Genomic DNA, 57,671 nt, shown 5'->3' with positions numbered 1-57,671 from the left:
GAACGACGGCTTCAACGCCCTCGTGCTCAGCGCCGGGCTGACCTGGCGCCAGGCGATGGTGCTGCGCGCGTACGCCAAGTACCTGCGGCAGGCGGGCTCCACCTTCTCGCAGGACTACATGGAGGACACCCTCCGCAACAACGTCCACACCACCCGGCTGCTGATCTCCCTGTTCGAGGCGCGGATGTCGCCGGACCGCCAGCGCGCGGGACGCGAGATCGTCGACGCCCTCCTCGAGGAGGTCGACGCGGCCCTCGACCAGGTGGCGAGCCTTGACGAGGACCGCATCCTCCGGTCGTTCCTGACCGTCATCAAGGCGACCCTGCGCACGAACTTCTTCCAGGAGGCCGCGGGCGGCAGGCCGCACGACTACGTCTCCATGAAGTTCGACCCGCAGGCGATCCCCGATCTGCCCGCGCCGCGCCCGGCGTTCGAGATCTGGGTGTACTCCCCGCGCGTGGAGGGCGTGCACCTGCGCTTCGGCAAGGTCGCCCGCGGTGGTCTGCGCTGGTCCGACCGGCGTGAGGACTTCCGTACCGAGATCCTCGGCCTGGTCAAGGCGCAGATGGTGAAGAACACCGTCATCGTGCCGGTCGGCGCCAAGGGCGGCTTCGTCGCCAAGCAGCTCCCCGACCCGGCGGCGGACCGGGACGCGTGGCTGGCCGAGGGCATCGCCAGCTACAAGACGTTCATCTCGGCGCTGCTCGACATCACCGACAACATGGTCGCGGGCGAGGTCGTGCCCCCGCAGGACGTCGTCCGGCACGACGAGGACGACACCTACCTGGTCGTCGCCGCCGACAAGGGCACCGCGACCTTCTCGGACATCGCCAACGAGGTCGCCGAGTCGTACAACTTCTGGCTCGGTGACGCCTTCGCCTCCGGCGGCAGCGCCGGCTACGACCACAAGGGCATGGGCATCACCGCGCGCGGCGCCTGGGAGTCCGTCAAGCGGCACTTCCGCGAGCTGGGCGTGGACACCCAGAGCGAGGACTTCACGGTCGTCGGCATCGGCGACATGTCCGGTGACGTGTTCGGCAACGGCATGCTGCTGAGCGAGCACATCCGCCTCGTCGCAGCCTTCGATCACCGGCACATCTTCATCGACCCCACCCCTGACGCGGCCACCTCCTACGCCGAGCGCCGCCGCATCTTCGAGCTGCCCCGCTCCAGCTGGGCCGACTACAACACCGAGCTCATCTCGGCGGGCGGCGGCGTGTTCCCCCGTACCGCCAAGGCGATCCCGCTCAACGCGCACATCCGCGACGCCCTCGGCATCGAGGAAAAGATCGCCAAGATGACGCCGGCCGACCTGATGAAGGCGATCCTGCAGGCGCCGGTGGACCTGCTGTGGAACGGCGGCATCGGCACCTATGTGAAGGCCAGCACCGAGTCGCACGCCGACGTCGGCGACAAGGCCAACGACCCGATCCGCGTCGACGGCGCCGACCTGCGCGTCAAGGTCGTCGGCGAGGGCGGCAACCTGGGCCTGACCCAGCTCGGCCGGATCGAGTTCGCGCTGCACGGCGGCAAGATCAACACCGATGCCATCGACAACAGCGCGGGCGTGGACACCTCCGACCACGAGGTGAACATCAAGATCCTGCTCAACGGCCTGGTCGCGGACGGCGACATGACCGTCAAGCAGCGCAACAAGCTCCTCGCGGAGATGACCGACGAGGTCGGCATGCTGGTCCTGCGCAACAACTACGCGCAGAACACGGCGATCGCCAACGCGCTCGCCCAGTCCAAGGACATGCTCCACGCCCAGCAGCGGTTCATGCGGCACCTGGTGCGCGAGGGCCACCTCGACCGGGCGCTGGAGTTCCTGCCCACCGACCGCCAGATCCGCGAGCGGCTGGGCCAGGGCCAGGGCCTGACCGGTCCGGAGACGGCCGTCCTGCTGGCGTACACGAAGATCACGGTCGCCGACGAGCTGCTGCACACCACGCTCCCCGACGACACCTACCTGCGCGGTCTGCTGCACGCCTACTTCCCGACGGCGCTGCGCGCGCAGTTCCCGCAGTACATGGACAACCACCCGCTGCGCCGCGAGATCGTCACGACCGTCCTGGTCAACGACACGGTCAACACGGGCGGTACGACGTATCTGCACCGTCTGCGCGAGGAGACCGGGGCGTCGCTGGAGGAGATCGTCCGGGCGCAGACCGTGGCCCGCGCGATCTTCCGCTCGGCGCCCATGTGGGACGCCGTGGAGGCCCTCGACAACCAGGTCGAGGCCGCCGTACAGACCCGGATCCGGCTGCACTCGCGGCGCCTGGTGGAGCGCGGCACGCGCTGGCTGCTCAACAACCGGCCGCAGCCGGTGCAGATCGCCGAGACCGTCGACTTCTTCTCCGAGCGCGTCGAGCAGGTCTGGCAGCAGCTGCCGAAGCTGCTGCGCGGCGCGGATCTCGAGTGGTGGCAGCAGATCTACGACGAGCTGACCGGCGCCGGCGTCCCGGACGAACTGGCCACGCGCGTGGCCGGGTTCTCCTCCGCCTTCCCGGCGCTCGACATCGTCTCGGTCGCCGACCGCATGGGCAAGAAGCCGCTGGACGTCGCCGAGGTCTACTACGACCTCGCCGACCGGCTGCACATCACCCAGCTCATGGACCGCATCATCGAACTGCCCCGCGCCGACCGCTGGCAGTCCATGGCCCGCGCCTCCATCCGCGAGGACCTCTACGCGGCCCATGCGGCACTGACCGCGGACGTGTTGGCGGTGGGCAACGGCAGCTCGACGCCCGAGCAGCGCTTCAAGACCTGGCAGGAGAAGAACACGGCGATCCTGGGCCGGGCGCGCACGACCCTGGAGGAGATCCAGAGCTCGGAGACGTTCGACCTCGCCAACCTGTCGGTGGCGATGCGCACGATGCGCACCCTGCTGCGCACGCACACGTAGCAGGCGGTACGAGAGCGGGGTGCCCCGGAGCCGACCGGCTCGGGGCACCCCGCCTCTCGTGGTGGTGTTTCAGGCGGCCTTCGGCTTGTCCGCGCCGCCGGTGAACTCCTCGTAGGCCTGCATGACCTCTTCCGTCGGCCCGTCCATGCGCAGCTCGCCGCGCTCCAGCCACAGCACGCGCTCGCAGGTGTCGCGGATCGACTTGTTGTTGTGGCTGACCAGGAACACCGTGCCCGCCTGCTGGCGCAGTTCGCGGATGCGTTCCTCGGAGCGCTTCTGGAAGGAGCGGTCGCCTGTGGCCAGCGCCTCGTCGATGAGGAGGACGTCGTGGTCCTTGGCGGCCGCGATGGAGAAGCGCAGGCGGGCGCCCATGCCGGAGGAGTAGGTGCGCATCGGCAGGGTGATGAAGTCGCCCTTCTCGTTGATGCCGGAGAAGTCGACGATGTCCTGGTAGCGCTCCTTGACCTCCTCGCGGGACATGCCCATCGCGAGGCCGCCGAGGTAGACGTTCTTCTCGCCGGTCAGGTCGCCCATCAGGGCGGCGTTGACGCCGAGCAGGGAGGGCTGGCCGTTGGTGTAGATGTGGCCGTTCTCGACGGGCAGCAGGCCCGCGACCGCCTTCAGCAGGGTCGACTTTCCGGAGCCGTTGGTGCCGATCAGGCCGACGGCCTCGCCCTTGTACGCGACGAAGGACACGTTCTTCACGGCGTGCACCGTGCGCACGCCGGCCGCCTTCTCGGTCTGCTGGCGGCGCAGCATGCGGTTGAGGGCGGCGGTCGCGGAGCCCTTGCCGGCCCCGGTGCCGTTGACCCGGTAGATGATGTCGACGCCGTCGCAGACGACGGTGGGGACGCGCTCGTCGGTGTACTCAGCCACGGCCGTACATCTCCTCAGCCTTCCAGAAGTAAACGAAGCCGCCCACGCCCGCGATCAGGGCCCAGCCGGTGGCCGCGGCCCACACGTGCGGGGGCAGCTGGCCGGCGTGGAAACTGTCGATCAGCGCGAAGCGCATGAGGTCGATGTAGACGGCCGCCGGGTTGGTCTCCAGGGCCAGCGTCACCCAGCGGGGCAGGTGGTCGCCCTTGGTCAGCCGGTCGATGCTCCACATCACGCCGGAGACGTACATCCAGGTGCGCAGGACGAACGGCATCAGCTGGGCGATGTCGGGGGTCTTGGCGCCCATCCGCGCCATGATCAGCGCGACGCCGGTGTTGAAGGTGAACTGCAGCACCAGGGCCGGGACCGCGAGCAGCCAGGAGAAGGCGATCGGGACGCCGAAGCAGAGCAGGATGACGACCAGGGCGGCCATCGAGAACAGCAGCTGCTGCAGCTGCTGCAGCGCGAAGGAGATGGGCAGCGCGGCCCGCGGGAAGTGCAGCGCCCGCACCAGGCCGAGGTTGCCGGAGATGGCACGGGTGCCGGCCATGATCGAGCTCTGTGTGAACGTCCAGATGAAGACGCCGGTGACGAGGAACGGGATGTAGTCCGGCACATGGCGCTTGGTGCCGAGGAGCACGCCGAAGATGAAGTAGTACACCGCCGCGTTCAGCAGCGGGGTCATCACCTGCCAGATCTGGCCGAGCTTCGCCTGGCTGTACTGGGCGGTGAGCTTGGCGGTGGCGAAGGCGGTGATGAAGTGGCGTCGGGCCCACAGCTGCCGGACGTACTCCGGCAGGGAGGGACGGGCGCCGCTGACCGAGAGGCCGTGGCGGGCGGCGAGGGCCGCGAGGTCGTCGTCGGCCGGGACCGGCGTCGGGGGCGGTGTGTCGAGGACCTGGCTCACATCCGCTGCTTTCACTCGGGGGGAGGGGGGTGCGGCGTCCGGCCCGTCGGCCGGCCGGTCACGTTGCCCGGCGTTTCCTTACGCGTCTCTTCACGTTTTCTTACGTCGGAACGGGACCGTATCGTCGCAACGTGAGCGTAGGCCGTTTCGGCGTCGGAACGCAACCGTTTCGTCGTCACGGACTCCGTCGGGACGCAACCGTATCGTCGTGACGACCCCCGTGGGGCCGTTACCGTTTCGTTGTGACGCATCTCGCGCGGGCGGGCCCCGGGCGGGCCGCAGGCATGGACCGGTGGGACGCGGGCATGGACCGGTGGGACGCGGGCATGGTCCGGTGGGACGGGACCGTTCCGTCGTGACGTCGTGCGTGAGGCCGGGACCGTGTCGTAGTGACGTTCTGCGTGGGGACGGGACCGTATCGTCGCAACGCCCTATGCTGGTCCGCATGACGACGAACGCCGAGGAGCCCCAGACGCGTCCGCGCCGCCGGACCCCGGCGGGGGCGGCCGTACTCCGTGAGGACGTCACGGACGCCATCCGGGCGGCCGTCTTCGAGGAGCTCGCGTCCGTCGGCTACGCGCGGATGTCCATCGAGGGGATCGCGCGCCGGGCGGGCGTCGGCAAGACCGCGGTCTACCGCCGCTGGCGCTCCAAGCTGCACCTGGTGCTCGACATCGTCTCCGCGCTCGCGGTGCAGGGCCTGCCGGCCCCGGACACGGGCTCCCTGGAGGGCGATCTGCGGATGCTGTACGAGGTGACCTCGCGCGCCCTGCGGCACCCCGTGGCCTCGCAGATCCTGCCCGACCTGCAGGCGGAGGCGGCGCGCAACCCCGACATGGCCGAGGCCGTGCAGAAGGCGCTGCGGGACGGGCAGGAGAGCGTGGCCAGCAAGATCCTCGTGGCGGCGGAGCAACGCGGCGAGATCCGCGCCGGCTTCGACGACGAGCTGGCGCTCGACCTGATCTCCGGACCGCTGTACTGGCGTTCGGTGGTGATCCGCAGCCCGAAGCTGCCCAGGGGCTACCTCGGGGCGCTCGCCCGGGCCACCGCCGAGGCGATCAAGGCGCTGTGAGTAAGCTGCGATGGCCCGGTCGCCGGTGGCCGGAAGCCGTCGCCGCGCGCGGTGACCGGAGTTGAGGCGGAACTGCCGTGAGAGTCGTGATCGCCGAGGACAACGCCCTGCTGCGGGAGGGGCTCGTCCTGTTGCTGACCTCCGCGGGGCACGAGGTCGTGGCGGTCGCCACCACCGGCCCGGAGATCCTGCCCGCGCTGCTGGAGCACCGGCCCGACGCGGCCGTACTGGACGTCCGTATGCCGCCCGCCTTCCGGGACGAGGGGCTGCGCGCCGCGCTGGAGGCACGGGCCGAGCTTCCCGGACTTCCCGTCCTGGTGCTCTCCCAGTACGTCGAGGAGTCGTACGCCGCGGAACTGCTCACCAGCGGGGCGAGCGGGCTCGGTTATCTGCTCAAGGACCGGGTCGGCCGGGTGGACGAGTTCCTCGACGCGCTGGAGCGGGTCGCGGCCGGGGGTACGGCCCTCGACCCCGAGGTCGTCACCGAACTCCTCACCCGTCGCAAGGACTCCCCCCTCGACTCCCTCACCCCGCGCGAACGCGAGGTCCTGGCCCTGATGGCCGAGGGCCACGACAACGCCACCATCGCCAAGACCCTGGTCGTCACGGAACGCGCCGTCCACAAACACATCGGCAACGTCTTCCTGAAACTGGGCATGCCCCCGAGCGACAGCGGCCACCGCCGGGTACTGGCGGTGCTGGCGTACCTGAACCACCGGTAACCCGAGCCGATGCCACCCCTCCTCAGCCCGGCCGGGGTCAGTGGCGCGTCGCCTCCGGATGCAGTCGTATCCAGCCCTGCCACGCCGACGTGATCATGGCCTGGACGTCGTGTTTGGCCTTCCAGGCGAGTTCTGTGGTGGCTCGGTCGGCGGAGGCGACGACGCGGGGCGGGTCGCCGGGGCGGCGCTGGGTGACCGTCGGGGGGCGGTCGTGGCCGGTGACGGCGTTGATGCGGTCGATCATCTCGCGGACGGAGACGCCCTCGCCGCGGCCGATGTTGAGGGTGAGGTCGCGTCCGGGGGAGGCCTGCAGGGCGCGGGCCGCCGCCACATGAGCCTCGGCCAGGTCCACCACGTGGATGTAGTCGCGTACGCAGGTGCCGTCGGGGGTCGGGTAGTCGTCGCCGAAGATGCGCGGCGGCGCGTTCTCGGTCAGCTTCTCGAAGACCATGGGGATGAGGTTGAAGACGCCGGTGTCGGCGAGTTCCGGGGTGGCCGCGCCCGCCACGTTGAAGTAGCGCAGGGACGCGGTGGACAGGCCCGTCGCGCGGCCCGTGGCCCGGACCAGCCACTCGCCCGCCAGCTTCGTCTCGCCGTACGGCGACATCGGCACGCACGGCGTCTCCTCCGTCACCAGCTCCACGTCCGGCATTCCGTACACCGCGGCTGAAGAGGAGAACACGAAAGAGGGGACACCGGCGGCCGTGACGGCCTCCAGGAGGACGCGCAGGCCCTCGACGTTCTCCCGGTAGTAGTGCAGGGGCAGTTCCACCGACTCGCCCACCTGCTTCTTCGCCGCCAGATGGACCACCCCGGTGATTCGGTGGTCCGCGAGGGCGCGCGCGACCCGCTCGCCGTCCAGCGTCGACCCCACCACCAGCGGCACCCCGTCCGGCACCCGTTCCCCGAGGCCCGTCGACAGGTCGTCGTACACGACCGTCCGCTCGCCCGCCCCGGTCATCGCGCGCACGACGTGCGCCCCGATGTAACCGGCGCCGCCGGTGATCAGCCAGGTCATGTGCGGGCCGTCCCCTCTTTCGGTCGAGGCGTGCGTGCTGGTGCGCGTCCGGTATCAGTGAAGCAGGCCACGGGTCACGCCGGGACGGCCTGGGTGGCTCCGCGGGCGTCGGGGGAGCGGCGGGGCGCGCCAGGGAGGGGCGGCGCGGGCGCGGTGGAGCGCCACAGCCGGACGAAGGACAGCACGGCGGCCGCCGCGAGCAGGCCGTTGCGTACGAGCATCAGGGCGCAGCCCGTCCAGGTGCAGGCCATGACCTGGTTGTACAGGACCGGGAACTCGACGGCGCTGACCGCGGTCGCCGCCAGGATCAGCGCGGCGACCGGCCGCTGCACGGTGTGCCGTGAGGTCAGGCAGACGGCGGCCAGACCCACCAGCCAGATCATGTACTGCGGGCTGATCACCCGGCTGGTGACGGTGAACAGCAGCACCGCGCTCAGCGCCGCGTCGTAGGGCGTGGCCGGGGTCCAGCGCCGGGCCCGCAGCCGCCACAGCAGCAGCAGCGCGAAGGCCACCGCGGTGAGCGCCAGGGAGATGTGGGCGACCGTGCGGACGTAGGGGCCGGTGAACTCCATCGCGCCGTACTGGTAGCGCACCTTCCCCGGCCAGCCGGCGTGCACGGCGAAGGAGAGCACCGTGCCGCCCAGCGACTCGATCTGCACACCCCGGCCGCCCTGCTCGCGCAGGAAGCCGAAGGGGTTGGCGAACAGGGCCGCCAGCACGCCCAGGGCGACGGTCCCGGTGGCGAGGGCCCACGCCCACGCCGAGCGCGTCATACGGCCCCTCGGCGTGCCCAGCAGCACCAGCGCCGGCCACACCTTCACCAGGGCGCCCAGCGCCGCGAACGCCCCGCACGCGCGCGTGGAGCGCGGCAACGCCAGCAGGGAGACCACCGCGAGGGCGGTCACCTGGACGTCGTAGCGCGCGAGCGGCGTCTGCAGCAGGAGGGGCAGGCCGGCCACCCACACCGCCGCGCCGAGGAGGCTGCGGTGGCCGCGCGCGCCCGCGACGGCCAGCGCCACGGTGATCGCCGCGTCGCAGACGAGGGTGAGCGCGACGAACGCCTCGAAGTACGTCAGGCCCGGCAGCAGCGCGGGCGAGAGCAGGACCGCGCCGGCACCCGGCGGGTACTGCCAGAGCGGGTCGTGCACGGGGAAGCTGCCGTGCGCCAGGACGCCGTACCAGTGGTGGTACAGCCGCCACACCTCCCGGGCGACCGAGCCGTGCCCGAGCAGCGGCAGGCCGCCCAGCGCGAGCAGCCACAGCATCGCGGCGCGGGTGGCGAGCCAGCCGCCCGCGAGGGCGAGAAGAGGACGTCGTGTCTTTGAGGTCGGCTCCGCGTTCATCACGGCGGATCGTAAGCCGGGCGAATGGAGTGGACGTGCTAATACACCGTCAATCGTCGGTAAGAGCTCGCCAACAGCCCAACATCAGGCGAGTGGACGGTAAGAACACGGCGCGCCGACTGGCACGTCCCGAGGTCCTGGCCGTGGCGGTGCCCGTGGCCGTGATGCTCGGGATCGGGCTGTGGCGGCTCGACCGGGGCGGCATGTGGGGCGACGAGGCGGCCACCTTCCTGGTCGGCCGGCGTACGGTGCCGCAGATCTGGCGGATGCTCCATTCGGTGGACGCGGTGCACGGGCTCTACTACCTCGTCCTGCACGTCGTCCTCGCCGTCCGGCCCGACGAGGTCGCGCTGCGGCTGCCGTCGGTGTGCGGGGCGGCGGTGAGCGCGGGGCTGGTGGGTGCGCTGGGCATGCGGCTGGCCGGTCCGCGCGTGGGCCTGTGGTCCGGCCTGCTCTACGCCGTCACCCCGCTGATCGGCCACTACGCGCAGGAAGGGCGGTCGTACGCGATCGTCTCGGCCGGTGTCATCGGGGCGACGCTGCTGCTGGTGACGGGACTCGGCCGGTCGGGGCGGGCGGGGCGGGTCTGGGCCGGCTACGGCGGAGTCCTCGCCGTCACCTGTGTGCTGCACGAACTGGCGGTGCTGGTCGTCTGCGCGCACGCCGTGACGTTGCTGCTGGCGCGGGCGCCGGGGCGGGTGTGGACGGGGTGGGGGCGCGCGGTGGGGGTGGTGACGGTCGTTCTGGCGCCGCTGGTGTGGCTGTCCCACGGGCAGGCCGGGCAGGTGGGGTGGCTCGTGGCGCCGGACTGGGAGAAGGCCGAGGCCCTCGTGAGAGCGGTCGCGGCCGGTCCCACGGGGATGGTGTTCCGGATGTGCGTGCTGCTCGCGGTGGCCGGGGCGGTACGGGTGCGCCGGGTCGCGCGGGTGGCGGTTCCGCTGCTGGTACTCCCGCCGACCCTGCTGATGACGGCCTCTCAGGTGCAGCCGCTGTATCACGAACGGTATGTGCTGTACGCGTTCGCGGGGGCGCCGTTGCTGGTGGCGGCGGGGGGTGAGTGGCTGGCCGGCGCCCTTGCCGGAATGGGGCCGGGGCGAGGCGTGCCCAACCTTCCCCATGCACGGGGGCACTTGGGCGAGGAGACCGCTTCCGCCGAGCGGAACGACCGTGACGGCTTGCGTCGACTGCTCGGTCGTCACGTCTCGTTCGCTGGGGGCGTGCGCGGGCCCCGAGCAGTGCCCGCTGATGACGGACAGTCCAGGATCAGCTCACCGGCGGGGGTTCTGCTCGCCGACCACCGTGACCCGCAGCCGGACCATCCCCACCCCCACCCCCGACCCGTCCTTCGCCGCCCCCTGTCCCGCCGCCCCCTCCTCACCCTCGCCGGCGTCCTCGCCGTCGGGCTCGTCGCCGTCCACGACCTCCCCCTCTACCGCCACGACCGTTCCCCCGCGCACCGGCCCGAGAACCTCGCCGCCGTCACCGGGCTCGCCGCCCGTGACATCCGGCCCGGCGACCCCGTGCTGTTCGTGCCGGCGTTCTGGCGGATCGCGGAGTCGGCCTATCCGGGCGGGTTCGGCAAGGCCCGGGACATCGCGTTGAAGGAGTCGGGAGCGCGGTCGGGGACGTTGAGCGGCGAGGAGGTCGGGGTGCGCGAGCTGTCGGCGCGGCTGGCCGGGGTCGACCGGGTGTGGGTCGTCGGGGACGGGCGGGTGCTGGGGGCGCGGCGGCCCCCTCCGCGCAGTCCGGTCGAGCGGGCCAAACTCGCCGCTCTGGAGGGGCAGTTCATGCCCCGGTGGCAGTACCGCAGCGGCCGAGTGACCCTCCGGCTGTACCTCCGCCGGACGCGGGCGACCCGGCTCGCGCCGATGAACGGGCTCGCGGCTCCTACCGGCCTCCTCCCATCTCCTCCGCCACGGCCGCGTCCAGCGCGGTCGTGAGGTCGTCCAGACGGGCCCGCAGCGCGCGGATCTCGTCGACGTCGAAGCCCGTCGCGGTGGCGATCCGGCGCGGCACCTGAAGGGCACGCTCGCGCATCGCCGTGCCCTCCTCGGTGAGCCGTACCTCCACCGAGCGTTCGTCGCGGGCGCTGCGTTCACGGCGGACGAGACCCGCCGCCTCCAGCCGCTTCAGCAGCGGGGAGAGCGTGCCGGAGTCGAGGCGCAAGTGTTCGCCGAGCTTCTTGACCGGCAGGTCACCGTGCTCCCACAGCACGAGCATCACCAGGTACTGCGGATAGGTGAGCCCGAGGTCCTTGAGGACCACGCGGTAGACGCCGCCGAAGGCGCGCGACGCGGCGTTCAGGGAGAAGCAGATCTGCTGGTCCAGGCGGAGCCAGTCGGTGGTGGGCGTCGTACTCATGCCTCCAGGATAGCTCTTGCCCGTCATTCAGTTGTGCACAATTGAATTGTGTGCTCTACTTGTCGTCGTGCGGCGGCCGCGGAAGAGCCGCCGGACCACGAACGACTTGAGAGGGATGGTTTCCCATGGACGCGCTCTACACCGCAGTCGCCACCGCCACCCACGGCCGCGACGGCCGGGCCTTCACGAACGACGGCAAGATCGACGTGAAGCTGGCGCCGCCGGTGGAGCTGGGCGGCAACGGTGAGGGCACCAACCCCGAGCAGCTGTTCGCCGCCGGTTACGCCGCCTGCTTCGGCAGCGCCCTCGGTCTCGTCGGCCGCCAGGCCAAGGTGGACGTCAGCGACGCCGCCGTCACCGCCGAGGTCGGCATAGGCAAGCAGGGCGAGGGCTTCGGCCTGAAGGTGACGCTGCGCGTGGAGCTGCCGGACACCGTGGACCAGGAGACCGGCCGCAAGCTCGTCGAGACCGCCCACCAGGTCTGCCCCTACTCCAACGCCACCCGGGGCAACATCGAGGTCGACCTCGTCATCGAGTAAGCGCCGTAGGCGCAGCAGACGCCACCCCCCGGCAGACAGCGCGGACGCCCCTGCACCGGCGTCCGCGCTGTCGCATGCCCGGGCGGCTCCGGGGCCGTCACCTCAGCGAGGGAGCCCGGCCGGCGGCGGGTGCGGGGATGGCGGGGGACGCGCCCGGCGCGGACATCCGCTCGCCGAGGATCAGCGTCCGTACGACCCGCTCGGCGGCCCGCCCGTCGTCGTACTCGCAAAACCGCTCCCGGAACCCGGCCCGCAGTGCCGCCGACTCCTCGTCCTTCCAGGCGCCGGACGCGAACAGCCACGCCAACTCCCGGTAGGAACGGGAGACATGGCCCGGCGACTCGGGGGTGATGTCGAAGTAGGCGCCCCGGCTCGCCGCGTACGCGCCCCAGTCGTCGGCGTGGACCACGATCGGCCGGTCCAGGTTGGCGTAGTCGAACATCAGGGCCGAGTAGTCGGTGACCAGCGCGTCCGAGGCCAGCATCAGATCCTCGACGTGCGGTTCGTCCGTCGCGTCGACGAGCACGCCCCGCCCGTGCAGATCGGCCAGACCGAGCCCGCGTGCCGTGCCGGTCGCCAGGGTCGGGTGCAGACGGACGACGAGGGTGTGGCCCGCGCCGAGGTCCGCGGCGAAACGGGCCAGGTCGACGCGGTCGACGTGGCCGCCCCGGCAGTAGTCGCGGCGGGTGGGGGCGTAGAGCACGACGGTGTGGTCGGCGGGGATGCCGAGCCGTGCGCGGACGGCCGCGGCCCGCGCCGCGTCACCGGTGACCAGCACGTCGTTGCGCGGGCTGCCCGTCCGGGCCGAGGTGAAGTGGCAGGGGTACGCCCGCTCCCACACCAACTCGGAGTGCCGGTTGGCGACCAGGCTGAGGTCCCAGCGGTCGGCGCGGTGCAGCATCCTCGGCACGCTGAAGCCGTGCCGGGCGCCGGGCTTGTCCAGCAGGTCGGCGCCCATGAACTTGAGCGGGGTGCCCTGGTGGGTCTGGATGTGGACCTGGCCGGGCCGTTTGACCAGCGCGCCGGGCCAGTTGACGTTGTTCACCCAGTACGTCGCCCGCGCCATCACCGAGTGATAGCGCCGCGAGCCCGGCACCACGTACTCCACTCCGTCGGGCACCGTGTCCAGCGCGTCCTCGCGCACCACCCACACCCCGCGCAGCTCCGGTGCGATCTCCCGGGCCTTGGCGTGGATCGCGGCCGGATCACCGTTCACGCCCGCGTGATGGGAGGAGGAGTACACGACGAGACGCGGATCGAGCGGAAGCCTCGACCCGGCGGTGTACCAGGCGCGTTGGGCGGCGGCCGACAGCCGCTGCGCGGCACGCCGTTTGCCCGCCCCGGCGATCCTGCGCACACCCCGCACACCGCTCAGGGCCGCGTACGAGGCGTACGGCGTCCTCGCCAGCAGGCGCATCTCCGTGCCGCGCGGACCGGCCGGCGGGACGAAGCCCTCGGGGCGGTGGCGGCGGTGGAAGGCGCGCATCTCGCGGTGGAAGGCGGCGCGGTCGGCGGGGGTGACCCGATCCTCGCGGGCGATCACGAACAGCATGTGGTCCAGGGCCCGTTCGAAGAGCAGGGGCCGGGCCCAGGCGAGGTCCTCGCGCTCCTGAAGGAACGCGAACAGGCCCTCGTACTGCGGGAAGATGTCGAAGTGCCGGCGCCCCGGCGTCCTGGTGATCGCCCCCTGCCGCCGCTGCCGGTACTCGACACCGATCCGGTTCAGGCACGCGATGCGCTCGGCCAGCACCATCGAGCGGTAGGTGACCGGCGCGTCCTCGTACAGACCCGGCGCGTACTGGAGGCCGTGCCCCTGGAAGAAGTCCCGCCGGTACGCCTTGTTCCAGGCGACCAGGAACAGATGGACGTACTCCGGGCTGGTGCGCAGGTCGAAGACGTCCTGGCCGGCGCGGGCCAGCAGACCGGAGGAGTCGCTGGGGCCGCCCCGCCCCCACCAGTGCGTGCGGACGTGGTCGAAGACCAGGATGTCCGGGTCCTCGGCGCTCCTGAGCCGGTCGGCGACGGCGGCCAGCAGGCCCGGGGTGTAGAAGTCGTCACTGTCGAGGAAGAGGACGTAGTCCCCGCGGGCCTGCGCGAGGCCGGCGTTGCGGGCCCGGCCCAGGCCGACGTTCTCGGGCAGGTGCAGGACCCGTACCCGCTCGTCGCGGGCCGCGTACTCGTCGAGGATCGCGCCGCAGCCGTCGGGCGAGCGGTCGTCGACGGCGATCACCTCGAGGTCGGGGCACGACTGTCCGAGCACCGAGTCGATGCACTCACGCAGGTAGCCCTGCACCTTGAAGACGGGGACGATGATGCTGAAGCGGGGCACGGGTGTCAGCTCCTCACGAGGGCGGGGGCCGGGGCCGGGGTCCGTTCGGCGAGCGGGATCACGGGCGGGATCGCCTCCGGCGGCTCGCCCAGCAGCACCCGGCGCACCACCCGCTCGGCGGCCCGCCCGTCGTCGAACTGGCAGAACCGCTCCCGGAAGGCGGCCCGCGCGGCGGCGGACTCCGCCCCCGCCCAGGAGCCGTCGCGGAAGACGGCCGCCAGCTCCTCCGGGGTACGGGCCACCGGGCCCGGCGGGTGCTCCATCAGGTCGAAGTAGACGCCCCGGGTCTCCCGGTAGACGTCCCAGTCGTCCGCGTACACGACGATCGGGCGGTCCAGGTTGGCGTAGTCGAACATGATCGAGGAGTAGTCGGTGATCAGCGCGTCCGCGGCCAGGCACACGTCCTCGGAGGAGCGGTGCGCGGTCACGTCGATGATCCGGCCGGTGCTGTGGGCCTGGCCCCGGTCGTAGAAGTAGTGGGCGCGCAGCAGGACGACGACGTCCTCACCGGCCTGCTCGCAGAAGGCCTCCAGATCCAGGCCGGTCTCGAAACCGGTGTGGTGGTCCCGGTGCGTGGGCGCGTACAGGACCGCCGTGCTGCCGTCGGGGACCCCCAGCTCCCGCCGGACGCGGGCCACGTCGTCCGCGGTGGCCGTGTAGTAGACGTCGTTGCGCGGATAGCCGTACTCCAGCGTCTCGTGCGCGGCCGGGAAGGCCCGCTCCCACATCTGGGTGGAGTGGCGGTTGGAGGTGAGGTTGTAGTCCCAGCGGTCCACCCGTTCCAGCAGCTTGGTGAAGCTGCCGGTGGCGGCGGCCACCACGGGGTACGTCGCCTGGTCGACGCCCATCTTCTTCAGCGGGGTGCCGTGCTGGGTCGACAGGTGCACACTGCCGGGGCGTTTGACGACGGCGTCCGCGAAGTTGGCGTTGTTGACCAGGTACTTGGCGCGGGCGAGGACGTCCCAGTACCGCGCGCTGCCGATGACCGCGTACTCGACGTCCTGCGGCACGGTGTGCGCCTGGTCCGGCTCGACGAGGAACACCGCCCGGATGTGCGGGGCGAGTTCGCGGGCCTTGGCGTGGATCGCGGCCGGGTTGCAGGCGTAGCCGCGGCCCCAGTAGGCGCAGTACACCGCGAGGCCGGGATCGAGGGGGCGGCGCAGGGCGCGGGCGTAGCGGAGCCGGGTGCGCAGGCCGCGGGGGCGGGGCAGGGCCTCCGCGGCACGCGTGGCCGACCGGTTGACGCCGCGCAGGGCGCAGAAGGCGGTGTACGCCCCGCTCGCCAGCAGCCGGTGCTGGACGCCGAGACTCCCGCCCGGGGGACGGAAGCCGGCCGGGCGGTGGCGGCGGTAGAGCCTGCCCGCGCGGCGGAAGAAGGCGCGGCGGCCGGAGGTGAGCCGGCGCGGATGGGCGGCCGTCTTCAGGACGGTGGCGAAGAGGTGGTCGAACAACGGCACCAACCGCTCCTCGTGCAGCCCCAGTTCGGTCGCGCGCGTGAGTACCAGCTCGACCTGGTCGAGGAGTTGCGCGTGGTGCGGGCCCGGCAGGCTCAGCCGGCTGCCCTGCCGGCGCACCAGATGCCGTACGACGACCTCGCGCAGCACCGCCGCCTTCTCGGCCCGCAGCGCCACCAGGGCGCCGAAGCCGACGTCGGTGTAGTGGCTGTCGGGGAAGACGAGTCGGTGCTCGGTGAGGAAGGACCTGCGGTAGGCCGCGGTCCACGCCGGGAGCTGGACGCCGGTCAGCTGGGGGACCTGGTCGGGGGAGAAGGCGCCCGCCGGGGTCTTCGGCGGCAGCAGCAGCGCGGCCGGGTTGGTCGGCTCGCCCTCCCACCACGGCACCCGCTCGTGCTCGGCGTACAGGACGTCCACGTCGCCGGTCTCCGTCAGCCGTGCGTCCAGCGCCGCCAGCGCGCCCGGGACGAGGGTGTCGTCGCCGTCGAGGAACAGCAGATACGCGCCGGTCGCCGCCCGCATCCCGGTGTTGCGCGCCCCGGCCAGACCATCCGCCGGCGGCGAGTGCACCGGGGTCACCCGGGAGTCCCGCTCGGCGTACCCGGCGACGAGCTGCTCCGCGGGCGCGTCGGGACCGTCGCAGACCGGGATCAGCTCGAAGTCGCCATGGGACTGCGCGAGGACCGAGTCCAGCGCCTGGGACAGGCGGCCTGCCACGCCATGGGAGGGGACGATGATGCTGAAGCGGGGCATTCTGCTCTTTCTCTCGATGGTCGTGGGGTGCGTCAGCGTCCGGGGCGTCCCGCCGGGCGCCAGGTGGACGGCCGGCTCGGGGTGGGCCGTGACGGGCTGGAGGGCATGGAACTCCCCGGTGCGAGAACGGTGTTCAGAGGCTGTCGGTGGCGGTCAGGGAACCGGCGGGCTGCGGCACGGTGGCCTGCGGGGAGCGCGCCGGGCCCGCTGCCGCCGAGGGCACCGGGTGGCGCTGGTGGAGGGGGATCACCGGCGGCAGTCCCCGCTCGCCCAGGACGACCTGGCGTACGACCCGCTCGGCGGCGCGTCCGTCGTCGTACGGGCAGAAACGTTCGCGGAAGGCGGAGCGCAGCTGGGCGGAGCGGGAGCCGCGCCAGTGGCCGGTGACGAAGATGTCGATCAGCTCGTCCTCGCTGCGGGCGACCGCGCCCGGCGGGAAGGCGCGCAGGTCGACATAGGTGCCGCGGGCCGCCTCGTACGCCTCCCAGTCGTCGAGGTGGAGCACGATCGGGCGGTCGAGGTTGGCGTAGTCGAACATCAGGGGCGCGTAGTCGGTGACCAGGGCGTCCGAGGCGAGGCAGAGGGACTCGACGCTCGGATGGCCGGTGACGTCGATGATCCGGTCGTTCGGCGGGACGGGTCCGGGGGTGCGGGCCAGGACGACGTGGCGGGGGCCCAGGCGGCGCAGGACGCGGTCCAGGTCGAGGGGGGAGCGCTGGGTGCGGCGGTAGTCGCGGGGGGCGGGGGCGTACAGCAGCGCGACCGAGTCCGCGGGGATGCCCAGGGACTCGCGCAGCCGGGTCACGTCCGCCGAAGTCGCCTTCTGGAACACATCGTTGCGCGGCGAGCCGAGTTCCAGGGTGGTGTAGGCGCCCGGGAAGACGCGTTCCCAGGTGAGGGTGGAGTGGCGGTTGGCGGACAGCACGTGGTCCCAGGTGTCGACGTCGTCGAGGAGCCGCCCGAAGTCCATGTCCCGCGCTGCGGCCGGGCGTTCCTGGAGGTCGAGGCCCATGTGGCCGAGCGGGGTGCCCTGGTGGGCCCGGACCAGGATCTGGCCGGGGCGCTTGACCAGGCGGGGGTCGAGGGCGGTGTCGGCGACGAGGTACTTGGAGCGGGCCAGGGCCGTCCAGTGGGCGGCCGTGTCCGGGGCGTCGAGCCAGGTGGTGCGGATGTGCGGGACGACGGCACGGAACGCCTCCTCCAGGGCGCCCGGGGTGCCGCCACGGCCGTCGGACGCGGTGAACACGGCGCGGTCGGCGCGCACCGGCAGACACCGCTGGACGCGGTAGTGGACGCGCAGGGCCGTCGTCCGCAGGGACCTGAGCAGGCGCGTGGTGCGCTTGAGCGCGGTGCGGTGCAGCGCGGAGGCCGCCCGCAGGGTGCGGTACGTGCGGTGCAGACCCCAGCGGATCAGGGTGTGGCGCGGGGTGAGACGGGCGCCGGGGACGCGGTGACGGCGGTAGTGGGCGCGGGCCCTGCGCAGGAACTCGGCGCGGGCCCCGCGCGGCAGCCGGCCCGGGCGGGTGAAGACGACGGCCAGGTGGTCGACCATGCGGCGGAACAACACCGGTCGCCAGCGGTCGAGTTCGGGGCGCCCGTCGACGTACGCGAAGACCCGGTCGTACTGCTCGAAGACGTCGAAGTGGCTGCGGCTCGTGGTGCCGAGAATGCTGCCCTGCCGGCGCTGGCGGTAGTGCACGCACACCCGGTCCAGGGTCGCCAGCGAGCCCGCCGCCATCAGGGCCGGGAACGTCCACGGGGTGTCCTCGTAGTAGCCCGGCGGGAAGGCGAGGGCCTCGCGCTCGACGAACTCCCGCCGGTACGCCTTGTTCCAGGCCACCATCAGCACGTTCAGCAGGCCGGGGCGGTCCTCCAGCCGGAAGGGCGCCGGGCCCTCCTCGGTGAGCTGCGCCGCGGCCTGGTTGCGGACCGTCTCGCCGGTGCAGAACGTGCGCGCGTAGTCGTACACCAGGACGTCCGGCTCGCCCGTCTCCTTCAGCCGGTCGGCGATCATCCGCAGGGCGTGCGGGGTGAGGGTGTCGTCGCCGTCGAGGAAGACCAGGTAGTCGCCGCAGGCCTGCGCCAGACCGGCGTTGCGGGCGCGGCCGAGTCCCTGGTTCTCCGCCAGGTGCACGGGCCGCACCCGCGGGTCGCGCGCCGCGAACTCGTCGATGATCGCGCCCGATCCGTCCGGCGAGCAGTCGTCGACGGCGATCAGCTCCAGATCCGCACACGACTGCGACAGCACCGACTCCAGGCATGCGTGCAGATACGCCTGAACCTTGTACGCGGGGACGATGACACTGAACCTGGGCAAGGGGACATCCATGGGTCGCAGCGGGCGGTAGGACCTTGCCCGGAAACGGCCGATGGAGTGATTTGGTTACGGTTTCCTACGGCATACGGGGGACACCAGGTGAACGGTGTCCCCCGTTTCGGTTGCCTCGGGGGCTACTTGACGGCGCCCGCCATGACCCCGGAGACGAACTGCCGCTGGAACGCGAAGAACACCACCAGCGGGATCACCATCGAGATGAACGCGCCGGGTGCCAGCACGTCGATGTTGTTGCCGAACTGCCGTACCTGCTGCTGGAGCGCGACGGTCAGCGGCTGCGACTCCGAGCTGGAGAAGACCAGCGCGACCAGCATGTCGTTCCACACCCACAGGAACTGGAAGATGCCCAGCGAGGCGATCGCCGGGGCGCCCAGCGGGAGGACGACGGTGAGGAACAGCCGGGTCTCGCCGGCGCCGTCCAGCCGTGCCGCTTCCAGGAGTTCACGGGGGATCTCCGCGAAGAAGTTGCGCAACAGGAAGATGGCGAACGGCAGTCCGAAGCCGACGTGGAAGAGGACCACGCCGATGATGTCGCCGAAGATCCCGATCTTGCCGAAGAGGTCGGCGAGCGGGATCAGCGCCACCTGGACGGGCACCACGAGCAGCGCGACCACGACCAGGAACCACCAGTCGCGGCCCTTGAAGTCCATCCAGGCGAACGCGTATCCGGCCATCGCGCCCAGCAGCACGACCAGCAGCGTCGCCGGGACGGTGATCCACACGGTGTTGAACAGCGCGTGCGTGATCGCGTCCTTCTCCAGCAGCGACTGGTAGCTCTTGGCGGTCAGCTGGCTGGGCGCGGTGAACACCTTCCACCAGCCCGAGGTGGCGATGTCGGTCGGGTCGCGGAACGAGGACACCAGCAGCCCGAAGGTGGGCACCAGCCAGAACACGGCGACCACGATCAAAAAGACCCGCAGCACCCCGCCCGCGGCGCCGCTCGCCACCCGCGCGGCGAAGGAGCGCTTGGCGCGCACGGTCGAATCGAGGGCGGTCACCGTTGCTTCTCCCTTCGCAGACGCCGGATGTTGACCCACATCACGGGCAGCACGAGCAGCAGCAGGATGACGCCGATCGCGCTGCCGACGCCCTCGTTGCCGCCACCGCCGAACGACGACAGGAACAGCTGCAGGGCAAGGACGTTGGCGTCGTCCTGACTGGGCTGCGGGGCGATGATGTAGACCAGGTCGAAGATCTTCATCACGTTGATCATCAGCGTGACGAGGACGACGACCAGGACCGGCGCGAGCAGCGGCACCGTCACCCGCCGGAACACCTGCCACTCGTTGGCCCCGTCGACCCGGGCCGCCTCCAGCAGGTTGCGGTCGACGCCGGCGAGGCCCGCCGCGATCAGCACCATCGCGAAGCCCGCCCACATCCACACGTACGCGCCGATGATCGCCGGCGTCACCAGCGTCGGGCCGAGCCAGTCGATGCCGCTGTAGGGCGCGGAGAAGTTCGAGGCGGGCAGCCGCACTTGGGCCCCCTCGGCCTTCGCCGGCAGGGTGAAGGTGCCGTCCGCGCCGCTCTTGGCGGAGGCGACCACCTTGCCGCCCTTCACGGCCTCCACCTTGACGCCCTTCAGCGCCTTCTCACCCGGGTCGACCTTGCCCTTCGTGCCGCCGCCGCCCAGCTTGAAGTCCAGCCAGACGGTGCCGGTGATCCCGCTGCCGCTCGCCGCCTTGGCGTTCTCCGGGTTGCCGGGGAGCCGGTTGGGTGCGATGCCGACCAGCGGCAGCATCACCGGGGTGCCCGCGTGCACCGTCCCGGTCGAGGTGAACGAGCCGCCGCCGGACGGCTTCAGATCGCTCGCCGTCGCGTTCGGCCGGGCGTCGGGATAGACCGACGACGACACGAACGTGTCGTGGATCGACTTCGCGACCGCGTTCGCCGCGCCCAGGTTGGGGTCCTGCTCGTAGACGAGACGGAAGATGATCCCGGCCGCGAGCATCGAGATCGCCATCGGCATGAAGATGATCAGCTTGAACGCCGTTCCCCAGCGCACCCGTTCGGTCATCACCGCGAAGATCAGCCCGAGCGCGGTGACGACGGCCGGAGCGACCGCCACCCAGATCGCCGTGTTGCGTACGGCGGTCAGGGTGCGGCTGTCGCTGAAGATGTCGCCGTAGTTCTTCAGCCCGACGAAGCCCGAGCCGCCGGCGTCGTAGAGACTGCGCCAGACCGAATACCCGATGGGGTAGACCACGAGCGCACCGAGCAGCACGAACGCGGGCAGCAGGAACAGCACCGCCACCCACAGCCGTGTCCCCGTGACGCTCTTGCGCGGTTGGGCGGCGGGCGTCGGCAGTGCGCCGGCGCCCCCCGTCGCTTTCGCCACAGACGTCATGGCCCGACCGTCAGCCGGCGCCGTACGCCTTGGCGGCGTCGGCCTCAAGCTTCTGCTGGGCGCCCGCGACGTCCTTCGGGTTGCGCAGGAAGTCCTGCAGGTCCTTCCACTCGCCGATGCCGGCCGTGCCGCCGAACGCCGCCGGGGCCTGGTCGGACATGTCGAAGCGGAAGCTGTCACCGGCGGCGAGCAGCTGCTGGGCGATCTGCTTGGTGATGGCGTCCTTGTAACTGGACATGTCCATCTCCTTGTTGGGGGAGAGGATGCCGCCCTGTGCCGCCCAGATCTGCGCCGCGTCCGTCGACGACAGGAACGTCAGCAGGGCCTGCGCGCCCTCACCGCCCTTCAGCGCCACCGCCACGTCGCCGCCGCTGACCACGGGGGCCTGCGAGCCGACCGCCGGGAACGGGAACACCTTCGCGTCCGTGCCCAGCTTCGCCTTGGTGTCGCCGTTGATGTTCGCCGCGACGAAGTCGCCCTCGAAGACCATCGCGGCCGGGGTGTCGCCGGAGAAGGTCTGCGTGACCGACTTCGGGAACTCCGTGTTCAGCGCGCCCTTGGTGCCGCCCGCGATCAGGTCGTTCTTGCCCCACAGCTGGGCGAGCGTGGTCAGGGCGTCCTTGACCGAGGGATCCGTCCACTTGATCTTGTGGGCGGCCAGCTGGTCGTACTTCTCCGGACCCGCCTGCGAGAGATAGACGTTCTCGAACCAGTCGGTGAGCGTCCAGCCGTCCGCGCCGCCGATCGACACCGCCGGGGAGCCGGCGTCCGACAACGTCTGCGCGGTGGTCAGGAAGTCCTTCCAGGTCTTCGGGGTGTCCTTGAGGCCGGCCGCGTCGAAGGCCTTGGTGTTGTACCAGACCAGCGACTTGTTGGCGGCCTTCGCGTAGACGCCGTACTGGGTGCCCTTCCAGGCGCCGAGGTCGACCCAGCCCTTGGAGAAGTTCTTCGTCAACTGGGCCTTCGCGTCCGCGCCGAGCGGCTTGAGCCACCCCTTGTCCGCGAACTGGTGCAACACGCCGACCTGGGGCAGGAACGCGACGTCCGGCGGCTGGCCGCCCTGGATCTTCGTACCGAGGAAGGTGGACGTGTTGTTGCCCGTCGGCACGAAGTCGATCTTGGCGCCGGTGCGCTTCTTGAACTCGTCCATGACCTTCATGAAGTTGTCCTGCTCGGCACCGGTCCAGACGGCGGCGACCTCCAGTGTCTGGCCGTTGAGCTTGGGGAGTTTCAGGCCGCTGCCACCGCCGCTCGCGCTCGGCGAACTGCCGCCCGAGCCGCTGCTCTTGTCGTCGCTGCCTCCGCAGGCGGCGAGCGAGAGCGCTGCCGCGAGGAGGGCGGCCGTGACCGCGACGGTCCTGCGTTTCCGGTTCCTGGTGCTCGTACTGCGCATCATTGCCCCGTTCTTCGTTCGTCGTCGAACGTCGAGCGCTGTCCCGTGCGATCTGGTCTACGCCGCGGGGTTGAGGGCGGCAAGACCACGTGATGTGTCAACCGGGGGATCGTGACCGCCTCGTGACCAGGTGTCAGGCGGGCGCGCGGACACGCCCCGGACGGACCGAACGGGTCACAGGAGCGAGGGGACCTCCGTCGCCGAGACCTCCCGGGCCGCCCGCTCCAGCGCGCTGGCGAGGAGGGCCAGGTCCGTCGGGCCGTTGCCCAGTTCCCGTACGGGGCGGCGGGTCGGGGGGTCGCCCATGCGGGGCCAGTCAAGCGGGACGACCGTGGGGCGCAGGGTCGCCGTGCGGGGGATACGACCCGTGACCCGGCCGCCCTGGAAGGGGAGCGCGCGCCCGTCGGACCAGGTCAGCCGGCCGCGCCCGGGGGCGGGGTCGTCCGGGCCCGAGTCCGGGGCTTCGAGGGTGACGCGCAGGGTGGCCCGGCGGGCCGGCTCCGACTCCGCGGTACGGCCGCCGGGTCCGGCCGCGGCGACCAGATGGACGCCGAGCCGCTCGCCCTCCCTCGCCACCGCCTCCAGGGCGCGTATCACCGAGCCCGCGGCGGGGCGGCCCGGGGAGCCGAGGGCGGGGGAGACCAGGGCGTCCAGGTCGTCCACGACCACGACGAGACGGGGCAGCGGGGGCGCGGCCTCCGTCTGCCGGCGGGCCGCGCCGGGGCGCAGCCGCATCGTCGCGCTGGGCGGGGTGTCGAGGTCGGCCGCGCCGGTGCCGCCGGGCGCCGCGCCGCGGGACGGCGTGCCGCGCTGGGCCACCATGCGGCCCGACAGCTCGCGGCCCGTGTGCCACTCGGCGAAGTCGGAACGGCCGAGCAGCTCCGCCCGGCGCTTCAGCTCCGCGCTCAGCGACTGGGCGAACTCCCGCATGCGGACGGGATCGTTGGCGGTCAGGTGGGTCGTCACATGCGGGAGGTCGGTGCACACCCGCAGGCCGTCGGACTGACCGTCGATCAGGACGACGCCGAGCCGGTCCGGGCGTTCGGCGGCGGCCAGCGACGCGACGACGGCCCGCAGCAGCTCGGTGCGGCCGCTGGCCGCGGGGCCCTCGATCAGCAGGTGCGGTCCGTCGGCCGCGAGGTCCACCGAGACCGGGCCGCGCGGCCCGGCGCCGAGCACGGCCCAGGCCCGTCCGCCGAGCGCGTGCGGGTCGTCCGCCGCGTCGGCCCAGCGCGCCATCAGGGACGCCGGGGTGGCCCTCGCCAGCCCCAACTCGTCCAGCAGCCGCGCCGACTGGGGCAGCGGCACGGACACGCGCGTGTCCCGCTCGACCCCGGAACCGTCCGGCCGCAGCGGCGCCAGCGCCCGCGCGAACCGCTCGGCCCAGGCAAGCGAGACGGCGTCGACGGCGGCGACGGTGCCGGGGGATATGGGGCCGGCGTGGGAGGGGCGGACGGGGGTCGGTTCGGGGGAGTGCGGGGGTGTCGCGACCGTGCTCGGGGAGGTGCGGGGACTGCCCACACCGACGGCAGCGGCGGAACCGGTACCCGCGCCTGCGCCGGGGGATGAGGCGGTGGTGCCGGTGCCGTTGTCGTGGCCGGGGGCTGAGGTGGCGCTGCTCGTGCCGTGGCTGGAGGCCGCCGTGCCGACGCCGGGAGCGGGGGCTGCGGAGCCTGCGCCTGAGCCGGAGGCCGCCGAGGTGGCGGACCCTGCGCCTGCGCCGGTGGCGGCGTCGGCGGTGATGAGACGGTCTGCGGAGGTCGTCGAGCCGGTGCGTGCTCCCGCGGAAGCGGCCGTGGCCGCCTCGCCCGTCCCGTTCCCCGTCGCCGCCCCGCTCCTGGCGACCCGCATCAGCCGCAGTGCCGTCGCCACGTCGCCGCTGAGCAGGGCCACCGCTCCGCAGGCACGGAACGTCGGGGCGACCGCGCAGGCCGCCTCGTACGTGTCGGTGACCGGGGACGCGGGCGACGCGGGTGCCGTCTCGGCGAGACAGACGACGTGGATGCCGGCCTCGGGGCCGCGCAGGGCGAGCCGTGCCACCGCCTCGCGCACCGTGGCGCCTCCGGGGTCGCCGTCCACCACGAGCACGGTGTACGGCCCGGCGAAGGCGGCGCCGTCCTCGTCGTCGGTCCGCGCCCAGGAGGGCCGGCGGAGGGGTTCCTGCCGGGACGGACGCAGCGGGGCCGGGCCCGCCTCCGCGAGCTGGTCCTCCAGTCGGCGCAGGAGTTCGTCGGTGCGGGCCGTGGCCTGTTCGCGGTCGTAGGCGAGAAGAAGGCGGCAGTCCTGGCCGTGGCCGGGACGGAGATGGGGGAGCCAGCCCAGCCAGGACCACTCGGCGGTGCGCTCCTCCAGGGGCCGCGCGCGGTCCGCGCTGATCAGGACGATCTCCAGGGTCTGCGGGGAGTGCAGCGCGGCGAGCTGGGCCACCACCGCGCGGGCCAGCCCCGAGAGGCGGTTGCGGGGGCCGGCCAGGCCCAGGGCGCCGACCTCGCGCAGATCCGCCGTCACCGGTACGGCGGGCAGCAGCCCGGAGCCGTCGGGCGCGGCCCGGTCCGCCGTGCCGAGCCGCACCGTGAGCGCCTCGGGGTGGGCGGGGCCGCGCTCCCACAGCCGGGGCCCCGGCCCGAGCGCCGTCAGCAGCAGGGCCGCCGGGTCCGGCCAGGTCTCCGGAGCCTGGGGGCCGACGGCGACCGGGACGGGCCCGTCGGAGGTGACGGGGGGCGCGCTGTCCTCGTCGTACGCCTGCTCGGGTATCGCCTGCTCCGCACGGCTTCCGGCCAGCCGCCGGGCCCACGCCGACAGCCCCCCGCGCTTGCGCACCCCCTGCGGAATGTCGGTGCCCCGCAGGGGAGTGCCCTTGCGACGGGCGGTCGCGGGGGTGGTGCCGTCGATGAAGGAGCCGCTTTCGGCGCGGGAGTGTGCGTCGGCGCCTTCGAGCGGACGCGTGCCGGTGCCCGACGGCTCGTCGGCGCCACCTCGCGGGCGCGTCCCGGACGGTCCGCCGTCACTGGCCGGGCCGTGCGTGGTGGCACCGGGGTCCGACTCGAGCGCCCCGAGCCGACCCGCATGCGTGTCCCCCGTGCCGTACGGCCCCGCTGTGCCGTACTCCGCCGCGTGGCCGTCGCCCGCACCCGTGACCGTCTTCTCGATCCGCGGTGCCCCGCCCTGGCCCGGGACCACGACGGGCTCACCGGTCCCCGCGCGTACACCGCGCGACGGAGTGGCCGTGCCGCCCCCGTCCGCCACGCGTGCGTGCGGCACAGCAGGCGCCCCGCCCACGCCGCCCGCACCGCCGCCCGGTGCCGAACCGCCCAAGCCCAACGCGGCGCCCCCGGCCGCCCGGCCCGTGCCGTCCGCGGCGCCCCCGGAGGGAACCCGTACGCAGCCCTCGCCGTCCGGTGTCGTGGGTACCCGGGCGCCCGGTCCGCCCGCCGGTGCCAGCCGCAGGGCCGACTCGCCGATCCGCAGCAGCGCGCCCGGGGTGAAGCGCACCGGGCGGGTGCTCACCCGGCCGCCGTTCAGGGTCGTGCCGTTGGTGGAGCCGAGGTCGGCGACCGAGACGCGGCCGTCGGCGGCCACCGTCACGGCGCAGTGGACGCGGGAGACGTCCGGGTCGTCGAGCGGGACGTCGGCGTCGGCGGAGCGGCCGATGCGGATCTCGCCGCCGTGCAGCAGGTGGACACCGCCCGCGTCCGGGCCCGCGACCACGTGCAGCTGGGTCGGGGCCTCGTCCAGCTCGGGGTGCGGCTCGGGCTCGGCGGGCGCGCCCAGCGCCAGCACCGCGCCGTCGATCAGCGGGGGCTCGCCCAGCGTGCAGCGCCGGTCGTCGAGCCGTTCCCCGTCGGCGTACAGCACGACGGAGCCGGCCGCGGAGGCGTCCCCGGAGACCGCCGAGGCCAGCGCGGAGGCGACCGCCGCCAGGGCGGTGCCGGCCGGTGCGGTGACCAGCACGTCGCAGCTCGCGGCGCGGCCCCGCGCCCGGTCGGGCGGGCCCAGCGGGTCCACGACGGTCAGCCGGATCTGCATCGCCGTCAGCGATCCCTTCTGCGCGGGCGCGGCGCGGGCGCGGACTCGGGGAGATCCGTCGGACGCTCCCGCCCCCCACCCCACACGAGCCCCACCCCACACGAGCACGTCGGCCAGTACGGAAGGCATCCTCGCACCTGCCACTGACAACACGCCCATGCCCCGGTCCCAAGTGATCTTGATTGGTCAGCTCTGCCCCCAAAAGTGCCTGACCAGTGGTGCGCGGGTGATCAGTTGAGATCGGTCACGTCCGGACCGCGGCAACCGGCCGACCGGGTCGAGCGTCTTTCCTTCGAACGGGGACGGGAACCGGTACGTAAGTGGCACCGGAAGAGACAACGGAAGAGGCACGGAAAGCGGACAGGATGCCGCCCGGCGTGGCGGCACTACAGTGGGTCGGAACAGCAGGCAAGCGACAGGGAGCGCATGACGTGCGGCCGGTAGGCAGCAAGTACCTCCTGGAGGAGCCGCTCGGACGCGGCGCCACCGGGACCGTCTGGCGAGCCCGCCAGCGGGAGACCGCGGGGGCCGAGGCCGCCGTGGCCGGCCAGCCCGGCGAGACGGTCGCGATCAAGGTCCTCAAGGAGGAGCTGGCGAGCGACCCGGACATCGTGATGCGGTTCCTCCGCGAGCGGTCCGTCCTGCTGCGGCTGACCCATCCCAACATCGTCCGGGTGCGCGACCTGGTCGTCGAGGGCGATCTGCTGGCCCTCGTGATGGATCTCGTCGACGGCCCCGACCTGCACCGCTACCTGCGCGAGAGCGGCCCCTTCAGCCCGGTCGGCGCCGCCCTGCTCACCGCCCAGATCGCCGACGCGCTCGCCGCCAGCCACGCCGACGGCGTCGTCCACCGCGACCTGAAGCCCGCCAACGTGCTGCTCGCGCAGAACGGCGGCCAGATGCACCCGATGCTCACCGACTTCGGCATCGCGCGCCTGGCCGACTCCCCGGGCCTGACCCGCACCCACGAGTTCGTCGGCACGCCCGCGTACGTCGCGCCGGAGTCCGCCGAGGGCCGCCCGCAGACCTCCGCGGTCGACATCTACGGCGCCGGGATCCTGCTGTACGAGCTGGTCACGGGCCGTCCCCCGTTCTCCGGCCAGTCGGCGCTCGAGGTCCTGCACCAGCACCTGAGCGCCGAGCCGCGCCGCCCCTCCACCGTCCCGGACCCGCTGTGGACGGTCATCGAGCGCTGTCTGCGCAAGAACCCGGACGACCGGCCCAGCGCCGAGAACCTCGCCCGGGCCCTGCGCGTGGTCGCCGAGGGCGTCGGCGTGCACGCGAACTCCGCGCAGATCGCCGCGGCCGAGGGCGTGGGCGCCCTGCTCGCCCCCGACCCGCAGCCCGCCGCCGTCCCCGGCTCCGCCGACCCCACCCAGGTACTGCCGCACGGCGCGGGCGCCTACGACCCGAACGCCGCGACCAACGTCCTGCCGACCACCGGACGCCCCGGCCCCGTCGGCGCCGCGGACCCCACCGCCGTACTCCCGAACACCGGGGCCGCGGACCCGACCGCCGTCATGCCGCCCGTGCCTCCGGGACAGCCGGGGCAGCAGCCCGAGCAGCCGCACCCCTGGCAGACCCAGCTGCGCGCCGCCCGCGACCGCAACGAGCAGACGCAGGTGCAGTACCTCGACCCGAACGAGGACCCGCTGCGCCGCCGCCCGCAGCGCCAGGTCGCCCGCCCGCAGCAGCCGCCGCCGCGCCCCCAGCAGCAGCGCCCGCCGCAGCGCGCCCCGCGCGGTCAGCAGGCGTACGGCTACCCGCAGCAGCAACAGCCCCAGCAGTACGCGCCGCCGCAGCACCAGCAGCCGCAGCGGTACGCGCCCGCGCCCGAGCCGCAGCGGCCGGTCCGCGAGCCCCGGCAGCCGCGTCAGCCCAGCCCCAACCGGATGAAGATCCCCGGGCTCGGCTGCCTCAAGGGCTGCCTGTTCATGGTCGTCATCCTGTTCGTCGCGGGCTGGCTGGTGTGGGAGCTGACCCCGCTGCAGGACTGGATCGGCACGGGCCGGGGCTACTTCTCGGAGCTCAAGCACTGGTACGACAACGTCAGCGGCTGGATCGGCGATCTGGGCGGTTCGTCCGGAAGCGGTGGCGGCGGCAACTGACCGCCGCGACCGTTGGCTTGGTGATTTGTCGACATCTGGCGGGTGATTTCCGTCTCCACGGTGAAGGCCAGCCCCTTTGACGCGTAGCTTTGGCGACAACACGCGTCAGTAGGAGCAGTCTTGGGACGGAAGATCGGCAGCCGGTACACCGCCAACCAGATCCTGGGGCGGGGCAGCGCCGGCACGGTGTGGCTGGGCGAGGGTCCGGAGGGGCCCGTCGCCATCAAGCTGCTGCGCGAGGATCTCGCGTCCGACCAGGAACTCGTCGGCCGCTTCGTGCAGGAGCGCACGGCGCTGCTGGGCCTGGAGCATCCGAACGTCGTCTCCGTCCGTGACCTCGTCGTCGACGGCAACGACCTGGCGCTCGTCATGGACCTCGTGCGCGGCACCGACCTGCGCACCCGCCTCGACCGCGACCGGCGGCTCGCGCCGGAGGCGGCGGTGGCGATCGTCGCGGACGTGGCCGACGGGCTCGCCGCCGCCCACGCGGCCGGGGTCGTGCACCGGGACGTCAAGCCGGAGAACATCCTCCTGGACATGCAGGGCCCGCTCGGCCCCGGCGGCGCGCACCCGGCGCTGCTGACGGACTTCGGCGTGGCCAAGCTGATCGACTCGCCGCGCCGCACCCGGGCCACGAAGATCATCGGCACCCCCGACTACCTGGCGCCGGAGATCGTGGAGGGGCTCCCGCCGCGCGCCGCGGTGGACATCTACGCCCTCGCGACCGTGCTGTACGAGCTCCTGGCCGGCTTCACACCGTTCGGGGGCGGCCATCCGGGAGCCGTGCTCCGGCGGCATGTGACGGAGACGGTGGCGCCCCTGCCCGGTATCCCCGACGAGCTGTGGCAGCTCCTCGTCCAGTGTCTGGCCAAGGCCCCCGCCTCCCGGCTGCGCGCCTCCGAGCTGGGCGTACGGCTGCGGGAGCTGCTGCCCCTGGTCGCGGGGATGCCGCCGCTGGACGTGGACGAGCCGGACGTGGAGCCGGCGGAGGAGGCCGAGGAGGCGCAGACCGTGCCGGCGGGGGAGCCGGTGCGGCGGCGGGGCGCGGTGCCACTGGTGCCGGGCGCGAAGCCGGCGGACTCCAACCGGGACACCCACACGTCGATGCGGGTGCCGGGGCCGGACGAGCTGGCGGGCGGTGCGCGGGGCACGGCGCGGGTGCCGCGGGCGGCGGGGGCGCCGCGGCCCGGGTCGGCGCGGCACCGGGCCGTGACACGGCGTCGGCGGCTGGTGCTGGGGGTGGCGGCGGTGGTGCTGGCGGCCGCGGCCGGCGTGGGCACCTGGCTCGCGACGTCGGGGGACGACGCCGGGGCGTCACCGCAGGACACGAGGCATTCGGCGCCCGCCTCGCCCTGAGCCCGGCGAACGCGAGGATCACCATGAGCAGCCGGACCATCGGCCGCGGGCCCGGCAGGAGGCTGGTCGCGGCGGCGCGGGCCGTCGTGTGCGAGGACGACCGACTCGTCCCTCCGCCGCTGATGCGGACCCTGGCTTTCGCCCGCCTCGCCGTGGGACCGGCGAAAGCGCTGGTCACCGGACGGGCCCGCGGCACGGCGAACGTCGGTTGCCATAGCCGTTAGGCTGGAGGCGTGGCAGTCGTCGATGTATCCGAAGAGCTCAAGTCCCTCTCCTCGACCATGGAGTCGATCGAGGCCGTTCTGGACCTCGACAAGCTGAGGGCAGACATCGCCGTGCTCGAGGAGCAGGCGGCCGCGCCGTCCCTGTGGGACAACCCGGACGAGGCGCAGAAGATCACCAGCAAGCTGTCCCACCTCCAGGCCGAGGTCAGGAAGGCGGACGCGCTGCGCGGCCGGATCGACGATCTCGCCGTGCTGTTCGAGATGGCCGAGGAGGAGGACGACCCGGACACCCGCGCCGAGGCCGAGTCCGAGCTCGCCGCCGTCAAGAAGGCGCTGGACGAGATGGAGGTCCGCACGCTCCTCAGCGGCGAGTACGACTCCCGTGAGGCGCTCGTCAACATCCGCGCCGAGGCCGGCGGCGTCGACGCCGCCGACTTCGCGGAGAAGCTGCAGCGGATGTACCTGCGCTGGGCGGAGCAGAAGGGCTACAAGACCGAGCTCATCGAGACCTCGTACGCGGAGGAGGCCGGCATCAAGTCGACCACCCTCGCCGTGCACGTGCCCTACGCCTACGGGACCCTCTCCGTCGAGCAGGGCACGCACCGGCTGGTGCGCATCTCGCCCTTCGACAACCAGGGGCGCCGCCAGACCTCCTTCGCGGGCGTCGAGGTCCTTCCGGTCGTCGAGCAGTCCGACCACGTCGAGATCGACGAGAGCGAGCTGCGCATCGACGTGTACCGCTCCTCCGGCCCCGGCGGCCAGGGCGTGAACACCACCGACTCCGCGGTGCGCATCACCCACCTGCCCACCGGCATCGTCGTCTCCTGCCAGAACGAGCGGTCGCAGATCCAGAACAAGGCCACCGCGATGAACGTCCTGCAGGCCAAGCTGCTGGAGCGGCGCCGGCAGGAGGAGCAGGCCAAGATGGACGCCCTCAAGGGCGACGGCGGCAACTCCTGGGGCAACCAGATGCGGTCGTACGTGCTGCACCCGTACCAGATGGTCAAGGACCTGCGCACGGAGTACGAGGTCGGCAACCCGGAAGCCGTTTTCAACGGTGAGATCGACGGGTTCCTCGAGGCCGGAATTCGCTGGCGCAAGCAGCAGGAGAAGTAACTCCCCCCGTCGCTTTGTCGACACGACAACTGCCGTCCACCGGGCGGCAGTTGTCGTTTGTCTGGGTTTTACATCACACTCACAGGTTCCAACTCCCAGTAAAAGACGTGCAACTGGACATTGCGCGCGCAACGGCCTTGACGTTGCTGTGAAAAGTGGGAAGGGTGAAGCGTGGCATGCGTATCTCTGGGGCGCATGTGAACCGGGGGAACGCGCAAGCCTGCCACCCCCGTCGATCACGGCCCCCGAGCGCCGCCTCGACGACGATGAGCTACTGGGGGTAGCAACCTTATGACCAAGAAGACGCGGATCCGCGCCGCGCGGATAGCCGCCGGTGTCGTGATCGCGGCCGGAGCGTCGCTGACCGCCGCGGGTGCCGCTTCCGCGCTGGACCTCACCGCGAGCGTGGACGGCAGCGGTGTCGGCGTGAACGTCAACACCGGCACGGACGACGACCCGCCGGCCCCGCCGACCTCCGAGCCGCCGACCACCACTCCGCCCACCGAGCTGCCGCCGGACCCGACGACTCCGGCCCCGCCGACCTCCGAGCCCCCGTCCGACCCGGCCGAGCCCACCGGTGACCCGACGGACCCCAGCGACCCCGTGACCTCCACGCCCACCCACGGCGGCGGCACCGGCAGCAACGGCGGCGGCAACAGCAACACCGACCCCGACGGCGGCTCCGGCACCTCCGCCCAGGAGGAGGGCTCCTCGGCCCTCACCGACACCGGTTCGGCCACCTCGTCCAACACCTCGGCGCAGGGCGCGCAGCTCGCCGAGACCGGTGCGGGCCAGACCGCGTTCCTGGTGGTCGGCGCGGCCACCATGATCGCCGGCGGCATCGGCTTCCGGGTGCTGCCCCGCCTGATGGGCGGCCGCGGCGGAGCGGCTGCCTGACGGTAGCCGTACGCGCACGGACCGTGTGCGCGGTGTACGACGAAGGGCCCGGAGCGTCACTCACGCTCCGGGCCCGACTCGGTCTCGGGGGCCGCCCTAGGCGGTCTGGTGCGCCAGCAGCGCCACGGCGGCGATCAGCGCCGCGATCAGCGCGATCAGCGCCACGGGGTTCAGCCCCGCCAAGAAGTTCTCCTGCTGCAGCCGCTCGCGGTTCGCGCGGCACACTGGGCACCGGCCCTCGCTCACGGGCGCCGCGCAGTTCGCGCACACCAGCCGGTCGTACGTCATGCGCTCGCCCTCCTAGCCCAACGGTTCCATGAGGAGAACGTCCGTCGGTCCCGGAACGTTCCCTTCTCTACTGTGCCAGGTTCACCCGACCGGTGCGCGGGGGTCGCCCCCAGGGGCAGGAGAGGGCCGGCACAAAGCGCACAAGCCCGGCGTAACCCGTCCTGTGCCTGCGATCGCCCACCCGGGTCGCGTATGGTCACGCTCATCTACCCCCGGCTACCCGTGGTGCATCCGTGATCCGATTCGACAACGTCTCCAAGGTCTACCCCAAGCAGACCCGCCCCGCACTCAGGGATGTGTCCCTGGAAGTGGAGAAGGGCGAGTTCGTGTTCCTCGTGGGGTCCTCCGGCTCCGGAAAGTCCACCTTCCTGCGGCTGATCCTCCGCGAGGAGCGGTGCAGCCACGGTCAGGTGCACGTCCTGGGCAAGGACCTCGCGCGCCTCTCCAACTGGAAGGTGCCGCAGATGCGCCGCCAGCTGGGGACGGTGTTCCAGGACTTCCGGCTCCTGCCGAACAAGACGGTGGCGGAGAACGTCGCCTTCGCGCAGGAGGTCATCGGAAAGTCGAAGGGCGAGATCCGCAAGTCCGTGCCCCAGGTGCTCGACCTCGTCGGGCTCGGCGGCAAGGAGGACCGGATGCCCGGCGAGCTCTCCGGTGGTGAGCAGCAGCGCGTGGCCATCGCGCGCGCCTTCGTGAACCGCCCCAAGCTGCTCATCGCCGACGAGCCCACCGGCAACCTCGACCCGCAGACCTCCGTCGGCATCATGAAACTGCTGGACCGGATCAACCGGACCGGTACGACCGTCGTGATGGCCACACACGACCAGAACATCGTGGACCAGATGCGCAAGCGCGTCATCGAGCTGGAGAAGGGCCGCCTCGTCCGCGACCAGGCACGCGGCGTCTACGGCTACCAGCACTGACCGCGACCGTCCCCGGAAAGGCCCGAAGAAGACGCCATGCGCGCCCAGTTCGTACTGTCGGAGATCGGTGTGGGTCTCCGCCGCAACCTGACGATGACGTTCGCCGTCATCGTCTCCGTCGCCCTGTCGCTCGCCCTGTTCGGCGGGTCGCTCCTGATGAGCGACCAGGTCACCACGATGAAGGGCTACTGGTACGACAAGGTCAACGTCTCGATCTTCCTCTGCAACAAGAGCGACGCCGAGTCGGACCCCAACTGCGCCAAGGGCGCGGTCACGGACGACCAGAAGAAGTCGATCCTCGCCGACCTGCAGAAGATGGACGTCGTCCAGAAGGTCACCTACGAGTCGCAGGACGAGGCGTACAAGCACTACAAGCAGCAGTTCGGCGACTCCCCGCTGGCCAGCTCGCTCACGCCGGACCAGATGCAGGAGTCGTACCGCATCAAGCTGAAGGACCCGCAGAAATACCAGGTCATCGCCTCCGCCTTCAACGGGCGTGACGGGGTGCAGTCGGTGCAGGACCAAAAGGGCATCCTGGACAACCTCTTCGGGCTGCTCAACGGCATGAACTGGGCCGCGCGGGCGGTGATGGCGCTGATGCTGGTGGTCGCGCTGATGCTGATCGTCAACACCGTGCGCGTCTCGGCGTTCAGCCGCCGGCGTGAGACCGGCATCATGCGGCTGGTCGGCGCCTCCGGCTTCTACATCCAGGCGCCGTTCATCGCCGAGGCCGCGGTCGCCGGGCTGATCGGCGGGACGGTCGCCTGCGGGTTCCTGGTGATCGCCCGGTACTTCATCATCGACCACGGCCTGGACCTGTCCCACAAGCTGAACCTGATCAACTTCATCGGCTGGGACGCCGTCCTGACCAAGCTGCCGCTCATCCTCGCGACGAGCCTGCTGATGCCCGCGCTGGCCGCGTTCTTCGCGCTGCGCAAGTACCTGAAGGTGTGACACATGCCAAGAGGGCCGTACGGGCAACCGCCCCTGCGGCCCTCTTGCGTTGTCCTAGACTCACCGGCATGTCAGGCCGCGACCTGTTCTGCCAGCCCCGCCGCATCCGCCGCGGGGCCGCCCTGACATTGGTCTTCGCGAGCGTGTTGGTGGCCGGAGCGGCGACCGGCTCGTTCCCCGAACTCGACCGGGCCGACCGCAAGTCGGCGTCCGACGCGGCCCGCACGGCCCTGGCCGCCGGCCGTCACGAGGACGTGGCCAAGGCCGCCCAGGAGGCCCTCGCGGACGGCAAGTCCCCCACGGAGGCCGCCGAGCGGGCCGTCAGCCGCAGCGGGGACCGCTGGGGCGCCGTCTACTCCCAGGGCGAGTACGAGGAGTTCGAGGAGGCCCTCGACGGCCGGTACACCGGCGTCGGCCTGTGGGCCCGGCGGGAGCGGGACGGCCGGATCGAGGTGACCAGGGTGGCCACCGGGTCGCCCGCGGCGGCCGCCGGCATCCGCCGCGGCGACCGGTTGCGCAGCGTCGACGGACAGCAGGTCGACGGGCAGCCGGTGACGGAGGTCGTCTCGCTGCTGCGCGGCGAGGCCACGGACGCGGCGGCCGGCACTCAGGTGCGGCTCGGTCTGCAGCGCGGCACGCACGCGTGGACCGAGACCCTGCGCCGGGCCCGGCTGTCCACGGACTCGGTCACCGTTCGAGAACTCGCCGGCGGGATCACCGTCATCAAGATCTCCGCGTTCACCAAGGGCGTCGGCGAGGACGTCCGCGGCGCGGTCCGCCGGGCCCCGGCCGACGCCGGCATCATCCTGGACCTGCGGGGCAACTCCGGCGGTCTGGTCACCGAGGCCGTCACCACCGCCTCCGCCTTCCTCGACGGCGGGCTCGTCGCCACCTACGACGTCGACGGCGAGCAGCAGGCCCTGCACGCCGATCCCGGCGGCGACACCACCAGACCCCTGGTCGCGCTCGTCGACGGCGGCACGATGAGCGCGGCCGAGATGCTCACGGGAGCCCTGCAGGACCGCGGGCGCGCGGTCGTCGTCGGCTCGCGCACCTTCGGCAAGGGCTCGGTCCAGATGCCGAGCCGGCTGCCCGGCGGGTCCGTCGCCGAACTGACCGTCGGGCACTACCGCACCCCCTCCGGCCGCAGTGTCGACGGCCGGGGCATCACCCCGGACCTCGAGGTCGACCAGGCCGACGGCCCCACCGCCGTCCAGCGGGCCGAGACGGTGCTGAGCGGACTGGGCGACGATTGAGGGCACCGGCCCGGGACCCGACGGGGCCCGTGACGGCCTCCGGATAAGGACTGGCCCTCCCACCCCCGCGTAGTGCGAAAATGGACGGCACTATGAGCAAGGGAATGTACGTACCCAAGGAGTCCCAGCCCAAGCAGGGCGGGGCGGCCGCCAAGGCCAAGGACGGCGAGAAGGGCGGCAAGCGCAAGATCGTCGCGCAGAACAAGAAGGCCCGGCACGACTACGCGATCATCGACACCTACGAGGCCGGACTCGTCCTGACCGGCACCGAGGTCAAGTCGCTGCGTCAGGGCCGCGCCTCGCTGGTGGACGGCTTCGTGCAGGTCGACGGGGGCGAGGCGTGGCTGCACAACGCCCACATCCCCGAGTACGCCCAGGGCACCTGGACCAACCACTCCGCGCGCCGCAAGCGCAAGCTGCTGCTGCACCGCGAGGAGATCGACAAGCTGGCGGTCAAGGCGGACGAGACGGGTCACACGATCGTGCCCCTCGCCCTGTACTTCAAGGACGGCCGGGCGAAGGCCGAGATCGCGCTCGCGCGAGGCAAGAAGGAGTACGACAAGCGCCAGACCCTGCGCGAGCAGCAGGACCGCCGGGAGTCGGACCGCGCGATCGCGGCGGCCAAGCGCAGGCAGCGGGGCGCCTGACCCCGCCCGCCCGGCGGGAATACGGTGGCATCGGGCCGCGTTGGTCACGTACGATGGCACCAACACCGGATGAACCCGGTGTGAGCATTGAAAACAACACATGGGGATGATCGGTTTCGACAGCGGCTGTCGAAGCAGGGGAAGCGTGTCGAGGAAGCGGCCATGATCTCGTAAACCACAGGCCGAAACAAATAATCGCCAATTCCAAGAGCGATTCTCCCGAGCTCTTCGCTCTCGCTGCCTGATCAGGTAGTGATCGAATAGCTCCTTGATGGGAGTGTCAGCCCGGGGGTGTTCCCGACCCGGATCCTGGCATCAGCTAGGGGACTAAACCTTGATCCCGGTCACGGGGTGAAGAGGGAAATCAAACAGTGACTGGGCCCGTCGGCGACTTGTTCGCGTGATCGCCGGGGCCGAGAAAATCACAGCGAACTGCACACGGAGAAGCCCTGATTCCGCACCGTTGGACGCGGGTTCGATTCCCGCCATCTCCACTTGTCCCATGTGGACGAAGGCCCCGGCGCTTCACAGCGCCGGGGCCTTCGTCATGCGTCAGCGCAGGCCGAAGGTCGACAGCCGTACGCCCTTCGAGAGCACCAGGTACACGTCCGTACCGCTTTTCGCCGCCGCCGACAGTTTCGCCGTCACCGTCGCGTAGGCGTACGGCGACGACGTGCCGGCGAAGGACGCGGATCCGGCGAGGGGACCGGTGGGAGAGCCCAGCCGGACCTCGACCGTCCCGGCGGAACCGGCGACGCGGGCGGTGAACTCGCCCGCACCCTTGCCCCCACGCGTGTCCGCGAACTTCAGCCACGCGCCGTCGGAGGCCGCCGCCACCGCCGTACCGCTCGCCTTGGACTCGTCGACGAGCGAGATCCCCGCGTAGTCGTCGAAGTTCTCGGCGCGGGTGGTCCGGGACAGGTCGCGGGACGGGATGGTCTCGCCGCGCACCGCCCAGGACGTGCGGGCGCGGACGTCGGAGGACGAGGAGCCGACCAGGACGTCGTAAGTGCCGCTCTCCACCACCCACTTGGAGCGGGTGACGTCCCAGTGCGCGAGGTCCGACGGCGCCACCGTCAGCTTCACCGTCCGCGTCTCGCCCGGCTTCAGCGTGACCCGCGCGAAGGCCTTGAGCTGCTTCAGCGGCTGCTTGTCACGGGAGACGCGCTGGTGGACGTACAACTGGGCGATCTCCGTGCCCGTGCGGCTGCCGGTGTTGGTGATCGCCACCTGGTAGCCGCCGTCCACGCGCTGCAGGCCGCCGTAGCGGAAGCGGGTGTACGACAGGCCGTAGCCGAAGGGGTAGAGGGGGCTGCCCTTGAAGTACTGGTAGGTGCGGTCGGACTTGATGATGTCGTAGTCGAGGAGGGAGGGGAGGTCGGATTCCGACCGGTACCAGGTCTGGGTGAGACGGCCCGACGGGTTCGCGTCGCCGTAGAGGAGGTCGGCCAGCGCGTTGCCCGTCTCCTGGCCCGCGTGGGTGGTCCACAGGAGCGCGGGAACCTCCTTCTGAAGGCTGCCGAGGGTGGTCGGGTAGCTGTTCTCGACGATCACGACCGTGTGCGGGTTGGCCCGGTGCACCGCCTTGACCAGGGCTTCCTGCGTCGGCGCCAGGCCCATGTCGGTGCGGTCGTGGGCCTCGCGGCCGTTGATCGACGGATCGGAGCCGACCACGACGACCGCGGTGTCCCTGCCCTTCACGGCGGCGACGGCCTCGTCCACGCCGCTGCGCACGACGTCCTTGGTGTAGTGGGCGGCCTGGTCCTTCGCCACCAGGCCCAGCGTGCCGTCCGTGCCCGTCGGGCCGAGGTAGACCGGGTTGGTCCACCAGGACTCCTGGGTCTCGTAGCCGGCGTAGCGAAGGAGGTACGTGCCGTCGCCCTGCCGTTCCAGCTTGAACTGCTGTTGTACGAACCAGCCGTTGGGCTGGGTCTGGTCGTTGACGAAGGTCGACCAGTTGTAGCCGACGTACCTGCCGTTGGCGGCCGAGCGCAGGGTGACGATGCCCGAACCCCAGTCGAAGACGTCGAACTGGGACATTGCGCCGGACGCGTCCGCCTCCTTCAGGGCCGCGCCCGCCTCCCCCGTGCCCGCGGTCACGTACTTCCCGGTCGCCGTGTCCTTCAGCGCGATCCGGTCCACGCCCTCGCTGCTCGCGACGGACGTGCCGAGCTTGGCCGCGATGCCGTCCTTCGGGGTGACCGAGTACGGCAGCGTGCCTGAGTACCAGTCCGTGTAGAGGGTGTCGGCGAGCGGGCCGACCACGGCCACGTCCTTCGCGGACCTGCTGAGCGGCAGAGCGCCCTTCTGGTTCTTCAGCAGCACCGCCGCCTCGGTCGCCGCCGTGCGGGCCAGCGCGCGGTGGGCCGGGCTGTCGATGACGGACGCGTCGATGGAGCCGTACCGGCCGCCGCCCGGGTCGAACTCGCCGAGCCGCACCCGGACGCTCAGCACGTCACCGGCCGCCTTGTCGATGTCCGACTCCTTCAACAGGCCGGACGACAGCGCCGACTTCACCGCGCTCGTCGTCGGGCCGGAGTCGGTGTCGTTGTCGGTGAAGCTGTCGATGCCCGCCTTCAGCGCGGCCGCGTCGGCCTCGGCCTGGGTGCCGAAGTACCGCTGGCTGCCGACCAGGTTGCCGGGCGCGTAGGCGTCGGTCACGTTCAGCAGCCGCTGCGAGGTCCAGGTGCGGACGGTGTCGTCGAGGGCCGGGCTCACCGTGTTCGGGCGGCCGTTGACGAGGTTGTACGAGGACATCACGCCCGTCGCCGCGTCCGCCGCGATCGCCGGTTTGAAGGCCTGCTCGTCGTACTCCTTCAGCACGCGCGGGCGCAGCTCGGAGGAGGTCGTGTCGCGGTGGACCTCGTTGTTGTTGGCGAGGAAGTGCTTGATCGTCGGGGCCGTCTTGAGGTGGTCCGGATCGCCGCCGGTCAGGCCCGTGCCGTACGCCGTCGAGATCGACCCGGTCAGGTACGGGTCCTCGGAGTAGCCCTCCTCGTTGCGGCCCCAGCGCGGGTCGCGCAGCAGGTTGACCACGGGCGCCCAGAGGTTCAGCCCCCAGCCGGCCGGGCGGGTCTGCTGGAAGCCGCGTGCCTCGTCGCCGACCGCCGAGCCGACCTGCCGGATCAGGGCCGGGTCCCAGGTGGACGCCAGTCCGACCGCCTGCGGGAACACGGTCGCCCTGCCGAGCCAGGCCACCCCGTGCAGGGCCTCGGTGCCGGTGCGGAAGGACTGGATGCCGAGGCGGGGGATGGCCGGCTCGTACTGGTGGAGGAGTGAGATCTTCTCGTCGAGGGTGAGGCGGGAGAGCAGGTCGTCGACGCGCTTGGAGACCGGGAGGTGCGGATCGCGGAAGGGGTAGGCGGTGTCGTCGGCGTGGGCGGGGACGGCGGCGCCCAGGCCCGCGACGAGGGCGAGGGCGACCAGGACGGTCGTTCTGGGTCTGCTTCTCTTGCCTTTCATGTCACGGCTCCTTCGAGTAGGGCCTTGCACAAGGGCGTTGACCGGACCGGGATCAGGCGTCGCGCGGTGCCGTGCTCGCCCGCTCCGTCATCCGGGGCGGCAGCAGCGTCGCCTCGGGTACGGCACTCCCGCCCAGCTTCTTCATCAGCAGCTGCACCGCCCGCTCGCCCACCTCGGCGGAGGGCAGGGCGACGGAGGTGACGGGGACGCGGACCGACTCGGCGAGTTCGTCGGGGCAGATCGCGGTGACCGAGAGGTCGCCGGGGACGCGGAGCCCGAGCTGCTCGAAGGCGTCGATCAGCGGCTCCAGGATCGGCTCGTTGTGGACGACGACCCCCGTCAACGCGGGCTGCTCCCGCAGCAGTTGCTCGGCGACCAGCCGGGCCCCGGCGGGCGTGGCCTCGCAGGGGTGGACGGAGGAGGACAGCCCGCCGCGGTCGGCGGCCGCGGTGAAGCCCTGGACGACCCGCTGGGCGAACGCGGTCTGCCGGACGTACACCTCCGGCGGCGACCCCACCAGCGCCACCACCCGATGGCCCAGCCGCGCCAGATGCTCCACGCACGCCTCTCCGGCCGCCTTGAAGTCGAGGTCGATGCAGGTCAGCCCGTCCGCGTCGGCCGGGAACCCGATCATCACCGACGGCCGCTCCAGTGAGCGCAGCAACGGCAGCCGGGGATCGTGCAGTTGGACGTCCATCACGATCAGCGCGTCCACCATCGCCGAGTCCGCGACCCTGCGCAGCCCGTCCTCGCCCTCCTCCTGGGTCAGCAGCAGCACGTCGTGGTCGTACCGGCGGGCGGTGGTCACCACGGACACCGCGAACTGCATGACGACCGGGACGTGGATGCCGGCCCGTAAGGGCACGACGAGCGCCAGGACGTTGGAGCGACTGCTGGCCAGGGCGCGGGCGCCCGCGTGCGGGCGGTAGCCCAGCTCGCGGATGGCCGCCTCGACCCGCTGCCGGGTCTCCTCGGAGATGGGCCGCTTGCCGCTGAGCGCGTAGGAGACGGTGCTGGGGGAGACCCCGGCGTGCCGCGCCACATCGGTGATCTTCACCATCAGCCCAGCTCCAGGGAGAGGAACCCGGTCCCCGCCTTGGCCGCCGCCGTCCGCTCCCCGGCGGCCAGGCTCCACGGCGCCACCGGATCACCGCACGAGGCCCGCAGGGTGTCCCCTTCGCGGACGACGGTGAAGGTGACCTCGCCGACCGCCACCGTCACCTGCGCGCCCCGCTCGAGGCCGAACGCCCGCAGGGTGACCCCGTCGGCGTGGTCGTAGTCGGGCCGGTCGGTCACCGCCCCCACCGGGATCACCGCCCCCGGCCTCACCAGCAGCGGCACGCTCAGGAACCCGTGCCGCTCCCGCACCCAGCGCGGCCCGGTCACCGTCCGGCCGCTCAGGAAGTGGGTCCAGGTGCCCTCGGGCACGTAGTAGCTCACGTCTCCCTCGTCGCTGAACACCGGCGCCACCAGCAGGTCCGGCCCGAGCATGTACTGCCGCTCCAGGTGCGCGCACCCGGGATCGTCCGGGAACTCCAGCACCATCGCCCGCATCACCGGCACCCCCTCGGCGTGCGCGGTGCGCGCGGCCTCGTAGAGGTACGGCATCAGGCTCAGCTTCAGCCGGGTGAACTCCCGCAGCACGTCCACGGACTCCTCGTCGAAGAGCCACGGGACCCGGTAGGAGGAGCTGCCGTGCAGCCGGCTGTGCGAGGACAGCAGGCCGAACGCCAGCCAGCGCTTGAAGAGTTCGGGCGTCGGGGTGCCCTCGAAGCCGCCGATGTCATGGCTCCAGTACCCGAAGCCGGACAGCCCCAGCGACAGCCCGCCGCGCAGCGACTCCGCCATCGACTCGTACGTCGCCTCGCAGTCGCCGCCCCAGTGCACCGGGAACTTCTGGCTGCCGGCGGTCGCCGAGCGTCCGAAGACCACGGCCTCGCCCTCGCCGCGGTGCTTGCGCAGCACGTCGAAGACGGTGCGGTTGTACAGGTACGTGTAGTAGTTGTGCATCCGCTCCGGGTCCGAGCCATCGGACCAGGCCACGTCGAGGGGCACCCGCTCGCCGAAGTCGGTCTTGAAGCAGTCGACGCCCTGCGCGAGCAGCGCCTCCAGCTTCGCCGCGTACCAGTCGCGGGCGGCCGGACTGGTGAAGTCGACCAGCGCCATGCCCGGCTGCCACATGTCCCACTGCCAGACGCTCCCGTCCGGCCGCTTCAGCAGATGCCCGAGCGCCTTGCCCTCCGCGAACAGCGGGGAGGGCTGGGCGATGTAGGGGTTGATCCACACGCAGATGTGCAGGCCCCGGTCCTTGAGCCGGGTCAGCATGCCCTCCGGGTCGGGGAAGACCCGCGGGTCCCACTGGAAGTCGCACCAGTTGAACTCGCGCATCCAGAAACAGTCGAAGTGGAAGACCGACAGCGGCAGTTCACGCTCCCGCATGCCCTCGATGAACGAGGTGACCGTCTCCTCGTCGTACGACGTCGTGAAGGACGTCGACAGCCACAGACCGAACGACCAGGCGGGCGGGAGCGCCGGACGCCCGGTGAGGGCGGTGTACTTGCGCAGGATCTCCTTCGGGCTCGGCCCGTAGATGACGTAGTACGTCAGCTCCTGCGTCTCGGCGCTGAACTGGACCCGGGACACCGCCTCCGAGCCGACCTCGAAGCTGACCTTCCCCGGATGGTCGACGAAGACGCCGTAGCCCGCGTCCGTCAGATAGAACGGGACGTTCTTGTAGGCCTGTTCGGTCGCCGTGCCGCCGTCCGCGTTCCAGATGTCGACGATCTGGCCGTTCTTCACCAGCGGGCCGAACCGCTCACCGAGGCCGTACACGCTGGTGCCCACACCCAGGTTGAGCTGCTCGCGAAGATAGTGCGCGCCCGTCGCGTCCCGCATGATGCCGATGCCCTTGGGGCCGCTGGAGGTCAGCGTGCGGCCCTGGGCGAGGAAGTCGACGTGCCAGGTGCCGGTGCGGGCCACCCGGACCGACAGCGCGCCGGAGGTCAGCGTGGCGTGCTCCTCGTCGTAGGAGACCTGCGGGCTGAACTCCGCGCCCTGCAGCTCGAACTCGGGCCCGCGCGGCTGCTCGCCCTCGAAGTGGGTGAAGGTGACGCCGATGACGTCCGGCATCGGCGTGTGCGCGCTGATCGTCACGACCGGTCCCTTCAGCAGGTCGCCGCGGTGGCGGATGGGCTGCGTCGGCGCGTGGATCTCCAGCGAGTCGTCCGTGGCGGTGACGTCGAGAACCTCGACGGGGTGAGCCGCGGTGACGCCCTCGCGCAGCAGCCAGTAACCATCGGTGAACTTCACGTGGGGGGTCCTTACTTGACAGCACCAACGGCGATGCCGCGGGTGAGGGTCCGCTGGAAGACGAGGAAGAACACGATCGCCGGGAGGACGCCGAGCAGGGCGGCCGCGTTGGTCATCGTGGCGTCCATCAGGCGCTGGCCCTGGAGGACGCCGAGCGCCACCGACACCGTCTGGTTGTCGTTGGAGATCAGCATGACCAGGGGGAGCAGGAACTCGTTCCAGGTCCAGATGAAGAAGAAGACCAGCAGCACGCCGATCGTCGGCCGGCTGACCGGGACGACGATCCGCCACAGCACCTGCCACTTGTTGGCGCCGTCGATCCGGGCCGCCTCGATGATCTCGCGCGGGAACTGGCCCAGGACGGAGGAGAGGAGGTACGTGCCGAAGGCTGCCTGGATCACCGTGAAGACGATGATCACGCTCAGCCTGGTGTCGTACAGGCCCACCTGCTTGCTCAGGTAGTAGAGCGGGTAGACCAGCGCCTCCTGCGGCAGCATGTTGGCGAGCACGAAGAAGGCGAGCACCCAGGTGCGGCCCTTGATCCGGCCGATGCCGATCGCGTACGCGTTGAGCACGGACAGGATCGCGGCGAGGACGGCCACCGAGCCGCTGATCAGGACCGAGTTGAACAGCTTCTGTCCGTAGTCGACGCGCTGCCAGAAATCCTTGAGTCCGTCCAGGTAGAGCCCCTGGGGGAGGCTCAGCGGGCCGTGCTCGGAGTACTCGGCGGGTGACTTGACCGCGTTGACGGCGACGATCAGGAACGGGACGACCATGAAGAGGGCCGCGATGCACAGGGCGATCAGCACCGGGTAGCGGCGCAGGGCGGTGGTCATGCGCTCTCTCCCTCCTCGCTGCGGGTCTGGAGTCTCAACAGGATCAGGGAGAGGGCCAGGATGATCACGGTGAGCACCGTGGAGATCGCGGCACCGTAGCCGACCTGCGTCTTCTCGAAGAACGTGGTGAAGGAGAAGTAGGACGGCACGTCCGTGGCCCCGCCCGGTCCGCCCTTGGTCAGCACGTACACCGCGCCGAACACCTTGAGCGCGGCGATCGTGCACCAGGTCAGGACGACATAGATCTCGGGCCGGATCTGCGGCAGCGTGATGTGCCAGAACCGCCGCCACCAGCCGGCCCCGTCCAGCTCGGCCGCCTCGTACAACTGCGGGTCCACGCGTTGGAGTCCGGCCATGAAGACGACCAGCGGGAATCCGATCTGCACCCACACCATCACGCCCATCACGCTGTAGAGCGCGATGTCCGGGTCGCCCAGCCAGTCCTGCTGCCAGGAGCCCAGCCCCACCGCTTTCAACAACTCGTTGAGCGAGCCGTTGTCCGGCGCCAGGATCCAGCTCCACACGATGCCGGCGACCGCGATCGGCAGCACCTGCGGGAGGTAGAAGCAGGCCCGCAGCACCGCGGCCCACCTCGACCCGAAGTGCTTGCCGATGTAGTCGAACAGGGCGGCCGCCAGGACCAGCCCGAGCACGGTCGGTACGGCGGCCATGGCGACGACCATGAACAGGCTGTGCCGGAAGGACGCCCAGAACTCGGAATCGTCCAGCAGTTCGCGATAGTTGGCGAGACCGGTCCACTTGGGGCTGCCGACGCCCTGCCACTCGGTGAAGCTCACGCCCGTGTTCATCAGGAACGGGACGATGATGATCGCCGTGAAGGCGAGGACGCCGGGCAACAGGAACAGGGCGTACGAGTCGCGGGTACGGGGGCGGCGCGGGCCGGCGTGCGGATCGGTGCCGACGGCCCGCGCACCCCGTTCGACGGTGACCGTCATTGCTGCGGCACGCCCTTGTCGTACGCCTGCTGGAGGTTGGAGAGGTAGGCGTCCGGCTTCTCGTTGCCGGTGATCAGTTTCTGGGTCTCGGAGACGAGGGTGTCGTAGAAGCCGTTGACCGGCCAGTCCGGGTAGAAGGCGAGGCCGTCACGCTTGCTCACCGTGTTGAAGTTGGCGATGAGCTGCTGGGACTTGGGGTCGGTGATGGCACTGGTGTCGGCGGCGACCGGGATGCCGCCCTTGTTGCCGAGCAGGTTCTGGATCTTCTTCGACATGGTGATGTCGATGAAGTCGTAGGCCAGGTCCTTGTTCTTGGCGTTCTTCGGGACCACCCAGAGGTTCCCGCCCGAGCCCAGGGTCAGGTTCGAGTCCGGCCAGAGGGTGGTGTCCCAGTCGAACTTGGCCTCCGACTGGAAGCGGCCGTACCACCAGCTGCCGGAGAACAGGATCGGCGCCTTGCCCTGGATCCAGGAGACGCCCGCGTCCTCGGCCTTGGTGCTGGTCGACTTCTTGCTGATGTAGCCCTTCTTCACCCAGTCGGCGAAGGTGGTCGCGCCGTAGGTCCAGGCCGCGTCGTGGAAGTCGGTCTTGCCCTTGTACAGCTCGTACTTGTCGACCCACGAGCGGTCGGCCTTGGAGAGGGCGAGCTGGTAGAGGTACTGCTGGGCCATGTACTCGGCACCGGAATTGGCGAGCGGGGTGACGCCCTTCTTCACGAAGGCGTCCATGGCGGCCGTGAGCTCGTCGAACGTCTTCGGCTCGGCGATCGCGTACTTCTTGAACAGGTCCTTGTTGTAGTAGACCATCGTGTACTCGGCGTAGTTGGGCACGCCGTACCACTTGCCGGAGCCCATGACGCCGTTGCTGTCGTACTTGCTGGTCGTGGCCACGCCCGGGCTGAGCAGTTTGTCCCAGCCGCGCCGGGTGACCTCCGCCGACAGATCCGTCAGCAGGCCCTGTTTCGACAGCTGACCCGCGGTCGCGTTGCCCTTGTTGTACTCCATGAGGTCGGGCGCGTCCGAGGAGTTGAGGATCATGGGCGCGGTCTTCTGGATCTGTTCGAAGCCCTTCTCCTCGAACTTCACCTTCACGCCCGGGTGTTTGGCCTCGAACTCCTTGATCGCCTCGCTCCAGGCCACGCCCATCGCGCTGTCGGGACCCTCGTAGTGCCAGAGCTTGAGCGTCTTGGCGTCGGAGGAGCCGCTGTCCGAGCCGCCGCAGGCGGTCAGCAGCAGCGCCCCGCTGAGGAGCGCGGCCGCGACCGCCGTCACACGCCTTCGTGCCGTCAACATCCCGTGCCTCCGCAGGAGTCGGATGGGTAGTCGTCGAATCGTTTCGATGCCAGGCGTCGAAGCGCTTCGACGGAGGACGGTAGGTGCGGGTTGTGGGCGCGTCAACGCATCTGACGTGAATCGCTGTTCGGAGTGCGTGCGGTGAGGGAGATCAACAGCGCCAGTGCGGCCGCCGTCACCGGTGCTCCGTAGGCGGCCGTCGCCGACAGATGGTCCACCAGCCAGCCGCCGGTCGCCGAACCGCAGGCGATCCCGCCGAGCAGTCCGGTCACCGCGAGGGTCATGCCCTCGTTGAGCCGGCCCTGGGGGGTGCGCCGCTGGACCAGCGTCATGGTGGTGACCATCGTCGGGGCGGTCGCCATGCCGGCGATCAGGAGGGCGAGCGCGAGGAGCGGGAGCGAGCCGGTGAGGGAGGCTGCGAGCAGCGGCAGGGTGAGCAGGGCCGTCATCGCGGCGACGCACCACGTCAGACGCCGGCCGGCGGACCCGGTCGGCCCGAACGCACCGAAGACCAGCCCCGCCGCACACGATCCGGCCGCCTGCAGCCCGAGGGCCACGCCCGCCGCCGACCGGTGCCCCTGCGCGTCCGCGAACGCGATCGTGACGACCTCCGTCGAGCCGAACACCGCGCCCGTCGCGAGACAGACGGCCAGCAGCGGGGGCATCCCGGGGGCCCGCACGGGTGACCCGCCCGGGGTGCGGCGCCGCACGGGCGGCTCGGTCGAACGCTGCGCGGCGAACAGCAGGACGCCGGTGAGCAGCAGCACCGCGCCGACGAGCGTGCCCGCCTCCGGGAAGAACGTTCCGCACAGGAAGGCCGCCAGCACCGGGCCCAGCATGAAGCACAGCTCGTCCGCGGCCTGTTCGAAGGAGTTCGCGGTGTGCAGGGCCCGCTCGTCCTCCCCCAGCAGGTGGGCCCAGCGGGCGCGGGACATGCCGCCGGTGTTCGGGGTCGTCGCGGTGGCGGCGTAGGAGGCGAAGAGGGTCCAGGCAGGGGCGTCGTAGTGCACGCACAGCAGCAGCGCGAGCGAGCCGAGGACCGCGACCGCCGTGGCCGGTACGGCGATCCGGGCCTGCCCGTGCCGGTCGACGAGCCGGGCGATCCAGGGGGCGACCAGCCCGGTCGCCGCGAGCCCGGTCGCGGTGACGGCGCCGGCGAGGGCGTACGAGCCGCGCGCCCCGGCGATCATCATCACCGCACTCAGGCTGAACATGCCCATCGGGAGGCGGGCCAGCAGGTTCCCGAAGGTGAACGCGCGGGCGCCGGGCACGGTGAAGAGACGGCGGTAGGGGCCGGGCGGGCGCTGCCGCTCACGGGGGCCGAAGTCGACGACGACGAGGGTGTCGGCGGTGACGGTGAACAGCGGCGCTGTCCTGGTCGGTTCGGGCATGTGCAGCACCGTCGCCCCGGAGCGGTCGCCGGGTCCAACACCTGCTGCTCCTTGATCCACGCACTCCCGTTGTAAATTCGCCGGATGCCCGCACCCCGCCACCTCGACCCCCGTCTCCTGAGCGCCTTCGTCGCCGTCGCCGAGGAGCTGCACTTCACCCGGGCCGCTGCCCGGCTCTACCTCGCCCAGCAGGCGCTCAGCCGGGATGTGCGGCGGCTGGAGCGGGAGCTCGGGAGCGAGCTGTTCGTGCGCAGCACCCGGCAGGTGACGCTCACGCCCGACGGCGAGCGGCTGCTGCCGTACGCGCGCCGGGTGCTCGAGGCGCAGGACGACCTGCTCGGCGCCTTCGGACAGGCCCGTCCGCTGCTGGTCGACCTCAACTCGCCCGGCCTGGTCACCGGCCGCCGGGTGCTGCACCGGGCGCGTGAACTCGCCCCCGAGCACGAGCTGATGGCCCGTTACGAGAGCGGTCTGACCGGCGCGGCGCAGGAGTTGCTCGCCGGGCGGCTGGACGCGTCCTTCGGCCGGTTCGCGGGCCTGGACCCGGTCCTGCGGGGCGGTCTTGAGCACCTGCTCGTGCGGTACGAGCCGATGGCGGTCGTCCTGCCCGAGGACCACCGGCTGGCGTCGCTGGAGGCGGTGCCGCTGGCCGCGCTGGCGGGCGAGACCGTGTACGCGGGCGCCGGAAACCCCCGCACCCCCGAGTGGACGGACCTCGCGCGCCGGCTGTTCGACGCACGGGGCATAGCCGTCGCGCCGCCGGCGCCGCTGGCCGTCGGCGACGAGGAGTTCGAGCGGATCATGGCCAAGATGCGCAACCCGATCCTCGCCGTGGTGGACTTTCCGGCCATGCCGAGCACCGTGCTGCGGCCCTTGATCGACCCGGTGCCTTTGTCGCCCGTGTCACTTGTGTGGCGGAAGGGCCTGGTGCACCCGGGATTCGACGCGCTTCGGCGGGCCGCGCTGGAGCTGTCGGCCGCCGAGGGATGGCTGCGGCGGCCGGTCGACGGATGGATTCCGGCCATGGATCTGGACCCGGCGCGCACCCACTACTGACACACGGCGCACACGGATGCTCCTTCTGCGCTACATTCGTGGCCCGAGCACCTAGTGGTGAGGGGGGCGCAAGATCCCGGTGGGGGCCGGGTTCTGCGGCGAGTGCTCGGTGTCGTGTGCGCGCCCGGAACGGTCTCGTGGGGGATGTGCGTGCGCGTGAAAAAGTGGCGAGAAGACGCCCAACCGGAGTGGCCCGAACCCCCATCAGGGGGCGATGCTCTCTCAGCGACCGGAAAAGTCGCCGAAGCGAACAGAACCCAGTCGTTTCCGGCCACCGGACGAAACGAAGTGCTCGGTGCAGGTCATGGCGGAAACTCGCCGGACGGCTTCGACGCCTTCCGCAGAGGCCCCGCGACTTCCCGAGGCCCCGCGGCTTCCCGCGACCCCTGGGCGGCGTCGGCCGACCCGGAGCACACCCATGACCCGCACGAGGTGACCGTCCAGCTGGACGGCGCCGGTCTGCGGCAGGACCTGAGCCCGGGGAAGACCGAGCCCGGGCAGGCCGCTTCCGCCGACCCCTCCGACGGACCGGTGTTCGTGGACGAGTCGGGCCGCCGCAGCCGCACCTTCCGCCGACTGGGCATCGCCATCGGCATCGCCTGCGCGGTCTACGCCGTCGTCATCGTCGTCACCCTGCTCTCCGGCAGCTCCGACGCGCCCTGGCTCCCGGTGCCCGGCCAGCAGGACGACAAGCCGGCCGGGCAGATCGACACCTCGCCCGCGCCCTCGGACCCCGCCCGGCCCGCGGGCACCGCCGGTGTCACACCGGGCACCACACCGGCCGCGAGCGACGGCACCACCCCGTCACCCGGTGCGCGCCCCACCGCCTCCGGAGCCTCCGCCGACCCGTCGACGCCGGCCGCGTCCGCCGACCCCACGCCGAAGCCCACCACGTCGCCCACCAAACCGGGAACCGGCCTCGGCAACCCCAGCGCGTCGGCCTCCACCAGCCCGCCCCCGTCCGGCTCGCCCGACCCGAGCCCCAGCGTCGGCACGAGCTCACCGTCCACGCCCCCGGCCGGCCCCGGCACGGTGGCCGACGGACCGAGCGCACGCCACCCCGTCGCCGGGGGACCGGCCGGACCGGCCGCCCCGCTCGCACGAACGTCCCCGGAGAACACCCTCTGATGGCTTCCCGCACCACCCGCCGGCAGGCCGCCTCCGCCACCCCCGACGGCCTACGGCGCCGCCGCCTGCCCCTGCGTCTGCTGCTGCCGCTGCTCGTCCTCGTCGCGTTCGTGGCGATGCTGATGCTGCGCGGCTACGTCCACAGCGAGATACTCGCCGACCACCGCGTCCGGCCCGAGGCCGCCACCGGCAAGGTCCCGGAGAGGATCCTCGACGGTGGCCCGGTCATCGACACCCGCAGCGGCCGCACCACCAGCCTGAGCGTGCCCGACCACCGCCTCGTCCTCACCTTCGACGACGGCCCCGACCCGACCTGGACCCCGAAGGTCCTGGACGTGCTGAAGAAGCACCACGCGCACGCGGTCTTCTTCGTCACCGGCACCATGACCTCCCGCCACCCCGGCCTGGTCCGAAGGATGGTGGCGGAGGGCCACGAAGTCGGCCTGCACACCTTCAACCACCCCGACCTCTCCTACCAGTCGAAGAAGCGCATCGACTGGGAGCTGTCGCAGAACCAGCTGGCGCTCGCGGGCGCCGCCGGCATCCGCAGCTCGATCTTCCGCCCGCCGTACTCCTCCTTCGCCGACGCCATGGACGACAGGTCCTGGCCGGTCACGCGGTACATCGGCACCAAGGGCTATCTCACGGTCGTCAACAACACCGACAGCGAGGACTGGCGAAGGCCCGGCGTCTCCACGATCATCCGCAACGCCACCCCGCGCGGCGGCAAGGGCGCCATCGTCCTGATGCACGACTCCGGCGGCGACCGCCACCAGACGGTGCGGGCCCTGGACCGGTTCCTGCCCGAGATGCAGGCGAGGGGCTACCGGTTCGACAACCTCACCGAGGCGCTCGACGCGCCGAGCGCACTCCACCCGGTCACCGGCGCCGAGTTGTGGAAGGGCCGGGCGTGGATCTTCCTCGTCCGGGCCGCCGACGACATCACCGGCGTGATGGTGGCCGGCCTCGCGGTGATCGGCGCCCTCGTCATCGGCCGGTTCGCGCTGATGCTGCTGCTGTCCGGCGCGCACGCCCGCCGGGTCCGGCGGCGGGACTTCGGCTGGGGGCCGCCGGTCACCGAACCGGTGTCGGTGCTCGTGCCCGCGTACAACGAGGCCAAGTGCATCGAGAACACGGTCCGTTCGCTGATGGCGAGCGAGCACCCCATCGAGGTGATCGTCGTCGACGACGGCTCCGGCGACGGCACCGCCAGGATCGTCGAGGCGATGGGCCTGCCGAATGTCCGGGTCGTGCGGCAGCTGAACGCGGGCAAGCCCGCCGCCCTCAACCGGGGCCTCGCCAACGCCCGCCACGACATCGTCGTGATGATGGACGGCGACACCGTCTTCGAACCGTCCACCGTCCGCGAACTGGTGCAGCCCTTCGGCGACCCGCGCGTGGGCGCCGTCGCCGGCAACGCGAAGGTCGGCAACCGGGATTCGCTGATCGGCGCCTGGCAGCACATCGAGTACGTGATGGGCTTCAACCTCGACCGCCGTATGTACGACATCCTGCGCTGCATGCCGACCATTCCGGGGGCCGTGGGGGCCTTCCGCCGCTCTGCGCTGGAGCGGGTCGGCGGGATGAGCGACGACACGCTCGCCGAGGACACCGACATCACGATGGCCATGCACCGCGGCGGCTGGCGGGTGGTGTACGCCGAGAAGGCGCGCGCCTGGACCGAGGCGCCCGAGACGGTCCAGCAGCTGTGGTCCCAGCGCTACCGCTGGTCGTACGGCACCATGCAGGCGATCTGGAAGCACCGGCGCGCCCTCATGGAGCGGGGTCCCTCGGGCCGCTTCGGCCGGGTGGGGCTTCCGCTGGTGTCGCTGTTCATGGTGGTGGCCCCGCTGCTCGCTCCCCTGATCGACGTCTTCCTCCTGTACGGCGTCGTGTTCGGCCCGACCGAGAAGACGATCGTGGCCTGGCTCGGGGTGCTGGCGATCCAGGCGATATGCGCGGCCTACGCCTTCCGCCTCGACAAGGAACGCATGACCCATCTGATCTCGCTCCCCCTGCAGCAGATCCTCTACCGCCAGCTGATGTACGTCGTGCTGCTCCAGTCCTGGATCACGGCCCTCACCGGCGGCCGTCTGCGCTGGCAGAAGCTGCGCCGCACGGGGGTCGTGGAGGCGCCGGGCGGGTCGGTGCCGCGCCAGCGCAGCCGTACGAGCAGTACGAGCAGCAGTGATCGGAGGCCCGTGGCATGACGCACGGACACACGACCGACGTCCCGCACCGGCCGGAACCGGCGCCCGCGTCCGCTTCCGCGCCGGGGAAGCCGAGCCGTGACCGGTACCTGGACCTCCTGCGTTCCATCGCCCTGGTCCGGGTGGTCGTCTACCACCTCTTCGGCTGGGCCTGGCTGTCGGTCCTCTTCCCCTCCATGGGCGTGATGTTCGCGCTCGCCGGCTCGCTGATGGCACGGTCGCTCGGCCGCCCGGCGCTGAGCGTGGTCCGCGGCCGGATCCGCCGACTGCTGCCTCCCCTGTGGGCGTTCAGCGCCGTGGTCGTGGCCATGATGTCCGCGGACGGCTGGAACCCGCTGAAGGACCCGGACACCGGGGGTGCCTGGGGGGTGGCGGACCTCCTCACCTACGTCGTCCCGGTCGGCGCCCCGCCCTACCCCTGGCACCTCGGCACCGACGGGGGCCTGTTCGACTCCACCTGGGCGGACCAGGCGGCGGGACCGCTGTGGTACCTCCGCGCCTATCTGTGGTTCGTGATCGCGTCCCCGCTGCTGCTGTGGGCCTTCCGCCGCGCGCCCTGGCCGACGCTGCTCGCCCCGCTCGCGCTGACGGCGGTCGTCGGCACGGGTGTCGTCACGATCCCCGGCGAGACGGGCAACGCGATCACCGACTTCGGGACGTACGGCGCCTGTTGGATCCTGGGCTTCGCCCACCACGAGGGGCTGCTGCGACGCGTCCCCCGTTACCTCGCGGTCTCCGGCTCGGCGCTGGTGATGGCGTTCGGGCTGTGGTGGGCGTCGGGCCATCCGGGCGAGGACGCGTGGGACCTGAACGACATCCCGCTGGCCCAGGCGACCTGGTCCCTCGGGTTCGTCGTCATCCTGCTCCAGTACTCCCCGTCCTGGCAGGAGCTGCCGGGCCGCCTCGCCCGCTGGGACAGGCTGGTGACCCTCTCCAACAACAGGGCCGTCACCATCTACCTCTGGCACAACCTCCTGATCATGGCGACGTTCCCGATCATCGACCGCGCCTACGACCTCCCCTTCATGGACAGCGACACGGCGTCGTCGGCCCTGGACTCGACGTACGGCTTCTGGACGTTCGTCCTGATCTGGCCCCTGATCGGCCTGGCGATCCTGGCGTTCGGCTGGATCGAGGACCTGGCCGCCAGACGCAGCCCACGCCTGTGGCCCGACGGAAGGCGACGCGGGGGAGCCCGACGGATCACTCGTTGAGGTGAGACGCCATTCCCACTGGGTACGCCGGCGTCGCAGACGAGACTCCGTCGTATGGAGCATCGATGAGCACCGTGTCCGCGGACGACCTCGACCGGATTCCGGGCCTTCCGCCGCACACGGAGTTGATCGACGGCAGCCTCGTCTTCAGGAGCCCGCAGACCCGATTTGGCTGGAGGCCAACACCGGTCCCGACCAGACCTGGTACAACCCTGAGGGCATCCTCCGCGGGCGTGCCCCACTTCTGGCGGGTGGAGCAGGACGGCGACGACCTCACTCCCGGACCTCCCCCCTCCGGGAGCCGTTCGTAACGTGCGGGGTCGGAACCTCTCATCCCGCCCCCGCGTCGGGTGAGAGCAACGTTCCCTTCCGGTCACCCGGTGCCACAGGGCGGTAACGCCGCCTCCCTACCTTCGGGACTCATCAGCCCGTCGCACCGTGGAGGCGTCATGACAGCCCCTAGTACAGCCCCCGCATTCAGCAGGGGAGGCCGCTGGATCCAGCAGTGGGATCCCGAGGACGAGGCCTTCTGGAACCAGACCGGAGAGAAGATCGCCAAGCGCAACCTCGTCTTCTCCGTCCTCTCCGAGCACATCGGGTTCTCGATCTGGACCCTGTGGTCCGTGCTGGTGCTCTTCATGGGGCCGGAGTACGGGCTGACCCCGGCCGACAAGTTCCTGCTGACGTCGATGGTCACGCTCGTCGGCGCCGTCGTCCGCGTCCCCTACACCTTCGCCGTCGCGATCTTCGGCGGCCGGAACTGGACCATCATCTCGGCCGGTCTGCTGCTCATCCCCACCGTCGCCGCGTTCGCGGTGATGAAGCCCGGGACGTCCTTCGACACCTTCCTGCTCGTCGGCCTGCTGGCCGGCATCGGCGGCGGCAACTTCGCCTCCTCGATGACCAACATCAACGCCTTCTTCCCGCTCAGGAAGAAGGGCTGGGCGCTCGGCCTCAACGCGGGCGGCGGCAACATCGGCGTCGCGGCGATCCAGCTGGTGGCCCTCGCCGTCATCGGTGCCAGCGGCGGCCCGCGCGTGCTGCTCGGGATCTACATCCCGCTCATCGTGGTCGCCGCGGTCCTCGCCGCGCTCTTCATGGACAACATCGAGAACGTGAAGAACGACACCGGCGCCGCCAAGGACGCCGCCCGGGACGCCCACACCTGGATCATGTCCGTCCTCTACATCGGGACGTTCGGCTCCTTCATCGGCTACAGCTTCGCCTTCGGGCAGGTGCTGACCAACCAGTTCGGCCGTACGCCGCTGCAGGCCACCTACCTCACCTTCATCGGCCCGCTGCTCGGCTCGCTGGTGCGGCCCGTGGGCGGCTGGCTCGCCGACAAGTACGGCGGCGCGAAGATCACCCTCTACAACTACATCGCGATGGCCGCCGCCACCGCCGTCCTGGTCCTCGCCAGCATGCAGAAGTCGCTCCCCCTGTTCGTCACCGCGTTCGTGGTCCTGTTCGCGCTCGCCGGCCTCGGCAACGGGTCGACCTTCAAGATGATCCCCGGCATCTTCCAGGCCAAGGCCCTCTCCAAGGGGCTTCAGGGCGAGGAAGCGGTCAAGTACGGGCGTCGGCTCTCCGGTGCCTCGATGGGCCTCATCGGCGCGGTGGGCGCGCTCGGCGGCGTCGGCATCAACATGGCCTTCCGGCAGTCCTTCCTGTCCTACGGCTCTGGAACCGGCGCGTTCGTCGCCTTCCTCGCCTACTACGCTCTCTGCTTCGCGGTCACCTGGGCCGTATACCTTCGCCGCCCGGCCGTAACGGCCGAGGCCGCGACCGCCTCAGAGGCGAAGCCGCAGCTCAGCTATGCCGAGGTGTGACGTAACACCGGCGACATGTAGCCGAACCGAGCCTGTCACGCGCCGTTGACAGGCTCGTTCGGCATGCAGGTACCGCCGTACCTCCTGTACGACGACTCGAGTTCGGGACGAGAGCCATGGACGACGAACAGCGACCGCAGCCCGGTCAGCACGGTCCGCTCGCGGGGTTCACCGTGGGGGTCACGGCCGCGCGCCGGGCCGACGAACTGGGTGCCCTGCTGCAGCGACGGGGTGCCGCCGTCCTGCACGCACCCGCCCTGCGCATCGTGCCGCTCGCCGACGACAGTGAACTGCTGGCGGCGACGAAGGACCTGATCGACCAGGCACCCGACGTGGTCGTGGCCACGACCGCCATCGGCTTCCGGGGGTGGATCGAGGCCGCCGACGGGTGGGGGCTCGGGGAGCCGCTGCTGGAGCGGCTGCGCGCGGTGGAGCTGCTGGCGCGCGGACCCAAGGTCAAGGGGGCGATACGAGCCGCCGGACTCACCGAGGAGTGGTCACCGTCGAGCGAGTCCATGGCCGAGGTGCTGGACCGGCTCCTGGAGGAGGGCGTCGACGGGCGCCGGATCGCCGTACAGCTGCACGGTGAGCCGCTGCCCGGGTTCGTGGAGGCACTGCGGGCCGCGGGCGGCGAGGTCGTCGGGGTGCCCGTGTACCGGTGGATGCCGCCCGAGGACATCGGGCCGGTGGACCGGCTGCTGGACGCCGTCGTCTCGCGAGGTCTGGACGCGATCACCTTCACCAGCGCGCCGGCCGCGGCATCCCTGCTGAGCCGGGCGGAGGAGCGAGGGCTGCTGCCGGAGCTGATCGCGGCCCTCCACCACGACGTACTGCCCGCCTGCGTCGGGCCGGTCACCGCTGTGCCGCTGCAGGCGCGGGGCGTCGACACCGTTCAGCCGGAGCGGTTCCGGCTCGGGCCGCTGGTGCAGCTGCTGTGCCAGGAGTTGCCGGGCCGGGCGCGCGCCCTGCCGATCGCCGGGCACCGGGTGGAGATCCGGGGGCACGCGGTGCTCGTCGACGGGGAGCTGAGGCCGGTGCCGCCTGCGGGGATGTCCCTGCTGCGGGCGCTGTCCCGGCGGCCGGGGTGGGTGGTGGCCCGCTCGGAGCTGCTCCGCGCCCTGCCCGGTGCCGGGCGTGACGAGCACGCGGTGGAGACGGCGATGGCCCGTCTGCGGACGGCACTGGGGGCGCCGAAGCTGATCCAGACGGTGGTGAAGCGGGGGTACCGGCTGGCGTTGGACCCGGCTGCGGACGCGAAGTACGCGGACGTGTGAGGCGGGGCGCCCGGCGTTCCGGGTGCCGTCTGCCGGGGCCTGCCGGCTCCCGGGCCCCCTTCGGCCTGAACGGCCGCGTCCTCAGACTCCCCCGGACGGGGCACCGCCGGACGGGCTGATATCGCCCCTGCGCCGGAATGCCCCGTACAGCACCAGTCCCCGCGTCAGGCACACCAGCGCCACCGTCGACAGCACCGCGCGCACCGCGTTCCACGCCACCCACGCGTGCTCGAAGTGCTCCCGGGCCGCCGCCGGGTCGGTCATGCGGGAAAGGTCGTTGTTGAGCGGGATGTTGAAGGCCATGGTCGTCAGGAAGCCGGCGGTGTACGCGGCGAGGGCCGCCCACACCCACCAGCGGTTCGGCTGTCCCCGCAACTGCCAAGCCGACACCGCCGTCAGCAGCAGCGCGCCCATGAAGGAGAGGAAGAACACCGGGTTCTGGATCACGTCGTTGATGTCGTTCATGACCTCGACGTAGACCCGGTCGTCGCTGCGGGCCAGTGCCGGCATCACACAGCAGGCGAAGATGTAGTAGACCCCGGCGATCAGTCCCATGGCGACCGTGGCCGCGCCCAGTACGAGTTCCGTGACAGTCCTGTTCCGCGTCATGCCTCAAGTCAACGGACGGCGTGGCGCCCCGGACATCGCCGAGACGCGCACCCGCATACGCGCTCGTCCAACCACCTCACCGGCACGAGGGGTTCCGGCCGCGCGGGCGGACGGGCACTGTAAGGGGAACGGTTCTCCACCCCAGCCCCAGGCGGTGACAGGCACATGGCACTGGGTACGGTCTCGGTCCCTCACGAGCTGCGCTTCGACGCCGGGCGGATCTGCCTGGACCTCCTGGCGACGACGCATCCCGAGGAACGGTTCGACTCGGTCGAGGTGCTGTGCGCCTGGATCGTGGGCGCGGGACTCGTGCCGCCGGGCACGTCACTGGCGCACGCGGACCCGGGCTGGCTGGTCGGCTTTCGGGAACTGCGGGCCCGGGTCGGCCAGTTGGTGCGCGGCGCGCTCGCCGCCGTACCGAGGCCGTCGTACGACCTCGCGCTCGTCCGCGTGAACGAGCTCGCCAGGACCGCGCCGCCGGCTCCGCGTGCCGTGCGTGGGGAGGACGGGGTGCTGGTCAGGGAGTTGGACGGGCCGCCGGAGTGCGCGGCGCTGCTCGGGGCGATCGCCCGGGACGCCGTGGAGCTGCTCACCGACCCGGTCGCGCGGGCGGGGCTGCGGCAGTGCGAGGGGGACAACTGCCCGATCTTCTACGTCGATTCGTCCCGGGGACGCAGGAGGCGCTGGTGCTCCAGTGAGGTCTGTGGGAACCGCGAACGGGTGGCTCGGCACCGTCGGCGGGTGGCTCTCACCCGGGCCTAAGTGTCCTGATTGCTCGGTACGCCGGGTAACGGGCATTCTGGTGTCGAAGTGATTTCGACAACATCCCGTTTGCCTCCGGCCCGCTCCGGGCAGCTGGCTCGATCTTGCCGATGTGGCGGAAATGTAAAGATCGCGGGGTGGGAATGTGCTCTCATGTCCCACTCATCACGTCACTCCGAAGAAAACTGTCGTGC

At 71.5% G+C, this 57,671-nt stretch carries 42 protein-coding genes and 1 other RNA gene (1 of these 43 only partly in view); 22 read left to right on the top strand and 21 right to left on the bottom strand.

Annotation, left to right across the window (positions count from 1 at the left end; all coding sequences use genetic code 11):
- Nucleotides 1-2,905, top strand: partial view of an NAD-glutamate dehydrogenase gene (locus ABZZ74_RS19210; protein WP_356766331.1) — the 3' portion only. It extends 2,051 nt beyond the left edge of the window; 2,905 of the gene's 4,956 nt are visible here — the last part of the coding sequence; the start codon falls outside the window, past its left edge; the stop codon is at nt 2,903-2,905.
- A 69-nt stretch (nt 2,906-2,974) separates the two neighbouring features.
- Here the strand turns inward: ABZZ74_RS19210 and ABZZ74_RS19205 are convergent, their stop codons facing one another.
- On the bottom strand, nt 2,975-3,781 hold the full coding sequence (locus ABZZ74_RS19205; protein ID WP_208783537.1) for an ABC transporter ATP-binding protein: 807 nt from the start codon (nt 3,779-3,781) through the stop codon (nt 2,975-2,977).
- On the bottom strand, nt 3,774-4,688 hold the full coding sequence (locus tag ABZZ74_RS19200) for an ABC transporter permease (RefSeq protein WP_356766328.1): 915 nt from the start codon (nt 4,686-4,688) through the stop codon (nt 3,774-3,776). Before ABZZ74_RS19200 ends, ABZZ74_RS19205 begins: the two co-directional genes overlap by 8 nt.
- Nucleotides 4,689-5,121: 433 nt before the next feature.
- Here ABZZ74_RS19200 and ABZZ74_RS19195 point away from each other — a divergent pair, with 433 nt between their 5' ends.
- Both ABZZ74_RS19195 and ABZZ74_RS19190 read left to right on the top strand, forming a co-directional pair.
- Nucleotides 5,122-5,760: a TetR/AcrR family transcriptional regulator gene (locus tag ABZZ74_RS19195; RefSeq protein ID WP_356766326.1), complete on the top strand. Its 639-nt coding sequence runs from the start codon at nt 5,122-5,124 to the stop codon at nt 5,758-5,760.
- A gap of 77 nt (nt 5,761-5,837) precedes the next feature.
- The gene (locus tag ABZZ74_RS19190) at nt 5,838-6,482 is read left to right on the top strand and encodes a response regulator transcription factor (protein ID WP_356766324.1); all 645 of its coding nucleotides are present in this window, start codon (nt 5,838-5,840) and stop codon (nt 6,480-6,482) included.
- 37 nt (nt 6,483-6,519) lie between these two features.
- Here ABZZ74_RS19190 and galE read toward each other — a convergent pair whose 3' ends face one another.
- Together galE and ABZZ74_RS19180 are read right to left on the bottom strand one after the other, a co-directional pair.
- Nucleotides 6,520-7,500 (bottom strand): UDP-glucose 4-epimerase GalE, encoded by a 981-nt coding sequence (gene galE, locus ABZZ74_RS19185; RefSeq protein ID WP_356766322.1) that lies wholly within the window; start codon nt 7,498-7,500, stop codon nt 6,520-6,522.
- 74 nt (nt 7,501-7,574) lie between these two features.
- The gene (locus tag ABZZ74_RS19180) at nt 7,575-8,843 is read right to left on the bottom strand and encodes a glycosyltransferase family 87 protein (RefSeq protein WP_356766320.1); all 1,269 of its coding nucleotides are present in this window, start codon (nt 8,841-8,843) and stop codon (nt 7,575-7,577) included.
- A gap of 92 nt (nt 8,844-8,935) precedes the next feature.
- On the opposite strand from ABZZ74_RS19180, the gene ABZZ74_RS19175 reads away from it, so the two are divergent.
- Complete coding sequence (locus ABZZ74_RS19175) at nt 8,936-10,783, top strand: glycosyltransferase family 39 protein (RefSeq protein WP_356766318.1); 1,848 nt, start codon at nt 8,936-8,938, stop codon at nt 10,781-10,783.
- Here ABZZ74_RS19175 and ABZZ74_RS19170 read toward each other — a convergent pair.
- Nucleotides 10,731-11,204: a MarR family transcriptional regulator gene (locus ABZZ74_RS19170; protein ID WP_133046252.1), complete on the bottom strand. Its 474-nt coding sequence runs from the start codon at nt 11,202-11,204 to the stop codon at nt 10,731-10,733. The genes ABZZ74_RS19175 and ABZZ74_RS19170 overlap by 53 nt on opposite strands.
- Nucleotides 11,205-11,329: 125 nt before the next feature.
- Here ABZZ74_RS19170 and ABZZ74_RS19165 point away from each other — a divergent pair, with 125 nt between their 5' ends.
- Nucleotides 11,330-11,743 (top strand): organic hydroperoxide resistance protein, encoded by a 414-nt coding sequence (locus ABZZ74_RS19165; protein WP_133046253.1) that lies wholly within the window; start codon nt 11,330-11,332, stop codon nt 11,741-11,743.
- A gap of 97 nt (nt 11,744-11,840) precedes the next feature.
- On the opposite strand, the gene ABZZ74_RS19160 is transcribed toward ABZZ74_RS19165, so the two are convergent.
- From ABZZ74_RS19160 to ABZZ74_RS19130, 7 genes are all read right to left on the bottom strand, one after another.
- Nucleotides 11,841-14,072, bottom strand: a complete 2,232-nt coding sequence (locus tag ABZZ74_RS19160) for a bifunctional glycosyltransferase family 2 protein/CDP-glycerol:glycerophosphate glycerophosphotransferase (protein WP_356766316.1) — start codon at nt 14,070-14,072, stop codon at nt 11,841-11,843.
- A 5-nt stretch (nt 14,073-14,077) separates the two neighbouring features.
- Nucleotides 14,078-16,279 (bottom strand): bifunctional glycosyltransferase family 2 protein/CDP-glycerol:glycerophosphate glycerophosphotransferase, encoded by a 2,202-nt coding sequence (locus ABZZ74_RS19155; RefSeq protein WP_356766314.1) that lies wholly within the window; start codon nt 16,277-16,279, stop codon nt 14,078-14,080.
- 133 nt (nt 16,280-16,412) lie between these two features.
- On the bottom strand, nt 16,413-18,596 hold the full coding sequence (locus tag ABZZ74_RS19150; protein ID WP_356766312.1) for a bifunctional glycosyltransferase family 2 protein/CDP-glycerol:glycerophosphate glycerophosphotransferase: 2,184 nt from the start codon (nt 18,594-18,596) through the stop codon (nt 16,413-16,415).
- A 134-nt stretch (nt 18,597-18,730) separates the two neighbouring features.
- A complete protein-coding gene (locus ABZZ74_RS19145; protein ID WP_356766310.1) occupies nt 18,731-19,612 on the bottom strand; it encodes a carbohydrate ABC transporter permease in 882 nt (293 codons plus the stop codon).
- Complete coding sequence (locus ABZZ74_RS19140) at nt 19,609-20,961, bottom strand: sugar ABC transporter permease (protein ID WP_356766308.1); 1,353 nt, start codon at nt 20,959-20,961, stop codon at nt 19,609-19,611. Before ABZZ74_RS19140 ends, ABZZ74_RS19145 begins: the two co-directional genes overlap by 4 nt.
- A 10-nt stretch (nt 20,962-20,971) precedes the next feature.
- On the bottom strand, nt 20,972-22,354 hold the full coding sequence (locus tag ABZZ74_RS19135; RefSeq protein ID WP_356766379.1) for an ABC transporter substrate-binding protein: 1,383 nt from the start codon (nt 22,352-22,354) through the stop codon (nt 20,972-20,974).
- Between the two features lie 174 nt (nt 22,355-22,528).
- Nucleotides 22,529-26,380, bottom strand: coding sequence for an FHA domain-containing protein (locus ABZZ74_RS19130; protein ID WP_356766377.1), 3,852 nt, complete (start codon nt 26,378-26,380; stop codon nt 22,529-22,531).
- 431 nt (nt 26,381-26,811) lie between these two features.
- On the opposite strand from ABZZ74_RS19130, the gene ABZZ74_RS19125 reads away from it, so the two are divergent.
- The 5 genes from ABZZ74_RS19125 to ABZZ74_RS19105 all read left to right on the top strand — a co-directional run bounded on the left by ABZZ74_RS19125 (nt 26,812) and on the right by ABZZ74_RS19105 (nt 32,081).
- On the top strand, nt 26,812-28,488 hold the full coding sequence (locus tag ABZZ74_RS19125) for a serine/threonine-protein kinase (RefSeq protein ID WP_356766306.1): 1,677 nt from the start codon (nt 26,812-26,814) through the stop codon (nt 28,486-28,488).
- A gap of 120 nt (nt 28,489-28,608) precedes the next feature.
- Nucleotides 28,609-29,844 carry a serine/threonine-protein kinase gene (locus tag ABZZ74_RS19120; protein ID WP_356766304.1) on the top strand — a complete coding sequence of 412 codons (1,236 nt, stop codon included), beginning with the start codon at nt 28,609-28,611 and terminating at the stop codon, nt 29,842-29,844.
- Nucleotides 29,845-29,867: 23 nt separating this feature from the next.
- Nucleotides 29,868-30,068 carry a hypothetical protein gene (locus ABZZ74_RS19115; protein WP_356766302.1) on the top strand — a complete coding sequence of 67 codons (201 nt, stop codon included), beginning with the start codon at nt 29,868-29,870 and terminating at the stop codon, nt 30,066-30,068.
- Between the two features lie 9 nt (nt 30,069-30,077).
- Nucleotides 30,078-31,184 carry a peptide chain release factor 2 gene (gene prfB, locus ABZZ74_RS19110; RefSeq protein ID WP_356766300.1) on the top strand — a complete coding sequence of 369 codons (1,107 nt, stop codon included), beginning with the start codon at nt 30,078-30,080 and terminating at the stop codon, nt 31,182-31,184.
- Nucleotides 31,185-31,475: 291 nt separating this feature from the next.
- Nucleotides 31,476-32,081 (top strand): hypothetical protein, encoded by a 606-nt coding sequence (locus ABZZ74_RS19105; protein ID WP_356766298.1) that lies wholly within the window; start codon nt 31,476-31,478, stop codon nt 32,079-32,081.
- 96 nt (nt 32,082-32,177) lie between these two features.
- Here ABZZ74_RS19105 and ABZZ74_RS19100 read toward each other — a convergent pair whose 3' ends face one another.
- Nucleotides 32,178-32,369: a hypothetical protein gene (locus tag ABZZ74_RS19100; RefSeq protein WP_133046263.1), complete on the bottom strand. Its 192-nt coding sequence runs from the start codon at nt 32,367-32,369 to the stop codon at nt 32,178-32,180.
- A gap of 233 nt (nt 32,370-32,602) precedes the next feature.
- Between ABZZ74_RS19100 and ftsE the strand changes: the two genes are divergently transcribed.
- The 5 genes from ftsE to ssrA all read left to right on the top strand — a co-directional run bounded on the left by ftsE (nt 32,603) and on the right by ssrA (nt 36,646).
- Nucleotides 32,603-33,292, top strand: a complete 690-nt coding sequence (gene ftsE, locus ABZZ74_RS19095; protein WP_030943440.1) for a cell division ATP-binding protein FtsE — start codon at nt 32,603-32,605, stop codon at nt 33,290-33,292.
- 36 nt (nt 33,293-33,328) lie between these two features.
- Complete coding sequence (gene ftsX, locus ABZZ74_RS19090; protein WP_133046265.1) at nt 33,329-34,246, top strand: permease-like cell division protein FtsX; 918 nt, start codon at nt 33,329-33,331, stop codon at nt 34,244-34,246.
- A 68-nt stretch (nt 34,247-34,314) separates the two neighbouring features.
- Nucleotides 34,315-35,502 (top strand): S41 family peptidase, encoded by a 1,188-nt coding sequence (locus ABZZ74_RS19085; RefSeq protein ID WP_356766295.1) that lies wholly within the window; start codon nt 34,315-34,317, stop codon nt 35,500-35,502.
- Nucleotides 35,503-35,606: 104 nt separating this feature from the next.
- A complete protein-coding gene (gene smpB / locus ABZZ74_RS19080) occupies nt 35,607-36,149 on the top strand; it encodes an SsrA-binding protein SmpB (protein WP_240860475.1) in 543 nt (180 codons plus the stop codon).
- 102 nt (nt 36,150-36,251) lie between these two features.
- Nucleotides 36,252-36,646, top strand: a transfer-messenger RNA (tmRNA) gene (ssrA, locus tag ABZZ74_RS19075).
- Nucleotides 36,647-36,701: 55 nt separating this feature from the next.
- Here ssrA and ABZZ74_RS19070 read toward each other — a convergent pair.
- The 7 genes from ABZZ74_RS19070 to ABZZ74_RS19040 form a co-directional block, all read right to left on the bottom strand.
- Nucleotides 36,702-39,611: a glycoside hydrolase family 3 C-terminal domain-containing protein gene (locus ABZZ74_RS19070; protein ID WP_356766293.1), complete on the bottom strand. Its 2,910-nt coding sequence runs from the start codon at nt 39,609-39,611 to the stop codon at nt 36,702-36,704.
- Between the two features lie 52 nt (nt 39,612-39,663).
- The gene (locus tag ABZZ74_RS19065; RefSeq protein ID WP_356766291.1) at nt 39,664-40,671 is read right to left on the bottom strand and encodes a LacI family DNA-binding transcriptional regulator; all 1,008 of its coding nucleotides are present in this window, start codon (nt 40,669-40,671) and stop codon (nt 39,664-39,666) included.
- Entirely contained in the window at nt 40,671-42,920 is a 2,250-nt protein-coding gene (yicI, locus tag ABZZ74_RS19060) for an alpha-xylosidase (protein ID WP_356766289.1), read from the bottom strand. The genes ABZZ74_RS19065 and yicI overlap by 1 nt, the downstream gene beginning before the upstream one ends.
- Nucleotides 42,921-42,931: 11 nt before the next feature.
- Nucleotides 42,932-43,756, bottom strand: a complete 825-nt coding sequence (locus ABZZ74_RS19055; RefSeq protein ID WP_208781418.1) for a carbohydrate ABC transporter permease — start codon at nt 43,754-43,756, stop codon at nt 42,932-42,934.
- Nucleotides 43,753-44,712: a sugar ABC transporter permease gene (locus ABZZ74_RS19050; protein ID WP_356766286.1), complete on the bottom strand. Its 960-nt coding sequence runs from the start codon at nt 44,710-44,712 to the stop codon at nt 43,753-43,755. Before ABZZ74_RS19050 ends, ABZZ74_RS19055 begins: the two co-directional genes overlap by 4 nt.
- Complete coding sequence (locus ABZZ74_RS19045; protein WP_356766284.1) at nt 44,709-46,004, bottom strand: extracellular solute-binding protein; 1,296 nt, start codon at nt 46,002-46,004, stop codon at nt 44,709-44,711. The genes ABZZ74_RS19050 and ABZZ74_RS19045 overlap by 4 nt, the downstream gene beginning before the upstream one ends.
- Before the next feature lie 101 nt (nt 46,005-46,105).
- A complete protein-coding gene (locus ABZZ74_RS19040) occupies nt 46,106-47,395 on the bottom strand; it encodes an MFS transporter (RefSeq protein WP_356766282.1) in 1,290 nt (429 codons plus the stop codon).
- Between the two features lie 84 nt (nt 47,396-47,479).
- On the opposite strand from ABZZ74_RS19040, the gene ABZZ74_RS19035 reads away from it, so the two are divergent.
- The 6 genes from ABZZ74_RS19035 to ABZZ74_RS19010 all read left to right on the top strand — a co-directional run bounded on the left by ABZZ74_RS19035 (nt 47,480) and on the right by ABZZ74_RS19010 (nt 56,106).
- Nucleotides 47,480-48,451 carry a LysR family transcriptional regulator gene (locus ABZZ74_RS19035; protein ID WP_356766280.1) on the top strand — a complete coding sequence of 324 codons (972 nt, stop codon included), beginning with the start codon at nt 47,480-47,482 and terminating at the stop codon, nt 48,449-48,451.
- Nucleotides 48,452-48,883: 432 nt separating this feature from the next.
- Complete coding sequence (locus ABZZ74_RS19030; RefSeq protein WP_356766278.1) at nt 48,884-49,579, top strand: hypothetical protein; 696 nt, start codon at nt 48,884-48,886, stop codon at nt 49,577-49,579.
- The gene (locus tag ABZZ74_RS19025) at nt 49,579-51,789 is read left to right on the top strand and encodes a glycosyltransferase (RefSeq protein ID WP_356766276.1); all 2,211 of its coding nucleotides are present in this window, start codon (nt 49,579-49,581) and stop codon (nt 51,787-51,789) included. Before ABZZ74_RS19030 ends, ABZZ74_RS19025 begins: the two co-directional genes overlap by 1 nt.
- Nucleotides 51,786-53,003, top strand: coding sequence for an acyltransferase (locus tag ABZZ74_RS19020; RefSeq protein ID WP_356766274.1), 1,218 nt, complete (start codon nt 51,786-51,788; stop codon nt 53,001-53,003). Before ABZZ74_RS19025 ends, ABZZ74_RS19020 begins: the two co-directional genes overlap by 4 nt.
- Nucleotides 53,004-53,452: 449 nt before the next feature.
- Entirely contained in the window at nt 53,453-54,832 is a 1,380-nt protein-coding gene (locus ABZZ74_RS19015) for a nitrate/nitrite transporter (protein ID WP_356766272.1), read from the top strand.
- 116 nt (nt 54,833-54,948) lie between these two features.
- Nucleotides 54,949-56,106 (top strand): uroporphyrinogen-III synthase, encoded by a 1,158-nt coding sequence (locus ABZZ74_RS19010; protein ID WP_356766270.1) that lies wholly within the window; start codon nt 54,949-54,951, stop codon nt 56,104-56,106.
- An 81-nt stretch (nt 56,107-56,187) separates the two neighbouring features.
- Here ABZZ74_RS19010 and ABZZ74_RS19005 read toward each other — a convergent pair whose 3' ends face one another.
- On the bottom strand, nt 56,188-56,715 hold the full coding sequence (locus tag ABZZ74_RS19005; RefSeq protein ID WP_356766268.1) for an anthrone oxygenase family protein: 528 nt from the start codon (nt 56,713-56,715) through the stop codon (nt 56,188-56,190).
- A gap of 165 nt (nt 56,716-56,880) precedes the next feature.
- On the opposite strand from ABZZ74_RS19005, the gene ABZZ74_RS19000 reads away from it, so the two are divergent.
- On the top strand, nt 56,881-57,477 hold the full coding sequence (locus ABZZ74_RS19000) for an ABATE domain-containing protein (RefSeq protein WP_356766266.1): 597 nt from the start codon (nt 56,881-56,883) through the stop codon (nt 57,475-57,477).
- Nucleotides 57,478-57,671 lie beyond the last annotated feature (194 nt).

This window comes from Streptomyces sp. NPDC006476, from assembly GCF_040612015.1.
Classification (GTDB): Bacteria; Actinomycetota; Actinomycetes; order Streptomycetales; family Streptomycetaceae; genus Streptomyces; species Streptomyces griseorubiginosus_B.
The sequence above is the reverse complement of the archived record's forward strand: the minus strand, read 5'-3'. Positions and strand labels throughout refer to the sequence as shown.

What these genes read in the sequence shown, in the direction of transcription:
- ABZZ74_RS19105 (WP_356766298.1), top strand. Translation starts at nt 31,476, where the DNA reads ATGACCAAGAAGACGCGGATCCGCGCCGCGCGGATAGCCGCCGGTGTC.
- ABZZ74_RS19140 (WP_356766308.1), bottom strand. Translation starts at nt 20,961, where the DNA reads ATGACGTCTGTGGCGAAAGCGACGGGGGGCGCCGGCGCACTGCCGACG.
- ABZZ74_RS19135 (WP_356766379.1), bottom strand. Translation starts at nt 22,354, where the DNA reads ATGCGCAGTACGAGCACCAGGAACCGGAAACGCAGGACCGTCGCGGTC.
- ABZZ74_RS19020 (WP_356766274.1), top strand. Translation starts at nt 51,786, where the DNA reads ATGACGCACGGACACACGACCGACGTCCCGCACCGGCCGGAACCGGCG.
- ABZZ74_RS19070 (WP_356766293.1), bottom strand. Translation starts at nt 39,611, where the DNA reads ATGAAAGGCAAGAGAAGCAGACCCAGAACGACCGTCCTGGTCGCCCTC.
- ABZZ74_RS19015 (WP_356766272.1), top strand. Translation starts at nt 53,453, where the DNA reads ATGACAGCCCCTAGTACAGCCCCCGCATTCAGCAGGGGAGGCCGCTGG.
- ABZZ74_RS19155 (WP_356766314.1), bottom strand. Translation starts at nt 16,279, where the DNA reads ATGCCCCGCTTCAGCATCATCGTCCCCTCCCATGGCGTGGCAGGCCGC.
- ABZZ74_RS19180 (WP_356766320.1), bottom strand. Translation starts at nt 8,843, where the DNA reads ATGAACGCGGAGCCGACCTCAAAGACACGACGTCCTCTTCTCGCCCTC.
- galE (WP_356766322.1), bottom strand. Translation starts at nt 7,500, where the DNA reads ATGACCTGGCTGATCACCGGCGGCGCCGGTTACATCGGGGCGCACGTC.
- ABZZ74_RS19005 (WP_356766268.1), bottom strand. Translation starts at nt 56,715, where the DNA reads ATGACGCGGAACAGGACTGTCACGGAACTCGTACTGGGCGCGGCCACG.
- ABZZ74_RS19170 (WP_133046252.1), bottom strand. Translation starts at nt 11,204, where the DNA reads ATGAGTACGACGCCCACCACCGACTGGCTCCGCCTGGACCAGCAGATC.
- ABZZ74_RS19025 (WP_356766276.1), top strand. Translation starts at nt 49,579, where the DNA reads ATGGCTTCCCGCACCACCCGCCGGCAGGCCGCCTCCGCCACCCCCGAC.
- ABZZ74_RS19045 (WP_356766284.1), bottom strand. Translation starts at nt 46,004, where the DNA reads ATGTTGACGGCACGAAGGCGTGTGACGGCGGTCGCGGCCGCGCTCCTC.
- ftsX (WP_133046265.1), top strand. Translation starts at nt 33,329, where the DNA reads ATGCGCGCCCAGTTCGTACTGTCGGAGATCGGTGTGGGTCTCCGCCGC.
- ABZZ74_RS19130 (WP_356766377.1), bottom strand. Translation starts at nt 26,380, where the DNA reads ATGCAGATCCGGCTGACCGTCGTGGACCCGCTGGGCCCGCCCGACCGG.
- ABZZ74_RS19195 (WP_356766326.1), top strand. Translation starts at nt 5,122, where the DNA reads ATGCTGGTCCGCATGACGACGAACGCCGAGGAGCCCCAGACGCGTCCG.
- ABZZ74_RS19040 (WP_356766282.1), bottom strand. Translation starts at nt 47,395, where the DNA reads ATGCCCGAACCGACCAGGACAGCGCCGCTGTTCACCGTCACCGCCGAC.
- smpB (WP_240860475.1), top strand. Translation starts at nt 35,607, where the DNA reads ATGTACGTACCCAAGGAGTCCCAGCCCAAGCAGGGCGGGGCGGCCGCC.
- ABZZ74_RS19115 (WP_356766302.1), top strand. Translation starts at nt 29,868, where the DNA reads ATGAGCAGCCGGACCATCGGCCGCGGGCCCGGCAGGAGGCTGGTCGCG.
- ABZZ74_RS19050 (WP_356766286.1), bottom strand. Translation starts at nt 44,712, where the DNA reads ATGACGGTCACCGTCGAACGGGGTGCGCGGGCCGTCGGCACCGATCCG.
- ABZZ74_RS19085 (WP_356766295.1), top strand. Translation starts at nt 34,315, where the DNA reads ATGTCAGGCCGCGACCTGTTCTGCCAGCCCCGCCGCATCCGCCGCGGG.
- ABZZ74_RS19010 (WP_356766270.1), top strand. Translation starts at nt 54,949, where the DNA reads ATGGACGACGAACAGCGACCGCAGCCCGGTCAGCACGGTCCGCTCGCG.
- ABZZ74_RS19035 (WP_356766280.1), top strand. Translation starts at nt 47,480, where the DNA reads ATGCCCGCACCCCGCCACCTCGACCCCCGTCTCCTGAGCGCCTTCGTC.
- ABZZ74_RS19065 (WP_356766291.1), bottom strand. Translation starts at nt 40,671, where the DNA reads ATGGTGAAGATCACCGATGTGGCGCGGCACGCCGGGGTCTCCCCCAGC.
- ABZZ74_RS19000 (WP_356766266.1), top strand. Translation starts at nt 56,881, where the DNA reads ATGGCACTGGGTACGGTCTCGGTCCCTCACGAGCTGCGCTTCGACGCC.
- ABZZ74_RS19055 (WP_208781418.1), bottom strand. Translation starts at nt 43,756, where the DNA reads ATGACCACCGCCCTGCGCCGCTACCCGGTGCTGATCGCCCTGTGCATC.
- ABZZ74_RS19100 (WP_133046263.1), bottom strand. Translation starts at nt 32,369, where the DNA reads ATGACGTACGACCGGCTGGTGTGCGCGAACTGCGCGGCGCCCGTGAGC.
- ABZZ74_RS19165 (WP_133046253.1), top strand. Translation starts at nt 11,330, where the DNA reads ATGGACGCGCTCTACACCGCAGTCGCCACCGCCACCCACGGCCGCGAC.